This is a genomic window from Pseudomonas folii (genome assembly GCF_014357575.1).
Classification (GTDB): Bacteria; Pseudomonadota; Gammaproteobacteria; order Pseudomonadales; family Pseudomonadaceae; genus Aquipseudomonas; species Aquipseudomonas folii.
In genome coordinates, this window is record NZ_JACONW010000008.1 from 1 (window position 1) to 57,174 (window position 57,174).

General features: G+C 56.5%; 52 protein-coding genes and 2 tRNA genes (1 of these 54 only partly in view). 25 read left to right on the forward strand and 29 right to left on the reverse strand.

What is annotated here, in order from left to right; translation table 11 throughout:
* The first annotated feature begins 181 nt into the window (after window positions 1-181).
* Window positions 182-928, forward strand: a complete 747-nt coding sequence (locus H8S59_RS03205) for an SDR family oxidoreductase (RefSeq protein WP_095093912.1) — start codon at window positions 182-184, stop codon at window positions 926-928.
* A gap of 5 nt (window positions 929-933) precedes the next feature.
* Here the strand turns inward: H8S59_RS03205 and mapR are convergent, their stop codons facing one another.
* Window positions 934-2,364, reverse strand: coding sequence for a GntR family transcriptional regulator MpaR (mapR, locus tag H8S59_RS03210; RefSeq protein WP_187520542.1), 1,431 nt, complete (start codon window positions 2,362-2,364; stop codon window positions 934-936).
* 322 nt (window positions 2,365-2,686) lie between these two features.
* Here mapR and H8S59_RS03215 point away from each other — a divergent pair, with 322 nt between their 5' ends.
* Window positions 2,687-3,217, forward strand: coding sequence for an MgtC/SapB family protein (locus H8S59_RS03215; RefSeq protein ID WP_095093910.1), 531 nt, complete (start codon window positions 2,687-2,689; stop codon window positions 3,215-3,217).
* A 9-nt stretch (window positions 3,218-3,226) separates the two neighbouring features.
* Here H8S59_RS03215 and H8S59_RS03220 read toward each other — a convergent pair whose 3' ends face one another.
* Complete coding sequence (locus tag H8S59_RS03220; protein WP_187520502.1) at window positions 3,227-3,403, reverse strand: hypothetical protein; 177 nt, start codon at window positions 3,401-3,403, stop codon at window positions 3,227-3,229.
* 344 nt (window positions 3,404-3,747) lie between these two features.
* Between H8S59_RS03220 and H8S59_RS03225 the strand changes: the two genes are divergently transcribed.
* The 3 genes from H8S59_RS03225 to glgB are packed head-to-tail and all read left to right on the forward strand — an operon-like array spanning window position 3,748 to window position 11,342.
* Entirely contained in the window at window positions 3,748-5,775 is a 2,028-nt protein-coding gene (locus H8S59_RS03225; RefSeq protein ID WP_095093908.1) for an alpha-1,4-glucan--maltose-1-phosphate maltosyltransferase, read from the forward strand.
* 12 nt (window positions 5,776-5,787) lie between these two features.
* Window positions 5,788-9,111 (forward strand): maltose alpha-D-glucosyltransferase, encoded by a 3,324-nt coding sequence (gene treS / locus H8S59_RS03230; protein ID WP_187520503.1) that lies wholly within the window; start codon window positions 5,788-5,790, stop codon window positions 9,109-9,111.
* Window positions 9,111-11,342: a 1,4-alpha-glucan branching protein GlgB gene (glgB, locus tag H8S59_RS03235; RefSeq protein ID WP_187520504.1), complete on the forward strand. Its 2,232-nt coding sequence runs from the start codon at window positions 9,111-9,113 to the stop codon at window positions 11,340-11,342. Before treS ends, glgB begins: the two co-directional genes overlap by 1 nt.
* A gap of 302 nt (window positions 11,343-11,644) precedes the next feature.
* On the opposite strand, the gene H8S59_RS03240 is transcribed toward glgB, so the two are convergent.
* The 3 genes from H8S59_RS03240 to H8S59_RS03250 form a co-directional block, all read right to left on the reverse strand.
* Window positions 11,645-14,272: an autotransporter family protein gene (locus H8S59_RS03240; RefSeq protein ID WP_187520505.1), complete on the reverse strand. Its 2,628-nt coding sequence runs from the start codon at window positions 14,270-14,272 to the stop codon at window positions 11,645-11,647.
* Window positions 14,273-14,496: 224 nt separating this feature from the next.
* Window positions 14,497-15,255: an endonuclease/exonuclease/phosphatase family protein gene (locus tag H8S59_RS03245; RefSeq protein WP_187520543.1), complete on the reverse strand. Its 759-nt coding sequence runs from the start codon at window positions 15,253-15,255 to the stop codon at window positions 14,497-14,499.
* A gap of 106 nt (window positions 15,256-15,361) precedes the next feature.
* The gene (locus tag H8S59_RS03250) at window positions 15,362-16,576 is read right to left on the reverse strand and encodes an MFS transporter (protein ID WP_187520506.1); all 1,215 of its coding nucleotides are present in this window, start codon (window positions 16,574-16,576) and stop codon (window positions 15,362-15,364) included.
* A gap of 172 nt (window positions 16,577-16,748) precedes the next feature.
* On the opposite strand from H8S59_RS03250, the gene H8S59_RS03255 reads away from it, so the two are divergent.
* Window positions 16,749-17,876 (forward strand): beta-propeller fold lactonase family protein, encoded by a 1,128-nt coding sequence (locus H8S59_RS03255; RefSeq protein WP_187520507.1) that lies wholly within the window; start codon window positions 16,749-16,751, stop codon window positions 17,874-17,876.
* 198 nt (window positions 17,877-18,074) lie between these two features.
* On the opposite strand, the gene H8S59_RS03260 is transcribed toward H8S59_RS03255, so the two are convergent.
* Window positions 18,075-19,661: an ABC-F family ATPase gene (locus H8S59_RS03260; protein ID WP_095093902.1), complete on the reverse strand. Its 1,587-nt coding sequence runs from the start codon at window positions 19,659-19,661 to the stop codon at window positions 18,075-18,077.
* A gap of 445 nt (window positions 19,662-20,106) precedes the next feature.
* Between H8S59_RS03260 and H8S59_RS03265 the strand changes: the two genes are divergently transcribed.
* Window positions 20,107-20,550 (forward strand): hemerythrin domain-containing protein, encoded by a 444-nt coding sequence (locus H8S59_RS03265; protein ID WP_095093821.1) that lies wholly within the window; start codon window positions 20,107-20,109, stop codon window positions 20,548-20,550.
* A gap of 81 nt (window positions 20,551-20,631) precedes the next feature.
* Entirely contained in the window at window positions 20,632-20,976 is a 345-nt protein-coding gene (locus H8S59_RS03270; protein ID WP_187520508.1) for a 2-oxoacid ferredoxin oxidoreductase, read from the forward strand.
* A gap of 68 nt (window positions 20,977-21,044) precedes the next feature.
* On the opposite strand, the gene H8S59_RS03275 is transcribed toward H8S59_RS03270, so the two are convergent.
* Both H8S59_RS03275 and H8S59_RS03280 read right to left on the reverse strand, forming a co-directional pair.
* On the reverse strand, window positions 21,045-21,374 hold the full coding sequence (locus H8S59_RS03275) for a hypothetical protein (RefSeq protein ID WP_095093819.1): 330 nt from the start codon (window positions 21,372-21,374) through the stop codon (window positions 21,045-21,047).
* A 100-nt stretch (window positions 21,375-21,474) separates the two neighbouring features.
* Entirely contained in the window at window positions 21,475-21,804 is a 330-nt protein-coding gene (locus tag H8S59_RS03280) for a DUF6388 family protein (RefSeq protein WP_187520509.1), read from the reverse strand.
* A gap of 272 nt (window positions 21,805-22,076) precedes the next feature.
* Here H8S59_RS03280 and H8S59_RS03285 point away from each other — a divergent pair, with 272 nt between their 5' ends.
* The 4 genes from H8S59_RS03285 (at window position 22,077) to kdgK (ending at window position 25,571) form a co-directional block, all read left to right on the forward strand.
* Complete coding sequence (locus H8S59_RS03285; protein ID WP_027899441.1) at window positions 22,077-22,466, forward strand: RidA family protein; 390 nt, start codon at window positions 22,077-22,079, stop codon at window positions 22,464-22,466.
* A gap of 155 nt (window positions 22,467-22,621) precedes the next feature.
* Window positions 22,622-23,386 (forward strand): IclR family transcriptional regulator, encoded by a 765-nt coding sequence (locus H8S59_RS03290; protein ID WP_187520510.1) that lies wholly within the window; start codon window positions 22,622-22,624, stop codon window positions 23,384-23,386.
* Window positions 23,387-23,402: 16 nt separating this feature from the next.
* Window positions 23,403-24,608 (forward strand): amino acid deaminase, encoded by a 1,206-nt coding sequence (locus H8S59_RS03295; protein WP_187520511.1) that lies wholly within the window; start codon window positions 23,403-23,405, stop codon window positions 24,606-24,608.
* 18 nt (window positions 24,609-24,626) lie between these two features.
* The gene (gene kdgK, locus H8S59_RS03300) at window positions 24,627-25,571 is read left to right on the forward strand and encodes a 2-dehydro-3-deoxygluconokinase (RefSeq protein ID WP_187520512.1); all 945 of its coding nucleotides are present in this window, start codon (window positions 24,627-24,629) and stop codon (window positions 25,569-25,571) included.
* Window positions 25,572-25,782: 211 nt separating this feature from the next.
* Here the strand turns inward: kdgK and H8S59_RS03305 are convergent, their stop codons facing one another.
* Window positions 25,783-26,058: a peptidylprolyl isomerase gene (locus tag H8S59_RS03305; protein ID WP_017133756.1), complete on the reverse strand. Its 276-nt coding sequence runs from the start codon at window positions 26,056-26,058 to the stop codon at window positions 25,783-25,785.
* Between the two features lie 236 nt (window positions 26,059-26,294).
* Here H8S59_RS03305 and H8S59_RS03310 point away from each other — a divergent pair, with 236 nt between their 5' ends.
* Complete coding sequence (locus H8S59_RS03310) at window positions 26,295-27,467, forward strand: PilT/PilU family type 4a pilus ATPase (protein WP_095094011.1); 1,173 nt, start codon at window positions 26,295-26,297, stop codon at window positions 27,465-27,467.
* A gap of 372 nt (window positions 27,468-27,839) precedes the next feature.
* Here the strand turns inward: H8S59_RS03310 and H8S59_RS03315 are convergent, their stop codons facing one another.
* The 11 genes from H8S59_RS03315 to H8S59_RS03365 all read right to left on the reverse strand — a co-directional run bounded on the left by H8S59_RS03315 (window position 27,840) and on the right by H8S59_RS03365 (window position 40,608).
* On the reverse strand, window positions 27,840-28,610 hold the full coding sequence (locus H8S59_RS03315; RefSeq protein WP_187520513.1) for a 3-hydroxybutyrate dehydrogenase: 771 nt from the start codon (window positions 28,608-28,610) through the stop codon (window positions 27,840-27,842).
* A 10-nt stretch (window positions 28,611-28,620) separates the two neighbouring features.
* The gene (locus H8S59_RS03320; RefSeq protein ID WP_187520514.1) at window positions 28,621-30,012 is read right to left on the reverse strand and encodes a GntP family permease; all 1,392 of its coding nucleotides are present in this window, start codon (window positions 30,010-30,012) and stop codon (window positions 28,621-28,623) included.
* Between the two features lie 717 nt (window positions 30,013-30,729).
* A complete protein-coding gene (locus H8S59_RS03325; protein WP_095093812.1) occupies window positions 30,730-32,142 on the reverse strand; it encodes a sigma-54 interaction domain-containing protein in 1,413 nt (470 codons plus the stop codon).
* A 53-nt stretch (window positions 32,143-32,195) separates the two neighbouring features.
* Window positions 32,196-33,779 carry an ABC transporter ATP-binding protein gene (locus H8S59_RS03330; protein WP_187520544.1) on the reverse strand — a complete coding sequence of 528 codons (1,584 nt, stop codon included), beginning with the start codon at window positions 33,777-33,779 and terminating at the stop codon, window positions 32,196-32,198.
* 1 nt (window position 33,780) lies between these two features.
* On the reverse strand, window positions 33,781-34,803 hold the full coding sequence (locus tag H8S59_RS03335) for an ABC transporter permease (RefSeq protein WP_187520515.1): 1,023 nt from the start codon (window positions 34,801-34,803) through the stop codon (window positions 33,781-33,783).
* Window positions 34,803-35,873, reverse strand: coding sequence for a microcin C ABC transporter permease YejB (locus H8S59_RS03340; protein ID WP_095093809.1), 1,071 nt, complete (start codon window positions 35,871-35,873; stop codon window positions 34,803-34,805). Before H8S59_RS03340 ends, H8S59_RS03335 begins: the two co-directional genes overlap by 1 nt.
* On the reverse strand, window positions 35,874-37,742 hold the full coding sequence (locus H8S59_RS03345) for an extracellular solute-binding protein (protein WP_187520516.1): 1,869 nt from the start codon (window positions 37,740-37,742) through the stop codon (window positions 35,874-35,876).
* Between the two features lie 446 nt (window positions 37,743-38,188).
* Entirely contained in the window at window positions 38,189-38,470 is a 282-nt protein-coding gene (locus H8S59_RS03350) for a peptidylprolyl isomerase (RefSeq protein WP_027898593.1), read from the reverse strand.
* A 126-nt stretch (window positions 38,471-38,596) separates the two neighbouring features.
* Window positions 38,597-39,679: a 3-deoxy-7-phosphoheptulonate synthase gene (locus tag H8S59_RS03355; RefSeq protein ID WP_187520517.1), complete on the reverse strand. Its 1,083-nt coding sequence runs from the start codon at window positions 39,677-39,679 to the stop codon at window positions 38,597-38,599.
* Between the two features lie 318 nt (window positions 39,680-39,997).
* Window positions 39,998-40,141 (reverse strand): hypothetical protein, encoded by a 144-nt coding sequence (locus H8S59_RS03360; RefSeq protein ID WP_176469826.1) that lies wholly within the window; start codon window positions 40,139-40,141, stop codon window positions 39,998-40,000.
* A gap of 233 nt (window positions 40,142-40,374) precedes the next feature.
* The gene (locus H8S59_RS03365) at window positions 40,375-40,608 is read right to left on the reverse strand and encodes a DNA-binding protein (RefSeq protein ID WP_027898591.1); all 234 of its coding nucleotides are present in this window, start codon (window positions 40,606-40,608) and stop codon (window positions 40,375-40,377) included.
* Between the two features lie 81 nt (window positions 40,609-40,689).
* On the opposite strand from H8S59_RS03365, the gene H8S59_RS03370 reads away from it, so the two are divergent.
* From H8S59_RS03370 to H8S59_RS03395, 6 genes are all read left to right on the forward strand, one after another.
* The gene (locus tag H8S59_RS03370) at window positions 40,690-41,043 is read left to right on the forward strand and encodes a helix-turn-helix domain-containing protein (protein ID WP_095093806.1); all 354 of its coding nucleotides are present in this window, start codon (window positions 40,690-40,692) and stop codon (window positions 41,041-41,043) included.
* 198 nt (window positions 41,044-41,241) lie between these two features.
* Entirely contained in the window at window positions 41,242-41,886 is a 645-nt protein-coding gene (gene gacA, locus H8S59_RS03375) for a response regulator transcription factor GacA (protein WP_027898589.1), read from the forward strand.
* A 1-nt stretch (window position 41,887) separates the two neighbouring features.
* On the forward strand, window positions 41,888-43,711 hold the full coding sequence (gene uvrC / locus H8S59_RS03380) for an excinuclease ABC subunit UvrC (RefSeq protein ID WP_122397316.1): 1,824 nt from the start codon (window positions 41,888-41,890) through the stop codon (window positions 43,709-43,711).
* Between the two features lie 32 nt (window positions 43,712-43,743).
* Entirely contained in the window at window positions 43,744-44,304 is a 561-nt protein-coding gene (gene pgsA / locus H8S59_RS03385) for a CDP-diacylglycerol--glycerol-3-phosphate 3-phosphatidyltransferase (RefSeq protein ID WP_027898587.1), read from the forward strand.
* 63 nt (window positions 44,305-44,367) lie between these two features.
* Window positions 44,368-44,443 (forward strand) — tRNA-Gly (locus H8S59_RS03390).
* 46 nt (window positions 44,444-44,489) lie between these two features.
* Window positions 44,490-44,563: transfer RNA gene (locus H8S59_RS03395), tRNA-Cys, on the forward strand.
* A 240-nt stretch (window positions 44,564-44,803) separates the two neighbouring features.
* Here the strand turns inward: H8S59_RS03395 and H8S59_RS03400 are convergent.
* The 3 genes from H8S59_RS03400 to H8S59_RS03410 form a co-directional block, all read right to left on the reverse strand.
* On the reverse strand, window positions 44,804-45,106 hold the full coding sequence (locus H8S59_RS03400) for a hypothetical protein (RefSeq protein ID WP_187520518.1): 303 nt from the start codon (window positions 45,104-45,106) through the stop codon (window positions 44,804-44,806).
* 95 nt (window positions 45,107-45,201) lie between these two features.
* Window positions 45,202-45,492, reverse strand: a complete 291-nt coding sequence (locus H8S59_RS03405) for a hypothetical protein (protein WP_187520519.1) — start codon at window positions 45,490-45,492, stop codon at window positions 45,202-45,204.
* Between the two features lie 95 nt (window positions 45,493-45,587).
* Window positions 45,588-46,079: a GNAT family N-acetyltransferase gene (locus H8S59_RS03410; protein WP_187520520.1), complete on the reverse strand. Its 492-nt coding sequence runs from the start codon at window positions 46,077-46,079 to the stop codon at window positions 45,588-45,590.
* A 392-nt stretch (window positions 46,080-46,471) separates the two neighbouring features.
* Here H8S59_RS03410 and H8S59_RS03415 point away from each other — a divergent pair, with 392 nt between their 5' ends.
* Window positions 46,472-47,185: a hypothetical protein gene (locus H8S59_RS03415; RefSeq protein WP_425504555.1), complete on the forward strand. Its 714-nt coding sequence runs from the start codon at window positions 46,472-46,474 to the stop codon at window positions 47,183-47,185.
* 116 nt (window positions 47,186-47,301) lie between these two features.
* On the opposite strand, the gene H8S59_RS03420 is transcribed toward H8S59_RS03415, so the two are convergent.
* Window positions 47,302-48,201, reverse strand: coding sequence for an SDR family oxidoreductase (locus H8S59_RS03420; protein WP_187520522.1), 900 nt, complete (start codon window positions 48,199-48,201; stop codon window positions 47,302-47,304).
* A 98-nt stretch (window positions 48,202-48,299) separates the two neighbouring features.
* On the opposite strand from H8S59_RS03420, the gene H8S59_RS03425 reads away from it, so the two are divergent.
* Window positions 48,300-49,133, forward strand: coding sequence for a helix-turn-helix transcriptional regulator (locus H8S59_RS03425; RefSeq protein ID WP_187520523.1), 834 nt, complete (start codon window positions 48,300-48,302; stop codon window positions 49,131-49,133).
* Between the two features lie 118 nt (window positions 49,134-49,251).
* Here the strand turns inward: H8S59_RS03425 and H8S59_RS03430 are convergent, their stop codons facing one another.
* Window positions 49,252-50,088 (reverse strand): PhzF family phenazine biosynthesis protein, encoded by an 837-nt coding sequence (locus H8S59_RS03430; protein WP_187520524.1) that lies wholly within the window; start codon window positions 50,086-50,088, stop codon window positions 49,252-49,254.
* Window positions 50,089-50,302: 214 nt separating this feature from the next.
* Between H8S59_RS03430 and H8S59_RS03435 the strand changes: the two genes are divergently transcribed.
* Window positions 50,303-50,635, forward strand: coding sequence for a DUF7957 family protein (locus H8S59_RS03435; RefSeq protein ID WP_095093800.1), 333 nt, complete (start codon window positions 50,303-50,305; stop codon window positions 50,633-50,635).
* 410 nt (window positions 50,636-51,045) lie between these two features.
* The gene (locus tag H8S59_RS03440; RefSeq protein WP_425504556.1) at window positions 51,046-52,827 is read left to right on the forward strand and encodes a potassium transporter Kup; all 1,782 of its coding nucleotides are present in this window, start codon (window positions 51,046-51,048) and stop codon (window positions 52,825-52,827) included.
* Window positions 52,828-53,246: 419 nt separating this feature from the next.
* On the opposite strand, the gene H8S59_RS03445 is transcribed toward H8S59_RS03440, so the two are convergent.
* Together H8S59_RS03445 and H8S59_RS03450 are read right to left on the reverse strand one after the other, a co-directional pair.
* On the reverse strand, window positions 53,247-53,489 hold the full coding sequence (locus H8S59_RS03445) for a hypothetical protein (protein ID WP_187520525.1): 243 nt from the start codon (window positions 53,487-53,489) through the stop codon (window positions 53,247-53,249).
* A 318-nt stretch (window positions 53,490-53,807) separates the two neighbouring features.
* The gene (locus tag H8S59_RS03450) at window positions 53,808-54,071 is read right to left on the reverse strand and encodes a hypothetical protein (protein ID WP_187520526.1); all 264 of its coding nucleotides are present in this window, start codon (window positions 54,069-54,071) and stop codon (window positions 53,808-53,810) included.
* Between the two features lie 307 nt (window positions 54,072-54,378).
* Here H8S59_RS03450 and H8S59_RS03455 point away from each other — a divergent pair, with 307 nt between their 5' ends.
* The gene (locus H8S59_RS03455; protein ID WP_095093795.1) at window positions 54,379-54,561 is read left to right on the forward strand and encodes a hypothetical protein; all 183 of its coding nucleotides are present in this window, start codon (window positions 54,379-54,381) and stop codon (window positions 54,559-54,561) included.
* 129 nt (window positions 54,562-54,690) lie between these two features.
* Here H8S59_RS03455 and H8S59_RS03460 read toward each other — a convergent pair whose 3' ends face one another.
* Both H8S59_RS03460 and H8S59_RS03465 read right to left on the reverse strand, forming a co-directional pair.
* Window positions 54,691-54,960 carry a superinfection immunity protein gene (locus H8S59_RS03460; RefSeq protein WP_095093794.1) on the reverse strand — a complete coding sequence of 90 codons (270 nt, stop codon included), beginning with the start codon at window positions 54,958-54,960 and terminating at the stop codon, window positions 54,691-54,693.
* Window positions 54,961-56,516: 1,556 nt separating this feature from the next.
* On the reverse strand, window positions 56,517-56,765 hold the full coding sequence (locus H8S59_RS03465; protein ID WP_187520527.1) for a hypothetical protein: 249 nt from the start codon (window positions 56,763-56,765) through the stop codon (window positions 56,517-56,519).
* A 158-nt stretch (window positions 56,766-56,923) separates the two neighbouring features.
* Between H8S59_RS03465 and H8S59_RS03470 the strand changes: the two genes are divergently transcribed.
* Window positions 56,924-57,174 carry the 5' portion of a hypothetical protein gene (locus tag H8S59_RS03470; protein WP_187520528.1) on the forward strand. 148 nt of this gene lie beyond the right edge of the window, so only the first 251 of its 399 coding nucleotides appear in the window; its start codon is at window positions 56,924-56,926; its stop codon lies off the right edge, out of view.

Here is a 57,174-nt window from a genome sequence, read left to right on the forward strand (position 1 = left end):
TTCGATTTCATGGTTAACGAATTTATCGCATGAACTGACGCCATCGCGAGCAAGCTCACTCCTACAGGTCCAATGGCTGCCTCAATGCAGCGCCGTGTCGGCTCTAACGGCAAATGCATTTCAATTCAGAGTACTGAGTTTCGTTTGATCAGCGTCATGCGTACTTCTACAGGAGACATTTATGGATAAAGTTCTCATCATCACCGGTGGCTCCCGGGGTATCGGTGCCGCCACTGCATTGCTTGCCGCAGCCCAAGGCTATCGAATTTGCATCAACTACCACTCCGATCATCAGTCTGCCGAACGTATCTGTGAGCAGGTCCGGGCGATGGGCGCGCCGGTGATGGCGGTCCAGGCTGACGTCAGTAATGAGGATGAAATCGTGCGCCTGTTCGCCCGGGTCGATGCCGAGTTCGGACCGGTAACTCACCTGGTCAATAACGCTGCAACAGTGGCTCACGCCTCTCGTGTCGAAGAGCTGACCGAGTTCCGTTTGCTGAAAATGATGATGACCAATGTGGTCGGTCCGATCCTGTGCAGCAAGCATGCGCTGCTGCGCATGTCCCCCCGGCATGGGGGTAAAGGCGGTAGTATCGTCAATGTGTCCTCGGTTGCATCACGTCTCGGTTCCCCCGGTGAATATGTCGACTATGCGGCCTCCAAGGGCGCGCTCGACACGTTCACTACGGGCCTGGCCCGGGAAGTGGCAGGCGAGGGCATTCGCGTCAACGCCGTTCGGCCTGGTTACATTTTTACTGATTTCCATGCCCTGAGCGGTGACCCCAACCGGGTCAGCAAACTGGAATCCGGTATTCCCATGGGCCGTGGCGGCGTCGCCGAAGAAGTTGCTGAAGCAATCGTCTGGCTGTTGTCAGAAAAGGCGTCGTATGCAACCGGCACATTCATCGATCTGGGTGGTGGTCGCTGATCGGTTCAGCTTGCAAGCATAGAGTGAATGATCCGTCCAAGGGTCTGCATGGCTTTATCCGACGCGTCGTTCCAGGCGCCGCCGTAATTCAATCGAATGCAGTGGCGGAAACGTCGGGTCGGAGAAAAGATCGGGCCCGGCGCGATGCTGACTCCCTGGGCCAGCGCTATCTTGAATACCTGCAATGAATCGACTAGCTCTGGCAGTTCCAGCCACAGGAAGTAGCCGCCTTCTGGCTGACTGACTCGGGTCTGTGCCGGAAAGTAGCGCGCAATGGCCCCCAGCATCGCCCGTTGCTGATCCTCAAGGGCGTAGCGCAGTTTCCGCAAATGCCGGTCGTAGCCGCCATGCTGTAGATAATCAGCAATCGCCGCCTGGGCGGGCATTGATGCGCAAAGCGATGTCATCAGCTTCAAACGTTCGATTTTCTGCGCATAGCGCCCGGCGGCCACCCAGCCGATCCGGTAGCCAGGCGCCAGGCTCTTGGCAAACGAACCGCAGTGCAACACCAAACCCTCCGTATCAAACGCCTTGGCCGGTCTGGGCGCGTGAGGCCCGTAATACAGCTCGGCATAGACATCGTCTTCGATCAGCGGCACCTGATGTTCCCGCAGCAGCTCGACCAGCGCTTGCTTGCGAGCTTGGGGCACTAGCGCGCCCGTGGGATTCTGAAAGCTGGTCATGCACCAACAGGCCTTGATGGGATGGCGCTGTAGCGTCTGCGCGAGGATGTCCAGGTCGATGCCGTCTCGAGGATGCACCGGAATTTCCACCGCCTTGAGTTTGAGGCGCTCCAGCACCTGCAGGCAGGCGTAAAAAGCCGGCGCTTCGATGGCAACCAGGTCACCCGGCTCGGTGACAGCCTGCAGGCAGAGGTTCAGCGCTTCCAGCGCGCCGTTGGTGATCAGCAGTTCCTCCATGGGCAGTACCAGCCCGCCAACCCTGTAGCGCAATGCAATTTGCTGGCGCAGTTGCGGGTGGCCGGGAGACATGTCGGTGACTACCATCCGTGGGTCCATGTCCCGACTGGCACTGGCCAGTGATCGCGACAAGCGCTGCATGGGAAACAGCATCGGACTGGGGAACGCTGAGCCAAAAGGCACAGTGTTGGGGTCTTTGATGGAGTCCAGTACCGAGAACACCAGTTCGCTGACATCCACTTCGGTGGACTCGCCCACCTTGGCGTCCTTCAGCGGTTCGTTGAAGCTGTGGCCGGATTGATCCAGTGCCTTCGGGTTAACGAAATAACCGGAGCGAGGTCGTGCACTGATCAACCCGCGGCGTTCCAGCAGGTAATACGCCTGGAACACGGTTGACGGGCTGATGCCGTGGGTCTGACTCGCATAGCGCACCGACGGTACCCGCTGCCCCGGAGCCAGAACGCCGGTCCGGATCAGTTCGGCGATGGTATCGGCATATTTCTCGTAGCGCTTCATGGCGTCTCGCGGGCTGTGTTCGATCATGTCAGACGCTCATATCTACGGCTTGGCAGGTAGCCATAGGGTGAGCGGCGGAGGTAATAGAGAACAGCGTCAGCTTAACGATAAAAAACCGGATCAGATAGCGCAAGGCTGCTGCACTCTTGCGTTCCGCTGCTGTCCATTCCTGCACTCGAACCTGAACGCGACGAACGCGCAGACATGCCTTCCTGTAGGAGCTGCCGAAGGCTGCGAAGCATTCATCCTGACGCACCGCCATCGCAGCCTTCGGCAGCTTACAGATTCAACGTTTGTCCGCTACACAATCCAAGGAGCAACAATGACCGCATGGTGGCAAGAAGTCTGGTTAACGCTGCAATCCGAATTTTCCGATATTACCGATGCCTCGCAGCTGACCCGGATCACGGTTCGACTCACGCTCGCGGCATTGCTTGGCGGGATTCTGGGTTTTGAACGGGAACATAAGGGCAAGGCGGCGGGGGTACGCACGCACATGCTGGTGTCCATGGGGGCCGCGCTTTTTGTGCTGGCTCCTCATATGGCGGGTGCCGATGACGCTGCGCTTAGCCGGGTCATTCAGGGCATCGTCGCAGGGATTGGCTTTCTGGGGGCCGGAACAATCCTCAAGGATCGCGCGCAACGCACCGATCAGGTCAAGGGTCTGACCACGTCAGCGGGGTTGTGGATGACCGCCGCGATCGGAATCGCGGCGGGGATGGGGCGGGAGGCTACAGCGGTGTTAAGCACCATCCTGGCGTTGGGCATCCTGAACCTGATGCCGATTGTCGTGAACAAGATTGACCCGACGGAAGACAACCCGGACAAAAAGGACGGTTCGGAAAAGCCTTGATCGGCATCTTTATTCAGGGAAATCCTCACCCAAAATAGCTGGTGGCTCATTCGGTGGCGGGTCACCGATAGGGTCCGGTGTCACCTCGGGTGGAGTCGATGGCGGCTCCTGATCGGGTGTTGGCACCGGCAAAGCGGGGTCGTCGATCATCGGATCGGGTGTTTCAGCTGGGACTGGAATGCTCATTGGCGTCACCTCTACTTTGGAAATGCACAGGGGCAAATACGTTTGCAACATGACATTTTCTGGACACGCCTGTTTTGACCGCACGCATTCGCGGATGGCTCAAGCGATTAACGGGCGGCGCAGGAATCTGCGGCTAAGCTGACACTCGGCATGTGCGCATCGACTGCAAACCTCTTTGAACTTTTCCCGTCCAGGACCGCTCGGAAACCAGTAGGCCGGATTCAGTCAGTTGACTGTGGCCACTCAAAAATTCTTGCTCAGGTAGCCAGCGGTAAGGCGGCCTGACCATCGTCAATGCATGGATTGCACAGGAGCGTCCCCAGGGGCGTGAGGAGTGATGCTCGATGAATGTGACCGCTGATCAGCCGTATGGCCCGGATTCCCTGGCCCGTGATGTTTCAAACCCGACTCGACCTCTACCTTTGACCCAAGCCCTGCAACTGCCGCGGATCGTGATTGAAGACACGACTCCGGTAATTGATGGCGGGTTATTTGCTGTCAAAGGCATCATTGGTCAGCCCGTGACAGTGACCAGCAAAGTGTATGCAGACGGTCACGACAAACTGGCCGTTCACATTAGCTGGCGTTCTGTTTCCGAGGAGACCTGGCACAGCGCGCCTATGCAGGAGCTGGGTAATGACAGCTGGACCGGTGAATTCACGCCGACCAGTGTCAGCCGTTATATTTTCCGTCTCGAAGCGTGGATCGATCAGTTCGCCAGTTATCGCTATGAGCTGGAGAAGAAGTTCGGTGCCGGCGTTTCCATCGAGCTGGAGTTGACTGAAGGCCGGATTCACCTTGAACACGCTGCCGAACGCAGTTCCGGAGAGCTCAAGACGCAAATTCTCGGTGTTCTTGGCGAGCTGGAAAAGGCTGAGCCCGAAGCCCGTGTAGCGCTGCTGCTGAACAGCGAAACGTCGGCGCTGATGAGTCAGGCTGACAACCACGCGTTCCTCAGTCGCAGCGTTGAGTTCCCGCTGGATGTGGAGCGTGAACTGGCGCAATTCGCCAGTTGGTACGAACTGTTCCCGCGTTCGATCACTGATGATCCCGAGCGTCACGGCACCTTTAATGATGTGCACAGCCGTTTGCCAACGATTCGCGACATGGGTTTCGACGTGCTGTATTTCCCGCCGATTCATCCCATCGGTCGTTCCCATCGCAAAGGACCCAACAACTCCCTGACGGCTGGCCCGAATGATCCCGGTAGCCCTTATGCCATCGGCAGTGAAGACGGCGGCCACGACGCGATCCACCCGCAACTGGGCAGTCGCGAGGACTTCCGCAATCTGGTGGCGGCTGCAGCCGAGCACGGTCTGGAAATCGCCCTGGATTTCGCCATCCAGTGTTCTCAGGACCACCCGTGGCTCAAGGAGCATCCGGGCTGGTTCACCTGGCGTCCGGACGGCACGATCCGCTATGCGGAGAATCCGCCGAAGAAGTATCAGGACATCGTTAACGTTGATTTCTACGCGCCAGATGCGATTCCGAGCCTGTGGCTTGAGTTGCGCGACGTGGTGCTGGGTTGGGTCGAGGAGGGGGTGAAAATCTTCCGGGTCGACAATCCCCACACCAAGCCTTTGCCATTCTGGCAGTGGATGATCGACGACGTCCGCAGCCAGCATCCGGATGTGATGTTCCTTGCAGAAGCCTTTACCAAGCCAGCGATGATGGCGCGGCTGGGCAAGGTCGGTTATTCCCAGAGCTATACCTATTTCACTTGGCGTAACACCAAGGCTGAGTTGTCGCAGTACTTCACCGAGCTCAATGAAGCTCCTTGGCGTGATTGCTACCGGCCAAACTTCTTCGTCAATACACCCGATATCAATCCGCACTTTTTGCATGAGTCCGGGCGTGCCGGATTCCTCATTCGTGCTGCGTTGGCAACCATGGGCTCGGGTCTGTGGGGCATGTATTCCGGCTTCGAATTGTGTGAGTCGGCACCCGTACCGGGCAAGGAAGAGTATCTGGACTCCGAGAAGTACCAGTTACGCCCTCGGGACTACACCGCGCCCGGCAATATCATTGCCGAGATTGCCCAGCTCAATCGCATTCGCCGCCAAAACCCGGCGCTGCACACCCATCTGGGCCTGAAGCTGTACACGGCCTGGAATGACAACATTCTGTATTTCGGCAAGCGCAGCGCTGACGGCAGCAACTTTGTGCTGGTTGCCGTCAATCTTGATCCTTTCAATGCGCAGGAAGCGCATTTCGAATTGCCCCTGTGGGAAATGGGTTTACCAGATGACGCGGCCACCTCCGGTGAAGACTTGATGACCGGACACCGCTGGACCTGGTACGGAAAGTCCCAGTTCATGCGTCTCGATCCTTCGTATCAGCCTTTCGGCATCTGGCGTATCCAGTCCAATTAACAGGGAATGACCATGGCAAAGAAACCCAAGAGCGCGGCCTTTATCAAAGACCCGCTCTGGTACAAAGATGCAGTGATTTATCAGGTCCACGTGAAGTCGTTCTACGATTCCAACAACGACGGCATCGGTGACTTTCCCGGCCTGATCTCCAAGCTGGATTACATTGCCGACCTGGGTGTAAACACCATCTGGCTGCTGCCGTTCTATCCATCGCCGCGTCGTGATGATGGTTATGACATTGCCGAATACAAAGGTGTACACAGCGACTACGGCACCATGGCCGACGCGAAAAAATTCATCGCCGAAGCCCACAAACGCGGTTTGCGGGTCATCACTGAGCTGGTGATCAACCACACCTCGGATCAGCACCCGTGGTTTCAGAAAGCTCGTAAGGCCAAGAAGGGCTCCAAGGCACGGGATTTCTACGTCTGGTCTGATACCGACGATAAGTACGATGGCACTCGCATCATCTTTCTGGACACCGAAAAGTCCAACTGGACCTGGGACCCGGTCGCTGAGCAGTATTTCTGGCACCGTTTCTATTCACACCAGCCGGATCTGAACTTCGATAACCCGGTGGTGATGGAAGCAGTGCTGGACGTGATGCGTTACTGGCTGGACATGGGCATTGATGGCCTGCGTCTGGATGCGATTCCGTACCTGATCGAGCGCGACGGCACCAACAACGAAAACCTGCCTGAAACTCACACGGTGCTCAAGCAGATCCGTGCCGAGATCGACGCCAACTATCCCGACCGGATGCTCCTGGCGGAGGCTAACCAGTGGCCGGAAGACACTCAGCTGTATTTCGGCGACACCAAGGGTGACAACGGCGACGAATGCCATATGGCGTTTCACTTCCCCTTGATGCCGCGCATGTACATGGCGTTGGCCCAGGAAGACCGTTTCCCCATCACTGATATTTTGCGGCAGACCCCGGAAATTCCAGCCAATTGTCAGTGGGCGATTTTCCTGCGCAACCACGATGAGCTGACCCTGGAAATGGTCACTGATCGCGAGCGCGATTACTTGTGGAATTACTACGCCGCCGACCGCCGCGCCCGGATCAATCTGGGCATCCGTCGTCGTCTGGCACCGTTGATGCAGCGCGATCGTCGCCGGGTTGAGCTGCTCAACAGCATGCTGCTGTCGATGCCGGGCACCCCAACCTTGTACTACGGCGACGAGATTGGCATGGGTGACAACATCTATCTCGGTGACCGGGATGGCGTGCGGACCCCGATGCAGTGGTCTATCGACCGCAACGGCGGCTTCTCGCGTGCCGACCCGGCCAGTCTGGTGTTGCCACCGATCATGGACCCGCTGTACGGCTTCCAGTCGGTCAACGTAGAGACCCAGAATAACGACCCGCATTCGCTGTTGAACTGGAATCGGCGCATGTTATCCGTGCGCAAGCAGCAAAAGGCGTTCGGGCGCGGCGTGCTGAAAATGCTGTCGCCGAGCAACCGACGTATTCTGGCCTACACCCGTGAATACACCGGGCCGGATGGCAAGACCGAAATCATTCTTTGTGTTGCCAATATGTCCAGCGCCTCTCAGGCGGCTGAGCTGGAGCTTTCCGCCTACGCGGGCACCGTGCCCGTGGAAATGCTGGGTGGCAGTGCGTTCCCGCCTATTGGTCAATTGAATTACCTGTTGACGCTGCCGCCTTATGGCTTCTATTGGTTCTTGCTGGCCGCAGAAAACCAGATGCCCACCTGGCATGTGGAACCTGCACAAAGCATCCCGGATTTCCCGACTATGGTCCTGAAAAAACGTCTCGAAGAATTGCTCGACGAACCTCTGCGCACCGTGATGGAACAGAACTCACTGGCGCAGTATTTGCCCAAGCGTCGCTGGTTTGCGGCCAAGGATAAAGCCATCGACAAGGTACACATCGCTTATGCGGTGCGCTTTGGCGATGCCGCACATCCTGTGTTACTGAGTGAAATCGAAGTCACGGCGGGCGACCATCACGCGCGCTATCAGCTGCCATTCGGCATGCTGGCTGAAGACGACATCAGCAGCGCCTTGCCTCAGCAACTGGCGTTGGCTCGTGTGCGTCGCGGTCGTCAGGTGGGGTTGGTCACCGACGCTTTTACGCTGGAAACCTTCATCCGCGCGGTGGTGCACGGGATGCAAGTGCAAACCGTGCTGCCTAGCAGCGAAGGGGAGTTGCGTTTCGAGCACACGTCTCAGTTGCCGCCGCTGGGCCTTGGCAATGAGTCTGAGGTTCGCTACCTGTCGGCCGAGCAGTCCAACAGCTCTGTGGTCGTTGGTAGCAGCCTGGTGCTGAAAATGATTCGTCGGGTCAATCCGGGTATCCATCCGGAATTGGAGATGGGCGCTTACCTGACCAACGCCGGTTACAAATACATCTCGCCGCTGCTGGGCTCCGTAGTGCGCGTCGGCAACGATGGTCAGCAACACTTGCTGATGATCGCCCAAGGTTATCTGAGCAATCAGGGCGATGCCTGGGAATGGACCCAGAACAATCTGGAACGGGCTGTTCGTGACGAAATGTCCCACGGTATTTCCGGCCAGGAACAGCATTACAACGCACTGCTGGAGCTGGAAGATTTCGCGGGCAATCTGGGCAAACGTCTGGGCGAAATGCATCAGGTCCTGGCGTCGTCCACCGACAACCCGGATTTTGCAGTGGAAGTCACCAGCGTCAAGGACAGCCAGGCTTCCGGGAAAAGCGTCACCGCTCAAATGGAGCACGCGCTGAAGTTGCTGGAACAGAACAAGTCAGGGCTGGAGCCGGTAGATCAGCAACTGGTCAGTGATTTGCTGGCCAATCGCAAGAAGGTTCTGGCCCATGTGCAAGCGTTGGCCAAGCGTTCGGTGGGCGGTCTGCGGATCAGGGTTCACGGCGATCTGCACCTCGGTCAGGTTCTGGTGGTCAAAGGTGATGCTTACCTGATCGACTTCGAAGGCGAGCCCGCGCGATCGGTTGAGGAGCGGCGTGCCAAATACAGCCCGTTCAAGGATGTCAGCGGCGTGCTGCGTTCCTTCGATTATGCGTCGGCCATGGCCGTGCGCAGCGCACAGAGCGTCGACACATCGCCGGAAGCTGCCGAAGCACGTCGCCGTGTTGCTGAAACTTATTTGAACCAGGCCCGCGCTGCCTTCATCGAAGGTTATCGTTCGGCCACTGCCGGACTGGCCCACGCCTGGAAAGACGCCAAGGGTGAAAAAGCAGCACTTGAGCTGTTCACCCTGGAAAAAACCGCTTATGAAGTGGTCTACGAAGCTGAAAACCGCCCGACCTGGCTGTCCGTGCCGTTGCAAGGTTTGCGTGGTCTGCTCAATCTGTCTGATGGAGAGTCTTGATGAATGCGCCTGACAAAACTGGTGCGGGTCAGCAACTGATGCCCGCTGCCGTAGACATGGATGCATTGATCCGTGCCGAACACCGTGATCCTTTTTCGATCCTGGGCCCGCATGGCGATGGTGCCAACGGGCAGATTATCCGGGCTTATCTGCCTGCGGCGTTAAGCGTGACGGTACTCGCTCGTGAAGGCGGGCATGAACTGGGCACGTTGGAAATGAGCGAAGTGCCGGGCTTTTTTGTCGGACGCTTCCCTGACGTCCAGCCTTACTTGTTGAAGATCAACTGGGCGGGCGGTGAGCAGATCACTGAAGACCCGTACAGCTTCGGCCCGCTGCTGGGCGAGATGGACTTGTACCTGTTTGCCGAGGGTAATCACCGCGATCTGAGCAGTTGCCTGGGCGCACAAGTGACCACGGTCGAAGGCATTCAGGGCGTACGTTTTTCGGTTTGGGCACCCAACGCTCGCCGCGTCTCGGTGGTCGGCAGCTTCAACAATTGGGACGGCCGCCGTCACCCAATGCGCCTGCGCCATCCTACGGGGGTGTGGGAAGTGTTCGTTCCCCGTCTGCAACCGGGGGAGCTCTACAAATTCGAGATACTCGGCCCTCACGGGATTCTGCCGCTCAAATCCGACCCGATGGCGTTGGCAACGACACTGCCGCCGGATACTGCGTCCAAGGTGTCGGCACCGCTGCACTTTGAATGGCACGACAACGATTGGCTGCAATCCCGTGGCGACCGTCACGGCACCCATGCGCCGCTGTCGATCTACGAGCTGCACGCCGGTTCCTGGCAGATGGAGCAGAACGACGAAGGCCAATGGCGTCAGTACAACTGGCGTGAACTGGCAGATCGTCTGATTCCGTACGTGAAGGAACTGGGCTTCACTCACATCGAACTGATGCCGATCATGGAGCATCCGTTCGGTGGTTCGTGGGGCTATCAACTGCTGGCGCAATTTGCCCCGACGTCGCGCTACGGTTCGCCCGAGGATTTCGCTGCGTTCGTCGATGCCTGTCACCAGGCCGAAATCGGCGTGATTCTGGACTGGGTGCCTGCACACTTTCCTACCGATACCCACGGTCTGGCGCAGTTTGACGGCACGGCACTGTATGAATACGCCAACCCACAGGAAGGCTTCCATCAGGACTGGGACACGCTGATCTACAACCTGGGTCGCACCGAAGTGCATGGCTTCATGCTGGCGTCGGCACTGCACTGGCTCAAGCACTACCACATCGATGGTCTGCGCGTGGATGCCGTGGCTTCGATGCTTTATCGGGATTACTCGCGTAAAGCCGGGGAGTGGGTGCCTAACCGTTTTGGTGGTCGTGAAAACCTCGAAGCCATCGATTTCCTGCGCCACCTCAACGACGTGGTTGCACTGGAAGCACCAGGCACTCTGGTGATTGCCGAAGAATCCACCGCATGGCCGGGTGTCAGCCAGAGCACACAGCAGGGCGGCCTTGGCTTTGCCTACAAGTGGAACATGGGCTGGATGCATGACACGCTGCATTACATGCAGCAGGATCCTATCCACCGCGGCCACCATCACAGCGAGCTGAGTTTCGGTTTGATGTATGCCTGGTCAGAGAAATTCATCCTGCCGATTTCCCATGATGAAGTGGTTCACGGCAAGCATTCCCTGATCGACAAAATGCCCGGTGATCGCTGGCAGAAATTTGCCAACTTGCGGGCTTACCTGACGTTCATGTGGACCCATCCGGGCAAGAAGCTGTTGTTCATGGGGTGCGAGTTCGGTCAGTGGCGCGAGTGGAATCACGACGAACAACTGGATTGGTACTTGTTGCAGTACGCCGAGCACATCGGCGTGAAAAAACTGGTGAGCGATCTCAATCGGGTTTACCGCGAAGAGAAGGCGCTGCACGAGCGTGATACCGAGCCGATGGGCTTCCAGTGGTTGATTGGGGACGATGCTGCCAATAGCGTGTTTGCCTACATGCGCTGGAGCAAGGAGGGCGAGCCATTGCTGGTGGTTGCCAACCTCACCCCGGTGCCGCGTGAGGCCTATCGCGTGGGCGTGCCATTTGGCGGCAACTGGACAGAGTTGCTAAACAGCGACGCCGAAATGTATGCAGGTTCGAACCTGGGTAATGGCGGCGGCGTGCACGCTGATGAGGTTAAAAGCCATGGTCAGCCAGTCTCGCTGGTACTGAACCTGCCGCCGTTGGCGGTGTTGATTCTCAAGCCTAAGGCGAGTGAGGGTTAATCGCGTCAAGTAGAAGCACCGAGGCGCTCCAATCGCGGGCAAGCAGCTCTCCCACAATGGACTTTCGGTCTGATGTGGGAGATTCCATGTGTGCCTGCAAGCTGAATTTCGACTTGGGGCTTGCTTTAGCCGGGAAGGCGATATTCCTGACGATACATGTGTCAGCTGTAACAGCTCTTCCCGGCTAAAGCCGGTCCCACTTCACTGCGCCAATCTCGGGATCACATCAGACCTGTAGGGGCTGGGCTTGGTCTGGGCCACACTCCGATGATAAGGCTGGATGCGATCTACGTTGGACCGCATTACCAACTCACCCGTACCCCCAGATTTCCTGCGATCCCACTCAAGTACTGGTTATCCATATTCTCGCTGTAGTCTGCGCTGAGATAGACGCTCACCCCCGGCGAAACCGTGGCCACGACGCCTGCACCTGCGTTGGCGTAGCTAAAGCGGTGCTTGGTCTTTATCTTGTCGGTGTGATTGAAAGTGACGGTGTCTGCACCGTCAAAGTTGTGCCACAGGTTTGTGCGCACGTAGGGCTCAATGGGCAACCCACTGACCATGTACCGAGCTTTAAGGCGCGCGCCAAGCCGTGCCGTATTCCAGGACTGGGAGTCGAAGGACACATCCGATATACCGTCGTTCTGGCTGTCGAGCTTGATGTGCTGATGGATTAACTGTGCTTGCGGTTCGATAACCCAATCAGCGCCAAGAGGAATCGGATACCCGGCTTCAACAGATAACGTCAGTGCACGACCTTTGGTGTCAATGCGCACGCCTCGATCAGAGCGGCTGTAGCCATCCAGTCGGGTGCCCATGGCGACGGCATCGACATACCAGCCTTTGGGATCAGTCAGTGTCCAGTAAAGCCCGAGGCTGTCGCCTTCGAGTTTCAGCTTGCCGGTTTTACGGTCCTGAAACCCGCCCGCGAAGCCTTTCACGTCGCCATCGAGTCGACTATGCCCGACAAACAGGCCAGCGCGTTGTATCCGCTCGTTGTCGTGCTGTGCAGCATAAAGGTCGTGACCGACTTGATAGCCCTTGAGCGAGGCGTCAAGGCTTGGATCAACTGTACCGGACCAGCTCTGTTTTACACTGCTGCCAAATATCCGCCCCCAGCCAGCCGGCGCCCACCCTGACTCTGTTAACAGGCTCTGCTCACCCTGACGATCATGAAAAGTGCCCAGCGACATCAGCGTCAGCACCGCAGCTGCGGGAGGCACTACGGCGTAGTTCGGTACTTCCAGGCGATAGAGGGGAATCGGTGCTGCACCAGCAACTGCTGCCGGTAGCGGCGGGGTGCCGATGGCTGCAACTGGCGCAAACGCCGCGGGTTGCAAAGGGGCTGTTGTCGGCGGTGTTGGAGTGCCTGGACTGGCGGGTAACGTCGGTGTTGTGGGCTGAGAGGGTTGCCCGGGAGGGACAGGCGTCGGCGTTTCTGGATTGGGCACAGCCAGCACGAGAGGAGGCGCCAGCACGGTCGAACGCAGGAACCAGCTGTTTTCTGATCCCGCCGTAGCGCCTCCTTTAAACAGGTAATAGTCGTAAGCGCCGACCGATAGTGAGTTGCCCAGTGAAAACGCGGTGTTTTCGCTGGTGGCGCCGTTATTGGCCTCCACGACCTGAATACCGTTCTGCGCAGTTGCAGCACCCGGACCGCCCAGGTTGGTGACATTGATTTGCGTCGTGCCGGACAGGCTGCCTTGAGAGACCACCAGTTTGTCGCTCGACGATGAATCGTCACCCAGCACGGATTGCAGCAGCAGTCGTCCATTGCTGCCTGCGTAGTTGCCGTTGATAGTGAGAGTGTCGGTCGCCGTGCCGTTGCGGCTTAGGTCTAGCGTGCCGGCATTGTTTAGCGTTGCCAGCTGCACGGCACTGAACGGGCGCACGCCACCGGAACTGGAGGTGATAGTGCTGCTCGTGTCGACGTTCAAGACGCCGGTGCCGCTCGCTGTATCGCCAAGCACTATTTCGCCATTCAGATCCAACAGGCTGCCGTTGTTCAGGTTGACTGTCTCCCAATTGGCGTAGCGAGCCGGGACCGATGTGCTGACCGCATCGAAAGTGAGCAGGTCGGTGCCCAACCCGCCATCGAGTAGCGGGTTGGCTCCCAGCGTCGTTTCGTTGAGTTGGGTCAGGAAGGCAAGGTCATTGCCGTCTGCCATCAATACCGTGCCTCTGACAAAACCAGCGTTGCGCCAACTGAACGTGTCATTACCGAAGCTGGCACGTATCCCGCCTTTCACCTCGCCACCAGAAACCGTGATGCTGTCATCGCCACCACTGACGCTGATGACCCCGCCAATGCTGCCACCGGACAAGATAATCGTGTCCCGGCCAAAACCCGTCACCAGATTATTGATAATGGTGCCGCCCGACATATCGAACAGATTATCGTCCAGTTTCATGTCGACCCGGCCGATGCTGCCACCGGTCATGCGGGCGATATCACCGTCTTCGAATGCGGTGCTGATCGTACCTCCTGTCATCAGGAAGGTATCCAGGCCATCGCCTTGGGTGAGCGAACGCATTGTCCCTCCACTCATGAAGAAGTCATCGGGGTCAAAGCTCTGATTCACGTCACCGGTAATAGTCCCGGCCGTAATGCGGAAGGTATCGACCCCGGCGCCCTGATTGAAGTCGCCAACGATGCTCCCGGAATTCATCTCGATGTGGTCCTGACCGGCACCGAATGAAACGTTGCCGATGATGGAGCCGGTGCCCCCCACAGGAAAAATCAGCGTGTTGTTCCCGCCAGGGTTGGTCAGCGGGCCGCTGCTACCGCTGTCGCAAATCTGGATGTCGGAGCCGATGGTGGAGTTCAGGTCACAGGCCGCTTCAGTCGATTCGGGGAGGAGGGTGATTACTATTGCCAGGGCTATTCCGGTGTAGCCAGTTGCATCGTTACGAAACCATATTTTTCTCATGACCGCGCTCCCTGCTGCGGGGTCAGGGAGGCTTTCACTGCTTCATCAATGCCAGCAACCGCGCCGTAGTCGAGCGACTGCGGGGCAGTCGCTCAGGATCCTGATTGTTTTCAATAAGCAATCATTTCAACGAGTAACAACAGAAGTTAAGGAGACAATCCGAGGCCCGTCAAGAAGTTGACCGACCGCAGGTAGGTATCGAGGGTTTTTATGCGCAACGGCTATTACAGATGCACTTCGACCGCCAAAGGCAGATGGTCCGAGAGATGTGTCCAGGGCTTGTTACCCAGAATCCGCGGCTCATGACTGGTGGCGTTACGCAGATAAACCCGGTCCAGACGCAGCATCGGGAAACGTGCCGGGTAGGACTTAGCCAGCGCGCCGTGGTGGCGTTCGAAGACTTCGTGCAGATACTCACAACGGGCCAGGCGTTTATTGCCGCGCAATTGCCAGTCATTGAAATCCCCCGCGATGATCACCGGCGCATGGCTGGGCAGGGAGTCCAGCAGTTTGCAGAGCAGGTCCAGCTGTAACTGCCGGTGACTTTCCAGCAAGCTGAGGTGCACGCAAATCGCGTGGACTTCATCGTGGCCGGGCACCTGAAGTACGCAGTGCAGCAAGCCACGGCGCTCGGGGCCGGTGATGGAAATATCGAGATTGCGGTGCTGCAGGATCGGGTATTTCGAGAGGATCGCGTTGCCGTGGTGACCGTCGGGGTATACCGCATTGCGACCGTAGGCAAAGTCGCTCCACATGCTGTCGGCCAGGAATTCGTAATGTGAGGTTTCTGGCCAGTCAGGGTGTCGCGAAGCGTGGCGCTCGTGGCTGCCCAGCACTTCCTGGAGAAACACCAGGTCGGCACTGGTGCTGCGCACAGCTTCGCGCAGTTCGGGGAGGATGAAACGTCGATTGAGCGCAGTGAAGCCTTTGTGCGTATTGACCGTGAGTACGCGCAATCGGTGAATGTCGGGGGTATCACTCATGTCCACTAGGTCGGCGCTTACGCCAGCAGGATCAGGGGGCACGCGGATGCTCCTATAAACGGGGTATGTAGATCGGACTGGTGCGTAGTGCTCCAGTTCATCTTTTTTATGCCCCGCTAACCTGAGCCCTCGCACGACGCGACAGCAGTACCGTCAGGCCAAGCCCGCCAATTGACAGCAGCGAAGCGAAGAAGAAAATCCACGAATAACCCAACCCCAAGGCAATCGCGCCCATGATCGGTCCGGCGATGGCCAGAGCCAGATCGAAGAACACAGCATAAGCACTCAACCCGGCGCTACGGCTGCTGGAGGGCACTTGCTTGATCGCTTCGACGCCCAACGCCGGATAGACCAGCGACAGACCTAAGCCCGTCAGACCCGCACCGGTCAAGGCAAATGCGGTGTTGGGCGATACCCAGAGCAGCACCAGTCCCAGGGTTTCGACGCCCATGCAGAGAATGGCCGAGGTAAAACCGCCCAGTCGGTTGATCGCACCGATAAACAACAACCGCGCCGCGATAAAGCACACGCCGAAGACGCTCAGGCACCAGGCCGCACCTTCCCAGCCGCGGCTGACATAAAACAGAGTGATGAACGTGGTCATGGTGCCGTAGCCAATCGACGCCAGGGTCAGGCTCAGACCGTAGGGTGCAATCCGGCCAAACACCGACCAGAAGGGCAGCCGCTCGCCCTTGATCACCGGCGGTGCGGTTTGTTTGCGGATCACCAGCAGCGACAGGGAGGCCATGACTGACAAGGCGATGCCCAGGGTGTAGAAACCCAGTTCCTGACTCATCAGATAGCCCAGGGGCGCACCGATGGCGATGGCGCCGTAAGACGCGATGCCATTCCATGAAATGGCCCTGGCGGTGTGTTCCGGGCCAACCTTGCCGATGCACCAACTGATACTGCCCACGCCGATCAGCCCTTGGGAAACCCCCAGGAACAGCCGGGATATAATCAGGATAGTCAGGCTAACGGAGGGCAAGTGATCCAGCATGGCTGCAGCGAAGGTCAACACGCCGCTCAGCGTGATGCCTGACATGCCGTAGACCACGGCCAGCTTGGTGCCGATGGTGTCGCAGATCTTCCCGGCCACCGGACGGCTGAGCAGGGTCGCAAGGTATTGCGAACCAATTGTCAGACCTGCGATCACTGCGCTGAAGCCCAGTTGGTCATGGACGTAACCTGGCAATACCGCAATCGGTAAACCAATGCACAGGAAGGCAACGAAGGTATAGAAGACGACAGAGATGATCTGCAGGGTGATCATCATGGAGCTGGGCTGTGCGGCAGGCGAGGGCGGGGTGGCAACGGACATTGGGCTCTTTCGCTGGCAGGCGGTTGGGAGTGGCCACATCATCGCCCCGGTCGCAGACAAATGAAAGCAGGCTAACGATTTAAACACGCAGCAATTCGTAAAACAGTAATTGCTGGAAATCTAAAGTGGTCATAGGATGACTGACCACAACCATAAAAATAAAGGATCTTCTGTGAGCAAACCCCTTCTTATGGCCGCTGCGGTCGTCTGTGGTTTAAGCATGAACGTCAATGCGTCGACCTTCGCTTATATCTCCAGCCCTGTTGACGGACTGATTTCCCAATACAGTCTGGATGAAGCCAGCGGGAAGCTAAGCCTGGTGGAGCAGACCAAGGCAGGAGACATGGTCAACCCGATGGCCATCAGTCCAGATGGCAAAGTGTTGTACGCGGCGTTGCGGGTGAAACCTTTTCAGGTGGTGGGCTTCAGCATTGATCCCAAAAGCGGGCGTTTGACTGAACTGTCCCGAGGCCCGCTGGCTGAAAGCCTGGCTTACCTGTCCACGGACCGCAGCGGCCGCTTCCTGATGGGTGCTTCTTACGGCGCTGATGCCATCACGGTGCAAGCCATCGATGAAGCGAAGAAACCCGACGAAAAAATCCAGACTTATAAAACCGGCCCGCATGCGCACTCGGTCCGCACCGATCCGAGCAACCGCTTTGCTTACGCCGGCAACCTCGGTGCTGATCACGTGCTGCAATATCGGCTGGACGACAAGACCGGAGCACTGACGCCGATCGGCAGTGGCTTTGTCAGCGTACCGGCGAAAACCGGCCCTCGGCATCTGGCTTTTTCCAGCGACGGCAAGTTTCTGTTTGTCGATGGCGAGATGAGCGGCACCGTCACTGCGTTTTCGATTGACGACAAGACTGGCGCACTGACTCAAGTGGCCCAGGCCAGTGGTATTCCAGAGCGTTTGAAACTGGTCCACGGTGAAGTGCGAGACGCGAGCAACAACGACCTGAAGGATGACCCGACGCCACGCATCTGGGCAGCTGACCTGCGCTTGTCGCCAGACGGCAAACTGCTGCTCATGACTGAGCGCACCACCAGTTCGGTATCGGCATTCGCAGTCGATGGCGCAACTGGTGCGTTGACCTTTCTTGATAACTACCCGGTGGAAGAGAAGCAGCCGCGCAATATCGCCTTCTCGCCAAACGGCAAGTGGGTGCTGGTGACCGGTGAAAAAGCCGACAAGGTAGGTGTTTACAGCGTGGGGGACAAGGGTGCGCTCAAGCGCGCCAGTGAAGCGGAGTCTGGCAAGGGCGCATTGTGGGTCGAGGTCCTGCAGATCCAGTAATGCCTGCCCTGAAATAAAAAGCCCGGTCAGATTGACCGGGCTTTTTCATTTCAGGCTGTGTGGAAGAGCTCGAGTGATGCCCCGGTAGGAGCGAACTTGTTCACGAGGGGCCATTCCAGTAACGGCATTACTGCCTGACACTCTCGCCAACAAGTTGGCTCCTACCGGTTTTGCAAGCTCAAAGATTGATCAGCCTTATCAGAACACCACACCCTGACTACGCAGGTAGTCATCGTAGGTGCCGCTGAAGTCGGTTACGCCGTCCGGGCTCAGCTCGATAATGCGTGTAGCCAGCGAGGACACGAATTCACGGTCGTGGCTGACGAAGATCAACGTGCCTGGATAGTTTTCCAGCGCAAGGTTCAGCGCTTCAATGGATTCCATGTCCAGGTGGTTGGTCGGTTCGTCCATGATCAGTACGTTTGGCTTTTGCAGGATCAGCTTGCCAAACAGCATGCGGCCTTGTTCACCACCGGAAATCACCTTGACCGATTTCTGGATCTCGTCGTTGGAGAACAACATCCGGCCCAACGTACCGCGGATCATCTGCTCGCCCTGAGTCCACTGGCCCATCCAGTCGAACAGCGTGACGTCGTTTTCGAAGTCGTGAGCGTGGTCCTGAGCGTAGTAACCCAGTTCCGCAGCGTCGGTCCACTTCACACTGCCGGCGTCCGGAGTCAGCTCGTTGACCAGCGTGCGCAGCAGGGTGGTCTTGCCGATACCGTTCGGGCCGATGATCGCCACGCGCTCGCCTGCTTCAACCTGGAAGCTGAAATCCTTGAACAGAGGCTTGCCGTCGAAGCCTTTCGCCATGCGCTCGACGATGACCGCCTGACGGTGCAGCTTCTTGGTTTGTTCGAAACGAATGAACGGGCTGACACGGCTGGAAGGCTTGACTTCGGCCAGCTGGATCTTGTCGATCGCCTTGGCGCGGGAAGTCGCCTGCTTGGCTTTCGAGGCGTTGGCCGAGAAGCGGCTGACGAACGATTGAAGCTCGGAAATCTGTGCTTTCTTCTTGGCGTTGTCCGACAGCAGTTGCTCGCGGGACTGGGTCGCCACGGTCATGTACTCGTCGTAGTTGCCCGGGAACAGACGCAGCTCGCCGTAATCCAGGTCAGCCATGTGGGTGCACACGCTGTTCAGGAAGTGACGGTCGTGAGAGATGATGATCATCAGGCTGTTACGCTGGGTCAGGATGTTTTCCAGCCAGCGAATGGTGTTGATGTCCAGGTGGTTGGTCGGTTCGTCGAGCAACAGCACTTCAGGGTCGGAGAACAGCGCCTGGGCCAGCAGCACGCGCAGTTTCCAGCCTGGCGACACTTCGCTCATCGGGCCGTTGTGCTGTTCGATGCCGATACCCAGACCCAGCAGCAATTCACCGGCACGGGATTCCGCGGTGTAGCCGTCCATTTCTGCGAATTCGGTTTCCAGTTCGGCGACGGCCATGCCGTCTTCTTCGGTCATTTCCGGCATCGAGTAGATGCGGTCACGCTCTGCCTTGACCTTCCACAGCTCTTCGTGACCCATGATCACCGTATCGATCACGGTAAATTCTTCGTAGGCGAACTGGTCCTGACGCAACTTGCCCAGACGCACATTCGGCTCGAGCATCACTTGCCCACCAGAAGGCTCCAGATCGCCGCCCAGGATCTTCATGAAGGTGGATTTACCGCAGCCGTTGGCGCCGATCAGGCCGTAACGGTTACCGGCACCAAACTTGACCGAGACGTTCTCGAACAAGGGTTTGGCGCCGAACTGCATGGTGATATTCGCTGTGGAGATCAATTACCTTACCTTTCAATAACTTGGATTTGGCTGGATGCAGCCGATACCGATTTGATGCCCGTTTCCGTCTTTGCCCTGGCGATTTTTATCACGGGCCGAGGCCATTCTTTGGGCCATATCTAGCCAGCATCTGCGACGTAAAGAGTCGGATGACTGGAAATGAATGCGGGATTCATGCCGAATTTGGCGCGCATTGTCGCATAGAGTGAGTGGCAGTTGTATGGCAAGCAGGATTAATCATCCATCGCGTGCGCGCCGTCGGTAGGAGAGAACTTGTTCGCGAGGCGGCGTCCCTGACACGCCGACTCGCCATCAACCTGACTGCCAAAGGGGCGCAGAGCCCTGCCAGCGAATTTGCAGTAATAAAGGACTGAACTGCCGCTTTCCCGGAGATGTCTAGTAACCATCGCTTCCACATTCGGAAGCTGTCCGAGGAGTACAGCCTGTGAATATTTTTGAAGCCTTGAGAGAAAGTCATGACCGTCAGCGCAACTATGCCGACATTCTGGTCAAGACCAGCGGTGACAACATTGAGCGTGTAGAGGCCTACAAGCAGTTGAAAGCTGAACTTCAGGCCCATGAAACCGCCGAAGAGCGCTTCTTCTATATCCCGCTGATGGAACATGACAACGGTATCGATCTGAGTCGTCATGCGATCTCGGAACACCATGAGATGGACGAGATGATGGAAACCCTGGACGAGACCGAGATGTCCAGTCCTGCCTGGCTGGCCACTGCCAAGAAGCTGTCCGAGAAGGTTCACCATCACTTGAAAGAAGAAGAGCAGAAGTTCTTTCAGATGGCGGGCAAGTTACTCGACGAGCAGCAGAAACAATCCCTGGCTGGCAAATACGTCAAGGAATACGAAGAGCAGCTCACTGAGGCGTGAAAAAGCGGGGCGGGTGCATGTCTGGTTCATGCGCTTTGCCCAGCGGTGTAGACTCCGCTTTTTTCGCGTTCAAGGAATGTCATGAAACTTCTGATTTCGGCACTGGCCCTGGCGGTGCTGGCTGGCTGCACATCGCCGTCCAACCAGGCGCGCGCTGTTGGCCCCTACAAGACCTATTCGAGTCAGAAAACTGCGGCGGTGGTTGCGCAGTGCATTGAATATTCCTGGCAGGACGAGGCACTGATGGGGGCCGAGGCGGATGCCTTTTTGCAGTCCAGTGAGAAGGGCTTCACTGTTTACAACACGGGCGCAGAGTTCTTTGTCGATGTGCAGCCTCAAGGCGGTGCAAGCGCGATCCAGTATTACGCGCCGTCTTCCAATCTGGCGACTGAGCGTCGCGGTGCTGCGTTGGTGACTTGTTTGTAGGCATCAACCTGAAATCAGGACAAAAAAAGCCCGGCTTCAATAGCCGGGCTTTTTTACGTTCGCACCGATCAATTATCGGGGGATCCAGCAGCACCGCCACCGGTGCCGTTAGGGCCGTTCTTGCCTGGGCCGCCAGTTTTGCCGACCGCACTGCCGGTGGTGCCGCCATCAACTGACTTGCCTGCGCCTGAACCCGTGGCCCGGCCATTTGCGTCAGCGCTTTTGGTGCTGCCCGATGATGGAGCAGGATGGGTGCCCGGTGGCACTGCCGAGCCAGTTTGCACACCGCCAGTTTCAGGTTTTACAGGACCCGTGCTGGTGGAAGCTGCGAAAGCGGAGCCAAACGAAAGTGAAAGCAGGCCTGCGAGCAATAAGTTAGTCGTCTTTGACTTCATCATGGTACGTCTCCAATTTATGAGCGTTACCCGATATTGGTCAGCCACCCCCTTGCAAGAGTGCCCTTTATGGCGACGAACGGTCACGCCCCGCGGGCCAAGGTCAAGGTTCCAGCTTGTTCAGCTCGCAATATTCGACCCAGTCCATGCCGGCCATCTGGGCCACTTCCTTATGCACCTCACGGCGCTGGCTTTCATATTCCTCAGCGCTTGCAGCGGTCAGTTGCAAAGTAAGCTCCCAGGCAAACAAACCTTGACGTTCGGCCTCGGCCTCGAAGGCCTCATGCAAACACTCCTCGCGATATTGATCACGTGTCAGTCCGGCAGCCTGCGCGGCCAAGGGATTGAGCTTTTCCAGCTCCTGTTGCAGTTCGGGACGCTGCGCCAGGAAAGTTTCCAGCGCCAGTTTGTGCGGATGTTCTGCTGTAGCCATTGGATCTCCGTTGTATTTTTTTCGGGCATGTCATCAGACAGACCATCGCGGATGATACTCGTTGGTTTTTTTCCATCCAGTGCTGTGGCACACTCGAAATTATGTTTCCGCTATTTCAGATTATGTTCCGATATAGCGGAATTGATATTGTGATACGAGATTGTCTTGCGTCTCGGACACAGCGCTTTGGCAACACCGGATTTGTTGGATCGCCGCCCGCTCGCTCCAACAGTTTATTCGGTTGATTAACTTCTATTTGAGAGGAGATCTTCATGAGCATCACTCGTTATGGCGCTGGTAGCGTCGCCGGGGGCGGTCAACCACGTCCTTTCGCTCGCGCTGTAGAAGCTGACGGCTGGCTCCATGTCTCGGGTCAAGTGCCCGCCGAAAATGGCGAAATCATTGTCGGCGGTATCGTTGAGCAGACCCACAAGACACTGCAGAACCTGGTAGCGATCCTCACTGAAGCTGGTTATGGGCTGGAAGATGTGGTCCGGGTTGGCGTCTGGCTGGAAGATCCGCGGGATTTCTGGAGTTTCAACAAAGTGTTCGGTGAATACTTCACACCCGAACACGCTCCGGCTCGCGCCTGCGTGCAGGCCAGCATGATGGTTGACTGCAAGGTCGAGATTGACTGCGTGGCTTACAAGAAAAAGGCCTGACCGGCAGGCGCTGCCGCGCTGCCCGCGGCGGCACACAGTCGACCGGTAGGAGCGCACGAGCAACGCGAGGCCGCGATAGCGGTGTATCAGACAGGCCGCCATCGCTGCCTCGCGGGGCTCGTGAGCTTCTACAGTAAATATCGAAGGATGCGCATATGACCGAAGACACCATCAAACGCCGTGCCCGTGGGCTTGATCGGGCGTTCGATATCCTCGACTTTCTCAAGGAACAGGCCAGACCGATGCGGCCCAACGAGATCGCCAACGGGATTGGCGGCCCCAAGTCGACGGTCTATGAACTGGTCGGCTCGCTGCTGGAGCGACGCATCCTGGAGTCCGTGGGCAGGGACGGGCATGTCTACCTGGGGCGTCAGCTGTATTTTCTCGGTCAGGCGCACTTGCGCCATTTCGACTTCACCCGCGAGGCCGAAGTCTGCCTGGGCGAGATCGTCAGTCAGACCCGGGAAACTGCGCAGATGTGCCTGCTCAATGGCCGCAAGTACACCGTCGCGCTGATGAAAGAGGGTGAGCGACACTTTAGGATCTCCTCCAATATCGGCGAAAACGCGCCGATTCCGTGGACTGCTTCCGGGCGTTTGTTGCTATGCCACCTTAGCGATCAGGAAATAGTCGACCTGATTGATACCGATGATTTTGTGTTGCCCGATGGTCAGCGCCTGCCACTTGAGACCTTCCTGAGCGAGATTCGCAAGGCGGGTGAGGAAGGCTTCTTTTCCTTCGATAGTGTTGCTGACACTTTCACTCATTGCTTCGCGGCGCCAGTCAAAGACGAACATGGCGTGTGCATTGCAACGCTGTGCATCGTTGCTCCACGAGCAGATGCAAAAAAACATTACGCCGACTACCGCAGGGTGCTGATCGACAGCGCCAACGGGCTTGCGAGTCGCATCAATGAATAATATCCGGGAGAGCACCATGACTATTGCAGCTGTAGAAAAGGGCGCCGCCGCTCCAGGCGATCATCTGGTGCGTGATGTAAGTCTGCCGGCGCTGGTGATTCATCGTCAGGCGCTGGACCATAACATTCGCTGGATGCAGGCATTTGTCACGAACAGCGGTGCTGAATTGGCGCCTCATGGCAAAACCAGCATGGTGCCCGCGCTGTTCCGTCGTCAGTTGGAAGAGGGCGCCTGGGGCCTGACCCTCGCCACGGCAGTGCAGACGCGCGCGGCCTACGCCCATGGCGTTCGTCGGGTGTTGATGGCCAACCAGTTGGTCGGCACCGCAAACATGGGGTTGATCGCCGAGATGCTCGCTGATTCGATGTTCGACTTCCATTGCATGGTCGACCATCCGGATAACGTCGCTGCGTTGGGCGAGTTCTTCGCGGCCCGTGGTCTGCGTTTGAATGTGATGATCGAATACGGCGTGGTCGGCGGTCGCTGCGGTTGCCGTACCGAGCAACAGGTCCTGGAACTGGCCGAGGCGATCGCGGCCCAGCCAGCCTTGGCGCTGACCGGTATCGAAGGCTACGAAGGGGTGATTCACGGTGATCAGGCTGAAAGCGGTATTCGCGCTTTCGCGGCCTCGCTGGTGCGTCTGGCAGTGGATCTGCAGGATCGCGGTGCATTTGCACTGGAGCGGCCTATCGTTACCGCCTCGGGGTCGGCCTGGTATGACCTGATCGCTGAAGCTTTCGACGAGCGTCAGGTGCGTGAGCGATTCCTCGGTGTGTTGCGTCCCGGCAGCTATGTCGTGCATGACCACGGTATCTATAAAGACGCGCAATGCTGCGTGCTGGATCGCCGCAGTGATCTGCACGAAGGTCTGCGCCCGGCAATGGAAGTCTGGGCCCATGTTCAATCGATGCCTGAGCCCGGCTTCGCCGTGATTGCCATGGGCAAACGCGATGTTGCCTATGATGCGGGCTTGCCAAGCCCATTGCTCTGCTACAAGCCTGGTGTCGTGCCGGCGCAAGGCGTGGATGTCAGCGCCTGCAAGGTGACAGCGGTGATGGATCAGCACGCCTTCATGAACGTTGCGCCGGGTTGTGAGCTGAAAGTCGGCGACATCATTGCGTTCGGTTCTTCTCACCCATGCCTGACGTTCGACAAGTGGCGCAGTGGCTGTCTGGTGGATGAAAACCTGCAAGTCATTGAAAGTTTCGACACGTATTTCTAGTCTCTGGAGTCGCACTCGATGAGTGAGCTGATCAGCCATAGTCACCCGCGGATCGCCCTGATCGGCGAATGCATGATCGAGCTGCAGCAGCATGCCAGTGGCGCTCTGCAACAGAGCTTCGGCGGCGACACGCTCAATACGGCGGTGTACATGGCCCGCCAGTTGGGCAGCAGCGCCCAGGTGGATTATGTCACCGCGCTGGGCGATGACAGTTTCAGTGATGCCATGTGCCAGGGCTGGGCGCAGGAGGGCGTCGGGTTGAGCAAGGTGCAGCGGCTGTCGGGCCGGTTGCCGGGGTTGTACTGTATTCAGACTGATGCCAGTGGCGAGCGTCGTTTTCTGTATTGGCGCAACGAAGCTGCGGTGCGTGACTGCTTCAATACACCGGAGGCGGACACGGTTCTGGGCTCATTGCCGGACTATGACCTTCTTTACCTGAGCGGCATCACCCTGGCGGTGCTGGGCGAGCAGGGGCGGCAACGTCTGTTTTCAGCGCTGGCCAAGGCGCGTGCCACGGGTGCGAGGGTTGCCTTCGACAACAACTACCGGCCTCGTCTGTGGGCCTCGGTGGAGCAGGCGCGTGAAGCGTATCGCGCGTGTCTGGCCCATGTTGACGTGGCTTTGCTCACCGAGGACGACGAGCAGGCTCTGTTCGGGTACACCGAAAGTGAACAACTGCTAAGTGCCTACCGCGATCTGGGTATCAGCGAAGTCGTGGTCAAGCGCGGTTCGCAAAGCTGTCTGGTGGAATCGGGCGGTGAACGCTATGAGATTCCTGCCCACCGAGTGGAGCGGGTCATCGACAGCACCGCGGCGGGGGATTCGTTCAGCGCGGCTTATCTGTCGATGCGCTTGCGAGGCGGCAGCCCGATGCAGGCCGCTGAAGCCGGGCATCGTCTGGCGAGCGTGGTGATTCAGCATCCGGGGGCTTTGATTCCCAGAAGTGTGATGCAGGGGTTGTAGGTGATTCTGTGGGACCTTGGGCGACTTATGTGGGAAGTCTATATTTGACCGGAAACTGACGTGGGACCGGCTTTAGCCGGGAAGGCGGTATTTCTGATGCCCCATTTTTAGCGACTGTGAGGGCCTCTTCCCGGCTAAAGCCGGTCCCACGCCAATATCTGCGGTTGCATAGAGCCTCGCTCCATCAGGGACATCTGGGTTTGAGAAGGGCTCAATCCCGATAAAACACCTGAACCAGGTGATAACCAAACTTGCTCTTGATCGGCCCATGCACCGTACGCAGCGGCTTTTTGAAAATCACCTGATCAATCGCGCCTACCATTTGCCCAGGGCGGACTTCACCCAGATCGCCGCCGCGTTTACCTGAAGGGCAGGTCGAATGCTTTTTGGCCAGCACGTCAAAGGCTTCACCCTTGGCAATACGCTGTTTGAGTTGTTCGGCCTCTTCGGCGGTTTTCACCAGAATGTGGCGGGCTTGGGCTTTCATGAGTCGGGAGCCTGAAGAAAAAACGGCGGCTATTATCACACAGCGGTCAGGACTTGTTCCCAGGTACTGTCCGGAATGGCAAAAATACGTTCTCTGTTGCACAACCGGCTTCATCTATCATTGCTTCACGATGTCTTCTACCGCCAAGCTATGCGCACTCATCCCGGATCGCGATCCGGTTGAACGTCGCATGAGATGCGGCCTCTTTCAGTCAAATCATGTGTGCGGTGTTGCTTATGGATTTTCCGGCGTTGTTGAAGACTCTGGCCAGTCAGGATGGATCGGACCTTTATCTTTCTACTGGGGCGCCGCCCTGCGCCAAGTTCAATGGTGTGCTCAAGCCGTTGGGCACTGAGTCTCTCAAGCCTGGGCAAGTAGCCCTGGTTGCCGACGGGCTGATGGATGCCGAGCAGAAGCGGGAATTTCATCGTGATCTGGAGATGAACCTTGCGGTGTCCATGGCCGGGATCGGTCGTTTCCGGATCAACATCTTCATGCAACGCAATGAAGTGTCGATCGTGGCGCGCAACATCAAGCTGGATATCCCGCGTTTCGAGGACCTGCACCTGCCACCGGTGCTGCTCGATGTGATCATGGAAAAGCACGGCCTGGTGCTTTTTGTGGGGGCGACCGGTTCAGGCAAATCCACCTCACTCGCAGCGCTGATCGACCATCGCAACCGCAATGCCAGCGGGCACATCATCACCATTGAAGACCCGGTGGAGTTCATTCACAGGCACAAGAAGTCGATCGTCAATCAGCGTGAGGTCGGGGTTGATACCCGCAGTTTTCGCGCCGCATTGAAGAACACCCTGCGCCAGGCACCGGATGTCATCCTGATCGGTGAAATCCGCGATCGGGAAACCATGGAACATGCCCTGGCCTTTGCCGATACCGGGCATTTGTGCCTGTCGACACTGCATGCCAACAATGCCAATCAGGCGCTGGACCGAATCATCAACTTCTTCCCGGAAGAGCGGCGTCAGCAGTTGCTGCAGGACCTGGGCAACAACCTCAAGGCGTTCGTTTCCCAGCGTCTGGTCAAGACTCTGGATGGCAAGCGCAGGGCGGCAGTGGAAGTCATGATGGGCACGCCGACCATCCGCGACCTGATCCAGCGTAACGAGTTGACCGAGCTCAAAGGCATCATGGAAAAGTCCGGAAATCTCGGCATGCAGACCTTCGACAGCGCGCTGTTCGATCTGGCCGCAGCTGGTGTGATCAGCGAAGAAGAAGCGCTCAAATACGCCGATTCCCAGAACAACGTCCGCCTGCGTCTCAAGCTGCATGGTGAAGGTGTAACGGCCAACCCCACCGCCGCCCCGAGCGCTCCCGTCGGCACTTCCAGCGTGAATGTATCGGACTGGGGATTGGTGGATGAGCGCGATGAGGGTGGGGGGCAGAGTTGATTTTATACCGGGCAAGCCCAGCTCCCACAGAGTTATGTGCTGGCAGCGCGATAGCTTCTCTGAAGTAAGCCGTCGCGGGCTAGCGTTGCTTTGACAGGCGAGCGCTTTCTCCTGTGGGAGCCGGGCTTGCCCGCGATGCAGACGCCGCGATTTTGCAGTGGAACCGAGTTGATTTTATCGCGGGCAAGCACCGCCCACAGGAATCACTTATGACGTGGGACCTGCTTCAGCCGGGAAGGGGCCTGCACATTCAGTACATCTTCATCGTCAGAAATGCAGCCTTCCCGGCTAAAGCCGGTCCCACGTCGACTTGCGGGCAAGCATAGAATCTCCCACAGGACTGCATTTCAAATTTCGAGTGGTCTGATTACCTCACTGCGCCAGCCACCCGCCATCCACATTCCACGCCGCGCCACGGACCTGGCTGCCAGCATCGCTGGACAGGAATAACACCAGTTCGCCCAACTGTGACGGTGTGACGAACTCCAGCGACGGCTGTTTCTCGGCCAGCAGGTCATGTCTGGCCTGATCCGCATCGCCACTGGCCGCTGCCCGATCATTAATTTGCTGCTGGACCAATGGCGTCAGCACCCAGCCGGGGCATATCGCATTGCAGGTGACATTGGTCGTGGCGGTTTCCAGGCCGACGACTTTGGTCAGGCCGATCACGCCGTGCTTGGCCGCCACGTAGGCGGCTTTGCCGGTAGATCCCACCAGACCGTGTACCGACGCGATGTTAATGATGCGTCCCCAGTTTTTGGTTCGCATGCCAGGCAGGCACAGGCGGGTAGTGTGGAAAACCGAAGACAGGTTGATCGCGATAATCGAGTCCCAGCGTTCAACGGGGAAATCCTCGACAGCATCAACGTGCTGGATACCCGCGTTATTGACCAGGATGTCGACCCCACCAAACTCACGCTCGGCGTACTCGATCATCTCGGCGATCTGCTCGGGTTTGCTGACGTCTGCTGGATGATGACCCACCTTGCCGCCGAACTTCGCAACTTCGGCAATTACCGCCGACGCATCGCCGAAACCGTTGAGGATCAAGTCAGCCCCAGCCTTGGCAAGCGACAAGGCAATGCCCAGTCCTATACCGCTGGTAGAGCCGGTGACCAGTGCCGTTTTACCTTTAAGACTCATACGTTGCGCCTCACACAATGCCAGTAGCGTAGAAAGTGCCGATTACCACGAACACAGCCAGTGTCTTGATAATAGTGATACCGAAAATGTCTTTGTAAGCCTCGCGGTGGGTCAGTCCAGTGACCGCCAGCAAGGTAATCACTGCGCCGTTATGCGGCAAAGTGTCCATACCGCCACTGGCCATGGCTGCCACTCGGTGCAGCACCTCCAAAGGGATGTTGGCGGCATGGGCGGCACTGATGAAGGTTTCCGACATGGCCGCCAGGGCGATGCTCATACCGCCAGACGCCGACCCGGTAATCCCGGCCAGCAAGGTTACAGTGATAGCTTCGTTGACCAGCGGGTTGGGAATGCCTTTGAGCCAGTCCGCCAGCACCAGAAAGCCTGGCAGGGAGGCGATGACCGCGCCAAAGCCGTATTCCGAAGCGGTATTCATCGCCGCCAGTAAAGCGCCGTTGACCGCACTTTTGCTGCCTTCTGCCAGGCGACTGCGAATGGCCGTGAAGCCGAACGCCAACACCATCAGAATCCCGATCAGCAGCGCCGCCTCGACCGCCCAGATGGCGGTAAGCTTGGCGATCTCGGTCTGTACCGGAGTCGCCATGCCCGGCAGGGCCAGCGTATGTGTCTTGCCGTACCATTGAGGGATCCACCAGGTGAACAGCAGATTCATCACCCCGACCAGCAGCAAGGGCAAAATTGCAATCCACGGATTCGGCAGCTTGATGTCTTCCGGAGTGTCGGGTTCATTTCGAAGCTCAATGCCGTAACCTTCACCGGCGCGCTGGGCTTTATTGCGTTGGCGCTGCAAATAGAGCATGCCCGCGCAGAATACGAAAATGGTGCCGATCACACCTAGCCAAGGCGCGGCCCACGCGGTGGTATTGAAGAAGGTGGTGGGAATGATGTTCTGGATCTGCGGAGTGCCGGGCAGGGCGTCCATGGTGAACGAAAACGCACCGAGGGCGATGGTCGCCGGTATCAAACGTTTGGGGATGTCACTTTGACGGAACATCTCTGCCGCAAACGGATAGACCGCGAACACCACGACGAACAGTGAGACGCCGCCGTAGGTGAGCAGGGCGCAGACCAGTACGATGACCAGCATCGCCTGGCGGGTGCCCAGTACGCCGATGGCCGCCGCTACGATAGCCCGGGAAAATCCGGACAACTCGATCAGCTTTCCAAACACGGCACCCAGCAGAAATACCGGAAAGTACAGCTTGATGAAGCCGACCATCTTGTCCATGAACACCCCGGTGAAGGCCGGGGCCACGGCGGATGGATCCGTCAGCAGCACTGCGCCGAGGGCGGAAATAGGGGCGAAGAGGATAACGCTGTAACCACGATAAGCAGCAAGCATCAACAGCGCGAGGGCTGCCAGGGCGATGATTACACTCATGGAGTGTCTCCTGGCCTGGGAATCCGGCGTACTCAGAGGCCGCCGAGAGCGCTCTGCATGGTTCGCTGAATCCTGTCGGCATATTGTTATTGTTTTCGGCTGCGGGAGTGCCGCTTGAGGGCTATAGCGGGAATCGTGCCAGTTTTCAAAGCATTGATATTTATGGGCTTTTGCTAATTGGCCGAGTCTGGGATCAGGTTCCGTCTCTGAATCGAGACTGTTTATTTGCTTTGAAAAAACATTCGAACCCTGTAGGAGCTGCCGAAGGCTGCGAAATGGTCATTCCTGACACACCGCGATCGCAGCCTTCGGCAGCTCCTACAAAAGGCTTGGTAGATGGATCCGTAGGAGCGCGCTTGCCCGCGATAGCGTCAGTACAGCCAATAAATTTTTTGACTGAACACCGCGTTGCAACGGTAGGAGCGAACTTGTTCGCGAGGCATCTCGCCTGACAGACCGGGTCGCGGGCAAGCGCTTCCACAGCTAAAAAAGCACGCCGAATCAGATGGTTGAATATTGTTTGACAGCATCGACGATGTTGGGCGTGAGATACAGAACCCATGTGGGAGCGGTGCTTGCCCGCGATTCAGGCGCCGCGGTTCATTAGACACACCGAGGTGCCTGAATCGCGGGCAAGCACCGCTCCCACAAGAGAGCTCGAGTGCCCATGGAGATCGCATACAATCATGCATTCTCCATTCAGAGACTAAAGTCTCTCTATTGAGACTCGGCAATCCCCAGCGCGGCCATTTTCTTGTAGAGCGTCGAGCGACCGAGTCCAAGTTGGCTCGCGGCTTCCACAACATTCCCTGCGCACTGCACCAATGCCTGCTCGATCAATTGCCGATCAAAGCGTTGTCGGGCCTGACTGAAAGTTTCGAAGCAGGCGGGCTGAGATGCTTCGCTCCGGCTGTTGATCGGGACCAGGCTGCCGATCGACGCCCTGATCTCTTTGGCATTGAGAACCAGGTCATCACTCAGCAAGGCCGCGCGCTCCAGCACGTTACGTAGCTCGCGAATATTGCCCGGCCACGCGTGCTGCGCCAGTAATGCCTGTGCGCCCGGATCGAGTTCGTGCTGGCTGCGCAGTTCTTCGAGGATCGATTCGCTGAGCGCAGGCAGGTCATCCAGCCGTTCGCGCAATGGCGGCACCTGGATCGGCAAGACGCTCAAACGGTAATAAAGGTCTGCGCGGAACTGACCGCGTTTGATTGCGGCTTCAAGGTCAGTGGAGGTCGCAGCAATCAGCCGGATATCGCTCTTGTGCACCTGGTTGGAGCCGACAGGCTCGTACTCTTTTTCCTGCAGGACTCGCAGCAGTTTGCTCTGCAAGGGCAGTGGCATGTCGCCGATTTCATCGAGAAACAACGTGCCGCCCTGGGCGATCTGCAGTTTGCCCGGTCGCCCCTTGCGATCTGCGCCGGTGAAAGCGCCCGGCGCGGTGCCGAAAAACTCCGCCTCCAGTAACGTTTCCGGAATGGCCGCGCTGTTGATGCTGACAAATGCTTTGTGCGCCCGTGGTGATGCGTTGTGAATCGCATGGGCCAGCAATTCCTTGCCGGTGCCCGTTTCGCCCAGCAGCAGAACGGGGGATTCAGCACTGGCGCTGCGTCGCGCGCGGCGCTTGACTTCCAGGCTGGCCGCGCTGGTGCCAATGAAATGCGCAAAACTGTATTTGGCCTGGCGGGCACGCAACAACGAACGGGTCGAGGCCAGTTCCTCTTGCATGCTCAGGTAGCGCTTGAGCAGCGGCGAAAGCGACTGCAGCTCATCAAACAGGGCGAAACCGATGGCTCCGATCAAATCGCCGGTGTCATCGTGAATGGGCAAGCGCATGACCACCAACGGGTCCTTGGCGGTGTCCATCATGTCCAGCAGGATTGGCCGCCCGTTGGTGGCGACCTGGCGCAGCAGGCTGCCGGGGATGACCTTCTCACAGGGTTGGCCGAGCGCCAGGCTGGAATCCTGCAACCCGAAGCGGCGGGCGTAACGTTCATTGATCCAGACAATTTTTGCGTTTTTGTCGACAATCACGGTGCCCTCGCTCGACTGCTCGATGATTTCGAACAGCGAACGAATCGCCAGTTGCCGAACCCTGCGGTAATCGTTAAGGCTATGGCTCTCTTTCATGGGGTGTTCCGTTGTGCGTCACCGGCGTCTGGCCGTACAGAATGCCCTTTTTTTCAACTGAATCCAGGGTGTGCCGCCGCCAACAATTCCTTGGTGTAAGGATGTTGGGGGGCGTCGAACAGATCGTGACTGGCGCCACGTTCGACAACTTTGCCATCCTTGACCACGATCACGTCGTGGGCCAGTGCTTTGACCACGGCCAAGTCATGGCTGATGAACAAATACGTGAGTCCGTGCTTTTCCTGTAACTGGCGCAGCAAGGCCACGACTTGTTTTTGAACGGTCCGGTCCAGTGCCGAAGTCGGCTCATCCAGCAGAATCAACGCTGGTTTGAGGACCAGGGCCCTGGCAATGGCGATCCGTTGGCGCTGGCCACCCGAGAACTCATGGGGGTAGCGATGACGGCTTTGCGGGTCGATGCCGACTTCTTCCAGCACCCGAATGACTTCAACCTCGCATTGCGTCGCGTCCATCTCGCTATGAACTTCAAGTCCTTCGCTGATGATTTGCGCCACGGACATACGCGGGCTGAGGCTTCCATAAGGGTCCTGGAAAACCACCTGCATCTGCTTGCGCCACGGGCGCATTTGCTTCTGATTCAAGTCGTCCAGGCTTTGTCCTTGAAAACGGATACTGCCACGCGATTCAAGCAGGCGCAGGATTGCCTGACCAAGTGTCGATTTCCCCGAGCCGGATTCGCCCACGATACCGAGGGTTTTGCCGCGTTCAATGCTCAGGCTGATGTCATCCACTGCTTTCAGGTATTCCTTGTGCTGGCGGAAAATCCCGCCACCCAGTGAGAACCAGACGCGCAGGTTCTCCACCTCCAGCACTTTCTCCCGACTGTCACGGGGCAGCGGCTCGCCAGCAGGCTCGGCGTCGAGCAGCAGTTTGCTGTAGGGGTGCTGTGGCTGTTTGAACAAGGAGTGGCAATTGGATTGCTCGACGATTTCCCCGGCGCGCATCACGCAGACTCGCTGGGCAATGCTGTGCACCAGATTCAGGTCATGGCTGATCAGCAGCAGCGACATGTTCAAGCGCTGCTGCAGCTCTTTGAGCAGCAGCAGGATCTTGCGTTGCACCGTGACATCCAGCGCAGTGGTCGGCTCGTCGGCGATCAGCAACTCCGGCTCACAGGCCAGGGCCATGGCGATCATCACCCGCTGGCGCTGGCCACCGGACAACTCGTGGGGATAAGCCTTCAGCCGTTTTTCCGGTTGCTGGATTCCCACCAGTTCGAGCAATTCAATGATGCGTTTCTGGGCAGCCCGGCCCGTCAGCCCCTTGTGCAGCAGAAGGGTCTCACCAATTTGTTTGGATACGGTATGCAGCGGGTTAAGGGAGGTCATCGGCTCCTGAAAGATCATCCCGATCTGATTACCCCGCAAGCGGCGTAATGTGCGGTTGTCTGCACCGAGCAGCTGTTTGTCCCGGTAAAGAATGCTACCGGTGCTGACCGTGCCTTTGGCGGGCAGCAATTGCAGGATCGAATGGGCGGTAACTGACTTGCCGGAGCCGGATTCACCCACCAGCGCCAGACACTCACCGGCGCGGATATCCAGACTCAGGTTCTTGACCACCGTTTGCCCGCTGAAGGCGACGCAAAGGTCACGGATTTCAATCAGGTTGTCCGACATATCAAGACCTCGGGTCGAAGGCATCACGCAGCGCCTCGCCAATGAACACCAGCAGTGACAGGATCAACGCCAGGGTGAAGAAAGCGGTCAACCCCAGCCAGGGTGCTTGCAGGTTCTGTTTGCCCTGGGCGATCAACTCCCCCAGGGAAGCGCTGCCAGCGGGCATGCCGAAACCCAGGAAGTCCAGCGCTGTCAGGGTGGAAATCGCCCCGGTGAGGATAAACGGCAGGTAACTCAGGGTCGCGTTCATCGCGTTGGGCAGGATATGCCGGGTGATGATCTTGCGGTCGCTCATGCCCAAGGCGCGAGCGGCTTTGACGTATTCCAGATTGCGGCCGCGAAGAAACTCGGCGCGCACCACATCCACCAGCGCCAGCCATGAAAACAGCGCCATGATGCCCAGCAACCACCAGAAATTGGGCTCGACGAAACCGGACAAGATGATCAGCAGATACAGCACCGGCAACCCTGACCAGACTTCCAGCAAGCGTTGACCGATCAGATCGACCCAGCCGCCGTAATAACCCTGCAGCGCACCCGCGGCGATACCGATCAGGGCACTTATAGTGGTCAATACCAGTGCAAACAGAATCGACACCCGGGCACCGAAAATCACTCGGGCCAGCACGTCACGCGCCTGATCATCGGTGCCCAGCCAGTTTTGTGCTGTTGGCGGGCTGGGGGCAGGGCGATTGAGGTCGTAATTGGGGGTGTTATCGCTGAACGGAATGGGCGGAAAGAGCATCCAGCCGTCACCTTTTCTGATCAGGTCCCGGACGTAATCACTGCGGTAGTCCGGTTGAAACGGCAATTGGCCGCCAAACTCTTGCTCGGTGTAGCGCTTGAGTGCGGGGAAATACAGCGAGTCCTGATAACTGAGAACCAGCGGCTTGTCATTGGCGATCAACTCGCCACCCAGTGTCAGCAGGAACAGACCGCAGAACAGCCACAGCGACCACCAGCCTCGGCGGTTATTGCGGAAGCGGTCCAGTCGTCGTTGGGCCAGCGGAGACAGTCTGTTCATCAGACATTCCTCGCGCTGAAGTCGATTCGTGGATCGACCAGGGTATAGCAGATATCGCCTACCAGTTTTATCAGCAGGCCAAACAGTGTGAAGATGAACAGCGAACCGAATACCACGGGATAGTCCCGTGAAACCGCCGCTTCATAGCTCATGCGTCCCAGACCATCGAGGGAGAAAATCACCTCGATGAGCAGTGAGCCTGCAAAAAACACGCTGATGAATGCCTGGGGAATACCCGCTACCACCAGCAACATGGCGTTGCGAAACACATGACCGTACAGAACGCGGCGCTCGCTCAAGCCTTTGGCCCTGGCCGTCACCACGTACTGGCGGGTGATTTCATTCAGAAACGAGTTTTTGGTCAGAATCGTCAGCGTCGCGAAACCACCAATGACCAGTGACGAAACGGGCAGCACCAGATGCCAGAAGTAGTCGGCGATCTTGCCCACGGTGCTCATCTGCTCGAAGTCTTCGGAAACCAGCCCGCGCACCGGGAACCAGTTAAGCGACGTGCCCCCGGCGAAAAGCACCACCAGCAGCATCGCAAATAGAAACGCCGGCATTGCGTAGCCAATGATGATGGCGGTGCTGCTCCAGATATCGAACTGGCTGCCGTGCCTGACTGCCTTGCGAATACCCAGAGGGATCGAGACCAGGTACGTGATCAGCGTTGCCCAAAGCCCCAGTGAAATGGACACCGGCATTTTTTGCAGAATCAGGTCGGTGACCGTTGCGCCCCGGAAGAAGCTTTTACCGAAATCCAGCTGCGCATAGCTTTTGAGCATCAGCCACAGGCGTTCGTGCAGAGGCTTGTCGAAACCATATTGATGTTCGATTTCCTTGATCAGTTTCGGGTCGAGGCCGCGAGAAGCGCGTGACGAGTTGGCATTGATTGACTCGCTGGATGCGCCGCCGGCGCTGGAACTGGCACCACCTACGCCCTGCAAGCGGGCAATGGCCTGCTCAACGGGGCCACCGGGGGCCGCCTGTACGATGAAGAAGTTGACCAGCAAAATGCACAGCAGAGTCGGAATGATCAGCAACAGACGTCGCAATAAATAGCCGAGCATTCACTTCATCTCCGAGGCGACGGCGGAAGCACCGCGTTTTTCTGCGAACTGCTCGTTGGTCAGCGGAACAGGACTGACCTCCCACCACGTTTCAATCGCCTCCGCATTACTGGCCTGGATTTTCGGGATGCCGAAGCGATTCCACCACAGCGTCGACGCGCCCGGCGGGTAATAATTGGGAATCCAGTAATAGCCCCATTGCAGCACCCGATCCAGACAATGGGCGTAGTCCACCATGGTGGACTTCTGATCGGCGCTGACCAGTCCGGCGATCAGGCTGTCCACGGCGGGGTCCTGCAGCACCATATAGTTGGTGGAGCCGGGGTCGCGAGCACCTTTGGAGCCGAAATTGTTATAAAGCTCCATGCCGGGCGAGGTTGAAACCGAGTAGCCGGTCACGATCATGTCGTAATCACGGGCCATGACCCGGTTCAGGAATTGCGCCGCATCAATGCGGCGGATCTCGAAGTCGATACCGATCTGCGCCAGATTGCGCTTGTAAGGCAGCAGGATTTTTTCAAACCCGGCCTGGCCGTTTAGAAACGTAAAGGTAAACGGCTCACCTTTGGCGTTGACCAGATGATCGCCCTTGGGCGTCCAGCCAGCTTCTTCCATCAGCTTCAGTGCCTCAAGCTGCTTGTCCCGGATGTATCCCGTGCCGTCTGTTTTCGGGGTGTGGAACACTTTATCGAAAACTTCCGGCGGCACGTTGGCGCGCAGTGGCTCAAGGATTTTCAGTTCGGCTGGCGTCGGCAGCTCAGTGGCCGCCAGAGACGAGTTGGAGAAGTAGCTGTTCTGGCGGATGTACATGTTGCGCATCATCTGCCGGTTGGTCCATTCAAAGTCCCAGAGCATGGATAGCGCCTGGCGCACCCGGCGATCCTGAAAGATGGGGCGGTCCAGGTTGAAGACAAAACCTTGAGAACTCTGCACGGCACCTTTGGCCAGTTGGGCCTTTTGCAGGCGGCCGTCGGTCAATGCCGGGCTGTCATAGAGAATCGAGTAGGCCGTGGCGGAGTACTCACGGTTGTAGTCGTAGGCACCGCCCTTAAGGACTTGCCGGGCGACGTCAATGTCGCCGAAGTACTCGACACTGAAGGTGTCGAAGTTGTAGGAACCGCGGTTCACCGGCAGATCCCTGGCCCACCAGTCCGGATCGCGGGCGAACGTGATACTGCGTCCCGGGTCCACCTTGGCGACTTTGTAGGGACCGCTGCCCACCGGAATCTCAAAGCCGCCACCGCCCGCAAAATCGCGGGTTTTCCACCAGTGTTCCGGAAAAACCGGCAGGGAAGTGAGGTCCAGCGGCAGCGTGCGATTTTCACTGGATTTGAAGTCAAAGCGGATCCGGGTCGGTGATTCAACCTCAACGCCCTTGATGTCCTGAAATTGTGTCCGGTATGACAAGCTGCCTTGCGTCATCAGCAGGTTGTAGGAGTAGCGCACGTCTTCGGCCGTAATAGGCATGCCGTCTGCGAAGCGGGCTTTCGGGTTGATATAGAACCGCAGCGACAGGCCGTCCTCGCTGCGCTCGATGCGTTCGGCGACCAGACCATAAACGGTGTAAGGCTCGTCCAGCGATCGTACGGCCAGTGGTGAATACAGCATGCCGTTGATTTGCGACACACCGGTGCCTTTGTCGAGATAGGGCATCAGGTGGTCGAACTGGCCGATTTCCTGAGCCGAGCGACGCATGCTGCCACCTTTTGGCGCGTCCGGATTTACATAGTCGAAATGCTTGAAATCCGCAGGGTAACGAGGGGCTTCGCCATAGACCGTCAGGGCGTGCTGCGGCGCAGCGGACAATAATTGAGGGCCAGAGAGCAGGGCCAGTAGTGCCACGATCAGCGATGAAAAAACAAAACGCATTACTGGGATCCTGACTGACGTCGGCGGGCAAACATCAGGGTTAAGGGGGGCGATGATTAAAGTCATACGACAGGCACGGCCAGACATTGTTCTTGACCGTGGAATACAGGCTTCAACAAGGTACCGGAACCCGGGCACGTTTGTAACCGGATGATGCGCAGTGCGCCAACGGGTTTTATGCCAAAACCAAGCAATTTGCTTGCCTGGGAAAGGGCATTGGGGATAAATGCCTTCCCTTTAGTGGATCCTGACGCCGCGCTGTCGGGCAGCAGAAGGCAGACCTGTAGGAGCGCACGAGCACCGCGAGGCCGCGATGGCGGTGCATCAGCCTGACCGCTTTCGCCGCCTTCGGCACCTCCTGCAAGGTCGGCTATCGTAAGGTTCGCGCCACAAACAAAAACGGCCCGCCGTAAGGCGAGCCGTTTGTGAACATCAGTGGCGAGGAATCAATCCTGGCGGCTGGTCACTTCCAGCAGGTGGTAACCGAACTGGGTTTTCACCGGGCCTTGCACGACGTTAACTGGCGCGCTGAACACAACAGTGTCGAACTCCTTGACCATCTGGCCTGGGCCGAACGAGCCCAGATCACCGCCTTGACGGCTGGAAGGGCAGCTGGAGTTGGATTTGGCGACTTCCGCGAAATCAGCACCGCCTTCGATCTGCGCTTTGAGTTCGTTGCATTTCTCTTCGCTGGATACAAGGATGTGGCGGGCAGTGGCTTTAGCCATGGGGAATTACTCCTGTCAAAAAAAAGAAAGAGCCTACCGGATTAAGGAAGGCATTTCTCGATAAAGTTCAGGGCAATAACCATGGGATGCGTTGAGCGGCGTTTGTCCGCCGCTCTTTTTCGCTCGTTACCTGTAGCGCAATTTGCTTACGGCGTCGCGCAGCAGATGCTCGGTCGAGTCCCATCCCAGGCAGCCATCAGTCACCGAAACCCCGTAACGCATGGATGCGCTGATCGGCTGGCAGCCTTCAAACAGATGACTTTCGATCATCATGCCGACCAGCGATGAATCGCCTTGCAAGCGCTGCGCGAGCACCTCATTGAACACCTCGGGCTGACGCAACGGGTCTTTGCCACTGTTCGCATGACTGCAGTCGACCATGATGCGTTCGGCAATTCGCTGTTTCGCAAGGTTCTCGCGTACTTGCGCCACGTTCTGACGATCGTAGTTAGGGCCTTTGTGCCCACCGCGCAGCACGATGTGAGTGTCCGGATTGCCCTGGGTTTCGATAATCGCCGGATGACCCTGGCGATCCATACCGAAATGACGATGCCCATGAGCAGCCGAACGCATGGCGTCACAGGCAATGGCGACGCCGCCGTCAGTCCCGTTCTTGAAGCCCACTGGCATGGGCAGGCCGCTGGCCATCTCCCGGTGGATCTGCGACTCGGTGGTGCGAGCGCCGATTGCCACCCAACTGAGCAGGTCATCGAAGTAGCCGGCTGCCATGGGTTGCAGGATCTCTGTTGCAACAGGCAGTCCCAGGCGAAGCATCTCGCGCATCAGATGACGCGAGAGCGTCAGGCCCGCCGCCATGTCATCACTGCCATTGAGTTGCGGATCATAGGCCAGGCCTTTCCAGCCGACCGTGGTACGAGGCTTTTCTACGTAGGCGCGCATCACCAGCAGCATTTGATCGCTGACTTCACCGGCAAGTGCTGCCAGGCGTTCGGCGTATTCGATCGCTGATTGCGGATCATGGAGGGAGCAGGGGCCTACAACTATCAGCAGGCGGGTGTCTTCGCCATTGAGGATGGCGCGAACAGCGCGGCGATGCGCGGCGACTTGATCGCTTAAAGCCAGATCCAGAGGCAGTTGGGATTTCAGTTGCAGCGTACTTGGCAGGCGCTGCGGGGCAGGGATGCTGTCGAGCATGGTCAGGTTGCGGGTCGACAGGTCAGACGGTTTCACGGCGATAGACGAATTCATGGTTCTGCTTCCTGGGCTGGCGGGGCAGGCCCGCTTGAGCCCTACTGGGGTGTTCGACAATTTGCCGGTTGGGCGTTCTGTAATGGGTTGCCACCTGTCAGTGACCGAACGGAGGCGGCTTGCTGTCCCGAACGGAGGCTGCTAAATCGCCAGGCAGTGCAGATGTCGGAGCGGTAATAGGTGCTGTAGGTCATGTCGTAATCCTCGATTCGATTCAATTTTCAGGGGCGTTAAAAAACAAAACCCCCGGTCGGGTAGCCGACCGGGGGTAGAGAATTCTCTGGTTGGCGTCCCCTTGATATGGGCGCCGGATGGGTATCAGGCGCGCCAGTGGCTAAACCAATACCCAAAATAAGAAGTGCTTTGCGGAGCGACGTTTGCTGACTGACCACGCACGGCTGCACGCGCTGCCAGACGATCAACGCTGGTCTGCAACAGTAGCTGTGAGGTGGATGGCAACATGACACGTCTCCGTTAAGTGCAGCGAGCTTACTTCAGCCTTGCGGGCCATTTCAATCAGAAATATCAATGGCGGCTATAGGCGGATTCAGCGAGATCAGTTGAGGGACTCGCGTTTTTTCGTTCAACGAGTTCGAGACAAGATGTTTAAAACCATAGAGGAATCGAGAAGATTCCTACGGGCGAGTGTCCATTAATACCGCGTATTCATCTGCATTTTCTGACGCAGAAAAATCTCAATCAGCAGCCGCTTCGACCTGACGTTGTGGCTCGGCGGGAATGATACCGTCTTTCATGCCCAGTAAAACCGCCACTTTGTGGGCTTCTCCACGCCGACCCTTCTTGCGGCCAGCCAAAACCTGATATGTGGTTGCCGGATCAATGCTGTGCTCACGGGCAAACTCTTGAACAGATTTACCTTGATGTTCAAGCCATGCTTTGGCTTGTGCGGCAGTGCGTATTCCGGGCATAGTTCAAAACCGTTCAAATCAGTTTAATTTAACTCGATTCTACCATTCGTAAGGATGGGGTCAACAGGATTACGCATTCAAATGAGTGGAATAGGTTCCCGACTGAGAAAAGAAAGAGAACGCCTGGGTTTATCTCAGCGAGCTTTTGGAGAAATCGGAGGCGTGGAGGCCAACGCTCAGGGCAAATACGAAAGTGGTGACCGTGCCCCCAAGGCCGATTACCTCGCAGCCATCGCCGCAAAGGGCGTGGATGTATTGTTTGTTCTGACCGGAAGCGCTACGCCTATCCTTGTCGAAAATCTAAGCAATGCTGAGGAGAAAGTTCTGGGTAGCTACCGTACCCTTACCAAGGAAGATCAGGATGCCATCAGGCGATTGACCATCACCATGGCTGAGCTGTCAGCTTCATATGCGATCCAGAACAAGGCGCGTTAACCCTGGGGGAGTTTGAAACTTCACTGTGTTAACGATTAGCGGCGCAAATAATTTCATCATTTGAGGGCATCGGTGATAGCGTGTCCTCAGCGCCATATCAAAATCATTGTGGGCCAGACCTTGCGTGACGCTAGGTCTGGCCCTTTGTTTTTGCTATGGTGACCCGTATTCGTTATGACCGTTTTGCGAGGTGTCTGCTTGATTAAGGTGCTAGTTGTTGATGACCATGATCTTGTCCGGACAGGCATTACGCGCATGTTGGCCGATATCGATGGGCTTCAGGTAGTTGGCCAGGCGGACTCTGGCGAAGAATCGCTAAAGAAGGCGCGCGAGCTGAAACCGGACGTTGTGCTGATGGACGTCAAGATGCCCGGCATCGGCGGCCTGGAAGCGACTCGCAAAATGTTGCGCAGCCATCCTGAAATCAAGGTTGTGGCCGTTACGGTCTGCGAGGAAGATCCTTTCCCAACGCGGCTGTTGCAAGCCGGGGCGGCGGGTTACATGACCAAAGGTGCTGGCCTGGCAGAAATGGTGCAAGCCATTCGTCTGGTCTTTGCCGGGCAGCGTTACATCAGTCCGCAGATCGCTCAGCAACTGGCTCTCAAGTCTTTTCAGCCGCAGGTCAACAACTCGCCTTTCGATCTGCTCTCGGAGCGTGAGATCCAGATTGCCCTGATGATCGTTGGCTGCCAGAAAGTCCAGACCATCTCCGATAAGCTGTGTCTGTCCCCCAAAACCGTAAATACCTACCGTTACCGTATCTTTGAGAAGCTGTCGATTGGCAGCGATGTCGAGCTGGCTTTGCTGGCGGTACGTCACGGCATGGTCGATGCCAGCGCCTGAAATGAACCCACCGTTTGACCCGAGTGCCTTTCTTGCAACCTGTAGCGGTCGTCCTGGCGTGTATCGCATGTTCGATACCGAGGCGCGCCTGCTGTATGTCGGCAAAGCCAAGAATCTGAAAAACCGGCTGGCGAGCTACTTTCGCAAGACCGGCCACGCCCCAAAGACCAGTGCATTGGTCTCGCGGATCGCTCAGATCGAAACCACCATCACCGCCAATGAAACCGAGGCGCTGCTGCTTGAGCAGACGCTGATCAAAGAATGGCGGCCGCCTTACAACATTCTGCTGCGCGACGATAAGTCCTATCCCTACGTCTATCTTTCGGATGGCGACTTTCCGCGTCTGAGCATTCATCGCGGCGCCAAGAAACCCAAAGGTCGTTATTTCGGTCCTTACCCCAGTGCCGGCGCGGTGCGGGAAAGCCTGAGCCTGATGCAGAAGACCTTTCTGGTGCGTCAGTGCGAAGACAGCTTTTACAAGAACCGCACCCGACCGTGCCTGCAATACCAGATCAAACGCTGCAAGGGGCCTTGCGTCGGTCTCGTGGAACCCGAGGTTTACGCGGAAGATGTGCGCCACTCGGTGATGTTCCTCGAAGGTCGCAGTAATACGCTGACCGACGAGTTGAACGCGCTGATGGAAAAAGCCGCCATGAGCCTGGATTTTGAACAGGCTGCCGAACTGCGCGACCAGATTGCGTTGCTGCGCCGGGTTCAGGATCAACAGAGCATGGAAGGCGGCACGGGTGATGTGGATGTCGTTGCCGCGTTCGTCAACCCCGGCGGTGCTTGCGTGCACCTGATCAGCGTGCGCGGGGGCAGAGTGCTGGGTAGCAAGAACTTCTTCCCGCAGGTCGGTATCGAGGAGGAGGTGGGCGAGGTCATGTCGGCCTTCCTGTCGCAGTATTTCCTTGGCGGTGTTGATCGTGAGCTGCCAGCTGAAATCATCGTCAATGTGCTGCATGACGACTTCCCGACCCTGATCGACGCCATTGAAGAGTCCCGAGGCCGCGAACTGGTGATCAGTCATCGGGTGCGTGGCACTCGTGCCCGCTGGCAGCAGATGGCGGTGACCAACGCGGAACAGGCATTGGCTGCGCGGCTTGCCAATCGTCAGCATGTGGCGGCGCGCTTCGATGCACTGCAAAAGGTTTTGAAACTCGACGAGCCGCCGTTGCGCCTTGAGTGTTATGACATCAGCCATTCCAGCGGTGAAGCCACAGTGGCCTCCTGCGTGGTATTTGGTCCTGAAGGGCCGATCAAGTCGGATTATCGCCGCTACAATATCGAAGGTGTTACGGCAGGGGATGACTATGCCGCCATGCACCAGGCGCTTACCCGGCGTTTCAGCAAACTGAAAGACGGCGAGGGCAAGCTGCCGGATATTCTGCTGGTTGACGGTGGTAAAGGGCAGATGTCCATGGCTCGGGATGTATTGAATGAACTGGCGGTGCCTGACCTGATCCTGCTGGGTGTTGCCAAAGGTACTACTCGTAAGGCAGGCTTTGAAACGCTGTACCTTAACGATTCCGCTCACGAATTTACCCTGCCGGGGGATTCACCGGCGCTGCACCTGATTCAACAGATTCGCGACGAAGCTCACCGTTTTGCAATTACTGGACACCGGGCACGGCGCGGCAAGACACGGCGCACTTCGAGTCTTGAAGGCGTTGCCGGAGTAGGGCCGACACGGCGTCGGGACCTGCTCAAGCATTTTGGTGGTTTGCAGGAATTGTCCCGCGCCAGCATCGAAGAAATCGCAAAAGCGCCCGGAATCAGTAAAAAGCTTGCAGAGTCGATTTATGCGAACCTGCACAGCGAGTAGAATGCCCGCTCACCTCGTAGCAAGTTGTGCCGATGAATATCCCTAATCTGATCACCGTTCTACGTGTCCTCCTGATTCCGATCTTCATTCTGCTGTTTTATCTGCCTTACCACTGGAGCTACATGGCAGCCAGTAGCGTGTTCGCTTTTGCCGCGGCGACCGACTGGCTCGATGGTTATCTGGCTCGCCGTCTGGAGCAAAGCACGCCGTTTGGCGCGTTTCTCGATCCGGTGGCGGACAAACTGATGGTTGCAGTGGCACTGGTATTGCTGGTTCAGGCCCACGCCAATCTATGGCTGACACTGCCTGCAGCGGTGATTATCGGCCGTGAGATCGTTATTTCCGCGTTGCGCGAATGGATGGCCGAACTGGGCGCCAGGGCCCAGGTTGCGGTATCCAACCTGGGCAAATGGAAGACCGCTGCGCAAATGCTTGCGCTGGTCATCCTGCTGGCTAATCCCCCTGCGTTCACTTTCTGGGTGGTGTTGGGTTACGTGTTGCTGATTCTTGCTGCAGGCCTGACTTTATGGTCGATGCTGCAATACCTGAGAGCTGCATGGCCGCATCTGAAAACCACGGCCGATAAAAAATAAGTTTTTAAAACAAAGGGTTGACGGCGCGGTTTGAATCTATAGAATAGCGCCCGTCACCAAGATGCGGGAATAGCTCAGTTGGTAGAGCACGACCTTGCCAAGGTCGGGGTCGCGAGTTCGAGTCTCGTTTCCCGCTCCAAGTTTGTACACATTGAGTGTTTGTTGTTTGGGCACTGGATGTTTGAGGCCGAGTAGCAAAATGGTTATGCCGCGGATTGCAAATCCGCTTACGCCGGTTCGATTCCGACCTCGGCCTCCACTATTAAAGAACCCGAAGATTAACGTCTTCGGGTTTTTTATTGCGTGGGAAAATCCTGCAGGAGCGATCGAGGCGGCTATCCACATTGCTTGCGATCGCAGCTGATATTGCCAATGGTTCGATTGTTTTCTTCGGTTGGGCTTTTAGCCAGTCGGCGAAAGAAAGGCAGGTTTCTCTATCTCGTGGTCATCGACTTGATCCAGGTCGCTCCAAGGGTCGTTCCGTACGAGAACCCATCCTTTATCTATCGAGCCTGTCGAGCGCTTCCTTCAGGCCCGAGATTGCAGATAGTGCCCACAGGTGGTGCTGCTCTGTACTGTGCCCGAGAGTGATGTCGTATCCGAGCATCGATGATGAGTGAGCGCGTAGCCGCTCGATGTTTTCGGCAGCGTACGGAGCGCGCTCCTTGAAATACTCATCGAGTCCTTTAGTAAGGATAGATATCGCGCTGAATGCCGCGGCATGCAGAAACAGATCGTCTGTCCCGCGTGCAGCGCTGAGAAGATCTTCTATTTTGTTGAGAGCCTGTTTCGGGTCATTCATCAGATAATCTCGATCTGTAACGCTCGGGTGAAGCCAGAAACTACTGCTCGGCCCGCATCGCCGCCACTGGCAATTACCCGGATTTCTGGAGATGTTTAGAGCCTGGAAGCCTGAATGGCTGCTTCGAACAAAGGGCCCGTGATCCGGCGGCTTTTGTACTCACTGACAAAATAATTGATTCGGTTAGCCAGGTGCTGAATGGATAGCCAGCCTAAGCCTATGTAGTCGCGCAATTCTTCATCGTTGAGTTTAATCAGGCATTCATAACTCACAAAAGACGCCTCGCAGTTGACGAGGATATAGATTGAGCCATCTCCTGCGCGAAGAAGCTGCCAATAATCATCCGTTGTGTGATATGTCGCAGGCGTGAGCTGAATCAGATCCATGTTTTATCTTCTTACCTTACCGTGCAGGTTCTAACCATAACATGACTGCGAGAGACGATTCTTGAACGCCGGCTATAGGTCCGAAGCGGTTGTTATCATGTGATGGTTTTAGCCATTTCAGAGGTTCCCATCCAGCCAATTTGCTCATACACGGGCTTTCCAGTCTTGGTTGCGTGTAGCACGGCGAAGGTGAGTCCTCGTCTGGCAAACTCAGTTTCGGCTAGTTGCATCAAGCCTGAAGCCAGGCCACGACGCCGGTATGCCGGCTCGACAAATACATTGAGCACGTAACCACGCTGACCCATGGTGGGGTGCGAAGGGTGGGGTGGCCAGTCGATGGTCATAAGACCAATGGCTGCAACAACCTGATCAGCATCGCAGAGTGCAAATCCGTAGTAGCGACCATCATCCAGCCGCTCCTCAAGCCATGGACGAAAATGTTCAGTCATGGCTTGTAAATTCTCAGGATTCCCGCCAGCTTCAAGAAACATTGTTTGACGGTGCAAGCTGATCATATTGGCGTCATCTCGACCAAGAGGTCGGCATTGCAGCCCGGAAAACTCGATACGTCCTTGTGGTTCAATCATTACTTTCTCGTTGCCGGGTGGGTGTCGAAGAAAAAACAGACTATGGTATTTCAGGAGTAAGCGTCCAGCCTCAGCCGCCTGTGACTCCTGTCCATAACTCGCTACGCGCGAGCTGGAAATCTGGATCGAACCCGTAGGAGCTGCCGAAGGCTGCGAGGCATTCACCCTCACACACCGCCATCGCAGCCTCCGGCAGCGCTTACAGAAAGTGCATTTCAATCACTTCTGTAGCATGGCTGATTCGCGGGGCGATTCACCAATCCGGCCCCATACCGCACTTTTCTCGATTTTCCCGATCTATGTCTGTCCCGACCGCGCTGATTTCCCGCGCGGACAGCGAATCTGACTGAGTGACGATGGATCGCACGTTACCTGCATGTTTCATTCAATTGATGCGCCAGCCGCTGTTGATGGCGGTGGTTTTTCTGCTCGGTATCAGCGGTTGCAGCCAGCAGCAGGGCCGCGATATCGCCAATCAATTCAGCAAAGGCAAACCTGACGAGATCTTCCAGACCAGCGTTGACCGTATGGCCACGTTAGGCATGCACGACAATCTGCAAAGCCTGTATCTGTTGATGAACAAGCTTTATATGCGCAATCCTAACCAGTGGCGGCAATCGGGTTACACCGATGAGGTCAGTGCTGCGCGGGCGATCCGCCAAGCCATAGAATTGCGTCAGCCGTTGCCCGCCCTTGGGGAGCGTCGGGATCTGGCAGCGCTAAGTTATTCCTTGAGTCCGGAGTTTCGCGGCGATCGTGTCGGGGCATTTATCTACGCGATTGGTAGCATGCTGATCACTGCTCACGGGGGCCGCACCGAGTTTTATGTAACGGACTCCATCAATCCGCAGTTCGTCAGCAATGCTGCCCGTAATATCGAAAAAGCCACCTGGTTGCTGAGCCAGCGTCAGGATGCCAATGGCGAGCTGTTGCTGTTCTCCAATGAGATATCCGACCAAACCAGTAACCTGAGTTTCGCCGTGGAGTTTGGCAAGATAGTCGCGCGTCTGGATTTGCTGGCGCAGATTCAGGATGAGCGTTACCGGCGTATTGGCCTTAATTACGCGCAGAGTTTATTGCTGATGAATTTTCTGCCGGTGCAGTAGTGGATAAGTAAGCGGCGTGCGCGCGTACGCATGCTTGTGCTTTGTTCGAAAGGATTCGCTAAGGTGTAAAGGCCGCGTTGCCAGCGCGGCCGTGACATGAGTCGAGAGGGATAGCATTAGTTCGCCAGACCGTCGTCCCGCATGTTCTGCAAGTCAGTCAAAAGCGTTGGCCCCTGTGGATTCCATTGCAAGGCCTCTCTGGTCAGGGTGCTGGAGGCAGACATATCTTTGCTCACGAAAGGGGTTAGCCAGCCAAAATGAGCGGCTGCGCTTTCCGCATCCATAGCAACTAACGGTAGCCCCCATTTATGAGCGATCATCTCCGCGATGCGCCTGAATGGAACAGACTCTTCAGCGGTAGCGTGATAGCGCGAACCGGATGCCTGCCTTTCCAATGCCAGGCGATACAGCTGCGCCGTGTCCTTGATATGCGTTGCGGACCAGCCGTTGAGCGCGCCTTCGATATAAGCAGAGATTCCAGTCTTGCGGGCTAATCCAATGACCTCCGTCACCAAGCCTTGCTTTCTGGTGTCGTGAATCTGGGAAAGACGCATGACCGAGACATTAACGCCTCGTTGAGACAGTTCCAGGCCCGCCAGTTCCGAGGCCACTCTGGGATTGGGATGGTCAGGGTTAAAAGAGTTCTCGAGCGCTTTTTGCCCGGGCACCGTCGAACCCATTGCCGTGCTTGAGCTGATGATCAGCGGGCAGTCACTTCCTTCAAGTGCCGCACCGAGAGCAAGAATTGCACGTCGATCTTTCTGGCAGTTTTCCATAAAGTTCGCAAAGTTGTGATCGAAGGCGGTATGGATCACGCCATCACATTCGCTGGCACCACGTTGCAGGCTTTGCAGGTCTTCGATATTTCCCGGATAAGCGTGCATCCCGATTGCTGCCAGCGCTTGTCTACCTGACTCGGAACGCGTAAGTCCGGATACCTCGTGCCCTGATGCAATCAGCTCCGACGCGACATGTGAGCCAATAAACCCTGTTGAACCAGTTAAAAAGATACGCATGATCGAACTCTCTATGTGCTGATCCGATACAGTGCGCTTAAGCTGCATCCTGTAAAAGCAGGGACATTATCAGGGTATAAATACTACTGGGATAAAACATGCCGGACCCGTCGAATAACGCACTGGGACTTTACTTGAAGGATTGTCGGGGCCGTATTGATCCTTTGGCTCTCGGATTCCCGGCAGGGCGACGTCGCACTCCTGGTTTACGTCGGGAGGAAGTTGCGGCCAGGGCAAATATCAGCCCCACCTGGTATACGTGGCTTGAGCAAGGTCGGGGCGGAAACCCGTCAGCGGAAGTGTTGAACCGGATTGTTGAAAGTCTTTTGTTGACCGACTCCGAGCGAGAGCATGTTTTCATGCTCGCGTTCGGCCATCCGCCGGAAGTGGTCTACAAGCCGCCCGAGGGAGTTACACCCCGGCTACAACGGCTGCTGGACAGTTTTGAGACCAGCCCAGCCATTATCAAAAGCGCGACATGGGATGTGCTTGCCTGGAACCGTGCCGCGGCGGCTGTGCTCACTGACTATGGGACGCTGCCGTTTGAACAGCGCAATATCCTGCGGCTGATTTTCTGCAGCCCGAAGATTCGCGCGGGGCAACTTGACTGGGAAGCAACGGCAAGGTTTGTGGTCGGTGCATTCAGGGCGGATGCCATTCGGGCCGGTGCCCAATCGGAAGTCGCCAGACTTGTGGAAGAACTCTGTGCACAGAGCCCCGAATTTGCTTCGTTCTGGCGTGACAATGATGTGCGTGTCCATGGTGACGGAGTCAAACGCCTGCGACACGAAACCCTTGGATTGATCGAGCTCGAATATTCCGGCTTTGCCGTAGAAGGCCGCCCGGACCTGGGAATGATTGTTTATAGTCCTATGACGAAATCGGACGCTGATCGAATCCGTGCACTTATTCAAGCGTCGGTAGCCAGCTGATATCAGGTCAGTGCCCGGATCATATCCGGTTGACCTAAGCCGCCGTGGTTAGAAGGTGCCTTTGTAAGGTGCTTGCGAAATAAACATGTCTTGCAACGGCGATCTTTTTAATCATCTGCTAAAAAGACACTCGACCGGTAATGCAGTTTTGAACTTCCCCTCCGACCCAGATACGCTCGCCGATTTGTTCCACCTGAATTCGTCCGAGACGTCCCAACGCTGTACCTTGGCTGGCGGCATATCGTTTTGGCATTAGCCCGGCTGGTATTAGCCATTGGGCAAGGCCGGCATTAAGGCTACCAGTAACAGGGTCTTCGGTAGACCTGTTACTAATAAAGGCTCGAACTTCGATATCAGCTTCTGCATCTCGCCCGATCCAAGGCGCAAAGGCTCCTACGTTCAACCCGTTCAGTGCTGCATAGTCTGGATGTATTGCCAACAATTCTTCACGCGACCGCAGCATTACGACGACCCAACCCGGGCCGTTGTCTGCCCATTGGCTCGCAATGATACGGTCAGGCGCAACACGCAACCCATCGATGATGCGGCGCAAAACATCGTCTTCAACCGCGCCTCCACGTAGCAAAGGTGGTGCCGCGAAAGCCAGGCGAGGGCCGTCGCATCGGATGTGAACCAAACCTGCACCACATTCCTGAACGACTTCTTTACGTTGCGATAAACCATTATCCCCCAGCCACACGTAACAGCTGCCTAAGGTAGGGTGGCCAGCGAAGGGAAGTTCACGCATTGGAGTAAAGATACGTACACGATAATCCGCATCAGGATTGGTAGGACGCATGAGAAATGTAGTCTCGCTGAGGTTTGTCCAGCGTGCGAACGCAGCCATTTGTTCGGTGGTCAGATCATCAGCGTCGCTTACGACTGCGAGGGCATTGCCTTCCAGGGGCTTGCTAGCGAATACATCGACCTGGTGAAAACTCAGTGTATTGGGCATAAAGCTCTCGCAAGTCGGCATACATGTGAAAGGTAACCCTAAATAGATCGCAGGATAGTGTCCACATACTTGATCGATCAGCACCCAGGTACTGCGTGGTGCCATCGACTATGCGGCAGCAACTCACCAATCTGATTAATCTTCTGCGTTGGCAGCGTGATACGGTAGTAAACCGCAATGGAGTAACCATCGCGGTGATGGACAGGAAGAGTGTATGCAACTCGAAGTCAGCGGCAACTGGATTTTCGGAGAGGGGATAAGGTTTGAAGTTGAATATCCCGCCCTTGAAGCTGTGTTAATCAACCGACGGGTGCTGGTGACGTTTGACTGGATGGCTTTTGAGAGGAGTGCTCCTGCGCGAAATCTCTTCTGCTACGACTCGTCAGGCAATCTGCTTTGGCGAGCACCCGCTATTGGAATCGGGGCCGTCGATGCCTATACCGGTGTAACGAATGAGGAGCCCCTTTGGGTAGGAAATTTTTCTGGATTCAATTGCCGGATAGATGAAACATCTGGTCAGGTTCTACAGACTTGCTTCACTAAATAAACACTGCCTTCAGGTAGCGTCAGGCGCCTGAAAGCTAACGGGGTTTTTTGCGACCTGAAGATTTTACGTTTTCTTTATATTCCATCCTCTCGATTTACCTAAAATTTACGCCTTTCGCTAAGACGTCTGACGGCCACTCCGGCCCGGATAGCCTGGTGCCCGAAACGGCGTGGCGAAACCTCCGCTAATCAAACACAACGCGCGTATTGAAGAATTCGTGTATGGCCTCTGTATCAGGCGAAGAAATGCGCCTGTTTATAGAGCCGCCCCCAACACAGTGAGAACCGCTCTTGACTCAATCGTCGACCATTACCGCTGAGAGTACCGTTAAAAAAAGCACAGCAAGCGGACTGCTAATTGCCGCCATTGGCGTTGTGTATGGAGATATCGGTACCAGCCCTTTATATACGATGAAAGAGATTTTCGGCGGCCATTACGGGGTGCTACCCACAGAAGCTGGGGTCTATGGCGTTCTGTCACTCATCTTTTGGTCGCTCATCTGGGTCGTAACGATTAAATATGTGCTGTTCATCCTTCGAGCAAGTCATCAGGGTGAGGGCGGCATTATGGCGCTGACAGTGCTGGCTCGCAGAGCAACGGTAGGGCTTCCGAGACTGCAAACGCTGTTAGTCATGCTTGGGATCTTTGGTGCCGCGCTGTTTTACGGCGACAGCATGATCACCCCTGCGATTTCGGTTCTGTCAGCGGTCGAGGGCCTTGATCTGGCGTTTGATGGCATCAGCGCGTGGGTCGTACCTATAGCTACGATTATTTTGATCGCGTTATTTGCCATCCAGAAACACGGGACTGCAAAGATTGGTGCACTGTTCGGCCCGGTCATGGTTCTTTGGTTCGTCGTCCTGGGTTGCTTGGGCGTGCACGGTATCATTCAGCGTCCAGAGGTGCTGCAGGCACTGAATCCGGTATGGGCGTTCAATTTTTTCATCAGTCACCCAGGTATCGGCATCACGATTCTGGGCGCTGTCGTGCTCGCCTTGACGGGTGCAGAAGCCCTTTATGCTGACATGGGCCATTTCGGGCGCAAGCCGATTGCAAGGGCGTGGTTTCTGTTGGTCTTGCCAGGCCTGGTGTTGAACTACTTCGGCCAAGGCGCGCTGATATTGGGTACACCGGATGCCGTGCGGAACCCATTTTATCTGTTGGCACCTGACTGGGCACTGCTGCCCATGGTAGCGCTGTCGACGTTGGCAACTGTTATCGCCTCACAGGCCGTCATTTCGGGCGCGTTTTCGCTGACCCATCAGGCCATTCAATTGGGCTATGTGCCGCGAATGTTCATTCAACACACCTCAAGCCAAGAGCAAGGGCAGATCTATATAGGCGTTGTAAACTGGGCCTTGATGGTCGGCGTCGTACTTCTGGTCATCGGCTTTGAATCGTCAGGTGCATTGGCTGCCGCTTATGGGGTCGCTGTAACTGGCACGATGTTGATTACCACCTTTCTGGCTTCGGCAGTTGCTCTGCTGCTGTGGAATGCTCCGCGCTGGTTTGCCATTCCCATGCTGTTCGGATTCCTGCTCGTCGATGGTCTGTATTTCGCTGCCAATGTGCCGAAGATTTTCCAGGGCGGTGCGTTTCCGGTCGTTGCGGGCATCGCGCTCTTCGTGTTGATGACAACGTGGAAGCGGGGTCGTGAAATCTTGATGGAGCGACTGGATGAAACCCATCTTGCTCTGCCGGTATTTGTCGAGAGTATTGCCGCTGGCCCGCCGCATCGGGTGCAAGGCACGGCGGTCTTCCTGACGGCTAAGTCCGGCGCGGTTCCACATGCCTTGCTGCACAACATGCTGCACAATCAGGTGTTGCATGAGCAGGTCGTTCTCTTGACGGTCATATCTGACGAGAGACCACGGGTGCCGCCCAATGAGCGTGTTGAGGTAGAGAGCTGTGGGGAAGGGTTTTACAGAGTCACTCTTAATTTCGGTTTTATTGAAGAGCCGGATGTACCCCGCGCGCTGCTCCACTGTCGATTCGATGGACTGGAGTTTGCTCCAATGCGTACAACGTATTTCCTGAGTCGAGAAACCATCATCCCTACCAAACAGATCGGGATGGCGCTTTGGAGAGAACGCCTCTTCTCGTTCATGTTGAAGAACGCCAACGGAAGCCTCAGGTACTTCAATTTGCCGGTTAACCGGGTTATTGAGCTCGGTACACAAGTGGAGATGTAGGTAAGGCCGACTCTGGGGGGCTTGCGCTGCTTGAATGCCAATCCAGGCTGGTCCGTGAACCTTTCAGGACACGTGCTAGCCGTAGAGAAGGTTGATGCCCGCTTGGCTTGCCGCTGACGTTCGAACCGAACTTGTCCCCAGCGCCTGTAAAAGGTTCTCCACGCGGGCAGAGAACAATTTGAACTGCCGCTCCCTCAAGGTGCCGAAACAGCACCAACCATGAGGACAGTGCAATGACTGACGAAAAGAAAGAGCCGCCGAAAGATGACACACCTGCTCATTCCACCAAGGAAGAGCAGGAACGTCTGAAGGATTTCAATAAGGGTGGTATTCCGCCTGGCGCCTGCTGAGCGGCCGACGTCGCTATTCGCGCCTTGCTTCGAGCGCGCGAATAGCGGCTGCAGGTGATTTGCGTCGAGCTAGCGAGGCTCTTCGACGGATTCCCGATTAATTCGTCCAGCCTTCACCTCATCTACGAAGCTGAGCAGGTTCGATTCGCAAGCCTGATAATTATTTACGATTTCCCTTATTGCATCAGCTTCCGTCTGGTTGCCAGCATCAGCTAAATCCTGCGCCTTTTTGTGCAGATCCGCGGACGACCACTTGAGCAGAAATGCTGCCGACACAAGTGCATCCCGAAGTTCCTGATTATCCCTGGTCATGCCTGTCTGGTCCTTTTTAAAGTCGACCCTCTTTAGTTCAGAGGTAGTTCAGAGGTCGAAGACGCGCCAAATTGTATCTTGAATACGTACTCGATATTTAGCGAGAAAAGGGTTGAGTCGCGGCTATGGTTTTGAGGCCCGGAAAACAACAAGGGCCTACGCCAGAAATCTGTGTAAGCCCTTGATTTAAAATAATGTTCCGCGCCGTTATCGAATCGGCAGTCCAGGGCGAGGCATTCTAAGGCCCGGTCTGAGCGTTTGACAATCATAATGATAAACATAAAGAAGCCCGCATCATGCACGGCTTGCGCGTCTGGCTCAGAGATCCTTTTTCACCTCTTTGTCGATGTGCTTGTCAGCCTTGTGGCGCTCTTTGTCATCATGTTTAGCGCCTTTATCCACCTCGTCTGCGTCGTGCTTCACGCCTTTATCCACTTCCTTTGCATCATGTTCAACACCTTTGTCCAATTCACGATTGTCGTGCCGGATGCCTTTCTCCAGTTCGCTTTCAGCCAAAGCGAGAGGTACGGCCGCGCCCATCAGGAAAGTAGCGGTTATTGCCGACAGAATGAATTTGCCCATTGAATTTCTCCCAAGCGTGAAAAACTGACCCGTCATGGACCATCAATTTCGAGCATAGGCCAAGGATATCGGGCCTTCAAGGCACTCGATGAAGCGTTTCACTTGGCTGAGGACAAGCAGGATTTGACTGGTGATGACGACGGCTCGGTGACTGTCAGATGGGATTGCTCGCGGTTCAGGATCGCTCGGTTGGGGCGATAGAGGAGCGGCAGTAGGTGTATGCGCCATTCTGGCTATCAGAATCAGGCCAAGCCGGTTGAATTGTCGGCAGGTCTCTTTGTCAGCTTTCTTTTAAGGAGGAACGCTCATGGCAGTCACATTGAAAACGCTAACCGGTGAAGATATCCCAAGTGAGCATCGTCGCCCCGATCTTGAAGCCCTGATCGAAGTGAAAAGTCACGACGGAACGCTTCATTATCTGGAGTCAGAAGAAGAGGCGGCGAACCTGGTTGTGGATTTGCACAAGGAAGATCAGGAGGAGGGCGGCTGACGAATACCTTAATTCCGCGCAAAGAAAAGCCCGCGATGGGGGAGCGGGCTAAGGCCTGATAGAGCCTGTAATTAGATTACGAGACGCTATGTGAAAACAATGTGAAGAATGGCCGGTTGGTTGGGCCTTTTATCTGCTCTCCATCCTGAAAACAATCGCACGGTAATAGGCCGCCAGCCAGCCGATGCCGGTCCATCCCAACAGCAGGTTCAGCTTGAAGATCGAATTGCGGATCTCGACCCCATGAGTGATGGCGTAAAGAGTGGGGTAGAAATAAAGTCCGACTGCGCTTGTGATGAACAATAGGTTTGCAGCTGTAGCGGCCAAGCCCTCGCCATTTCGACATAGGTAGCTGAACGTGAGTAGAAGGATCAGCAGGATCCAACCAAAGATATGCATCTAAAGCGCCTTATCGAGTTATCGTCGCGCCGATGGAGGCGTTCTGATATCACTATGGGCGTGTGGCGAAAAGAATCCTGCTCAAAAAAATCTATAGGGTCGATAGCCTGAATGTACGGTCCGGCTTCTTGTCCCTTTGACCACTACATCATGTCTTTGGAATAACCACGTTGATTATGATCCTGGAGTTTTTCGTGCCTGAACTGCGACAGTCGAAAATCCATCTGATTGACTGGTCTGTTCAGGGGAAGGCCTCGCCTGCCGATGACCGGGATGCTGTAAAAGCTTTAGTGGGGAAGTGGGCGTTGCTCAATCCATAGAGTCGAACTCCATAACCTTACCGTTCGTCAGAACCCGAGCACTATCAAGGAGATGACTAGTCGATAAATAGCCAATAATTAAAAGGGATTTTTATGAACTCCAATTTTTTTGACACAACCAACGCACATGATCTGGTCGTTGAACTCGACAGAGCGACTGAGATAATGATGTCCCTGCATGTGGGACAGGTTGGCGGTGAGCAGTGGAGGGATGCGTGCTCGCGTCAGCAGAGTGCCTTTCGGGTATGGCGTGAATACCTCTATCGCAAAGCTGATGAGAAGCCGCCAGCGCGGTTGCTTAGCATCGGCTGACATTACAGGCGCAGGCCTCTCCTGATGCCTCGCGGCTGGTTATGCTGGCGCGATTATCGTTAGTGCGGCCGCTCGAACAATTGCGTGACGAGTTCAGAACTCGTGTCTCAGTGATAATGAAATGCCCCCCATGCCTGGACTACTCAGCGCCTGCTGAGTCGCTGTCCTTCATTAATACGAACACAGATTTGTTGCCGAACGAGGCGAGAGTTTCGTGTACCCCCATAGCGGATCGGCCACGCTGATCATACGCCACTTGGCGCTCCATTCTCGGCCTCAACGCAAAAGTGCCTTTCCTGCCAGCCACGTTTTCCGGTATTCCGCACAGTACTTGGATTGGCTTTCGAAACGCTGAGCGACCCTGCGAAGTATCCGTTCGTCTGAAACTTTGAAATCCGCGTGCAGACTCGATTTGTCATGGTCTCATTTGTTCACCTCTTAAGAAGAAGCCAACAATGGTCCTCATAAGGAAAATTTCCGAAGGCAGTCATGACCTGTTGAGCCAGCTCAATCGCGCTACGGCAGAGATGATGTCTCTGCCGATAAGTAGCATCGGCAGCTGCGAGTGGCGAATCGCCCAATCTCGTCAGGAGCAGGCATTCCTCCGATGGCATTGCTACATCAGTAAGGAAAATGTTCTGAGACTCAAGGAGCCGCGGTTAGCCACTACTGCACACGTTGCCTGATTTCGAAAATCCACTCTCATCCGCCTGACACTACCGCACCTGGTCATTGGTGAGGGTGTGTGCGGCAGGCTGTCGCGACTGCTCAGGCGGGGCTTCGTAGAGACCTCTGCCTGCGCGGGTCGCGATTTTTGTCTGCCGGGCAGTGGATCCTCGTCTGGGCTTTCGACTTCGCAGACCAAGGCTCGAAGTCGAGCGGCTTCCGTGTCGCATGCGGGTTGGTAGCATTCAGGCAGGTACGTCATGGCTTGCGTTCAGTGCAGCGTGATTTGGGATGATGAGGAAAGCTGATGCCGATTTGACCTTCATAGAAACAGCCCCCTACTGAGCAGGTTTCATCACCAGCGCCCACCGCATCGCTGCTGAATTTTCGCGATGTGCCTGAGGAGGAGGCCGTATGAAAATGCTTATAATCAAACACGGCTATCAGGCAGGGAGCTTTTGAAGTGGGGATTGTTTTAAGCATGATTTTGACGTTGGGCGGGTTCATGCTGGGCGCCACCGTCATCTATGAGTTGCCCGGGATCAGTCACGAGACCGGTACCTGGCTTTTTGTCGCCTGGATGGTCTTACAGACTCTTATACTCCGTTACATCGAAATCAAAATCACCGGACGCTGACGGTTGGCTAAAGAAGTAGATCGAAATAATGAAAATAGAAAATCTGGAAGTGTTTTCAGCAGAGGTTAAAAAAGCTGATTTTTTTCAATTTCTGCAAGCCATCGATGATTGGGATTCACTATTGGATCAGCGAGATGAGGAGGGCTTTGACGCTTCATGGGTAGCGCAGAACGAGCACCTCGCAGCGTTGAGTTACAGCGCTTCAGCTGATGAAGCTGACATCACCAAGCTGAGGGAGTATGCCTTTAAAACGGCTCTGCGCCTTACTAGCAACGCTGA

Coding starts and splice junctions, on each gene's coding strand:
- H8S59_RS03205 (WP_095093912.1), top strand. CDS start 182: ATGGATAAAGTTCTCATCATCACCGGTGGCTCCCGGGGTATCGGTGCC.
- mapR (WP_187520542.1), bottom strand. CDS start 2,364: ATGAAGCGCTACGAGAAATATGCCGATACCATCGCCGAACTGATCCGG.
- H8S59_RS03215 (WP_095093910.1), top strand. CDS start 2,687: ATGACCGCATGGTGGCAAGAAGTCTGGTTAACGCTGCAATCCGAATTT.
- H8S59_RS03220 (WP_187520502.1), bottom strand. CDS start 3,403: ATGAGCATTCCAGTCCCAGCTGAAACACCCGATCCGATGATCGACGAC.
- H8S59_RS03225 (WP_095093908.1), top strand. CDS start 3,748: ATGAATGTGACCGCTGATCAGCCGTATGGCCCGGATTCCCTGGCCCGT.
- treS (WP_187520503.1), top strand. CDS start 5,788: ATGGCAAAGAAACCCAAGAGCGCGGCCTTTATCAAAGACCCGCTCTGG.
- glgB (WP_187520504.1), top strand. CDS start 9,111: ATGAATGCGCCTGACAAAACTGGTGCGGGTCAGCAACTGATGCCCGCT.
- H8S59_RS03240 (WP_187520505.1), bottom strand. CDS start 14,272: ATGAGAAAAATATGGTTTCGTAACGATGCAACTGGCTACACCGGAATA.
- H8S59_RS03245 (WP_187520543.1), bottom strand. CDS start 15,255: ATGAGTGATACCCCCGACATTCACCGATTGCGCGTACTCACGGTCAAT.
- H8S59_RS03250 (WP_187520506.1), bottom strand. CDS start 16,576: ATGTCCGTTGCCACCCCGCCCTCGCCTGCCGCACAGCCCAGCTCCATG.
- H8S59_RS03270 (WP_187520508.1), top strand. CDS start 20,632: ATGAAACTTCTGATTTCGGCACTGGCCCTGGCGGTGCTGGCTGGCTGC.
- H8S59_RS03275 (WP_095093819.1), bottom strand. CDS start 21,374: ATGATGAAGTCAAAGACGACTAACTTATTGCTCGCAGGCCTGCTTTCA.
- H8S59_RS03280 (WP_187520509.1), bottom strand. CDS start 21,804: ATGGCTACAGCAGAACATCCGCACAAACTGGCGCTGGAAACTTTCCTG.
- H8S59_RS03285 (WP_027899441.1), top strand. CDS start 22,077: ATGAGCATCACTCGTTATGGCGCTGGTAGCGTCGCCGGGGGCGGTCAA.
- H8S59_RS03290 (WP_187520510.1), top strand. CDS start 22,622: ATGACCGAAGACACCATCAAACGCCGTGCCCGTGGGCTTGATCGGGCG.
- H8S59_RS03295 (WP_187520511.1), top strand. CDS start 23,403: ATGACTATTGCAGCTGTAGAAAAGGGCGCCGCCGCTCCAGGCGATCAT.
- kdgK (WP_187520512.1), top strand. CDS start 24,627: ATGAGTGAGCTGATCAGCCATAGTCACCCGCGGATCGCCCTGATCGGC.
- H8S59_RS03305 (WP_017133756.1), bottom strand. CDS start 26,058: ATGAAAGCCCAAGCCCGCCACATTCTGGTGAAAACCGCCGAAGAGGCC.
- H8S59_RS03310 (WP_095094011.1), top strand. CDS start 26,295: ATGGATTTTCCGGCGTTGTTGAAGACTCTGGCCAGTCAGGATGGATCG.
- H8S59_RS03315 (WP_187520513.1), bottom strand. CDS start 28,610: ATGAGTCTTAAAGGTAAAACGGCACTGGTCACCGGCTCTACCAGCGGT.
- H8S59_RS03320 (WP_187520514.1), bottom strand. CDS start 30,012: ATGAGTGTAATCATCGCCCTGGCAGCCCTCGCGCTGTTGATGCTTGCT.
- H8S59_RS03325 (WP_095093812.1), bottom strand. CDS start 32,142: ATGAAAGAGAGCCATAGCCTTAACGATTACCGCAGGGTTCGGCAACTG.
- H8S59_RS03330 (WP_187520544.1), bottom strand. CDS start 33,779: ATGTCGGACAACCTGATTGAAATCCGTGACCTTTGCGTCGCCTTCAGC.
- H8S59_RS03335 (WP_187520515.1), bottom strand. CDS start 34,803: ATGAACAGACTGTCTCCGCTGGCCCAACGACGACTGGACCGCTTCCGC.
- H8S59_RS03340 (WP_095093809.1), bottom strand. CDS start 35,873: ATGCTCGGCTATTTATTGCGACGTCTGTTGCTGATCATTCCGACTCTG.
- H8S59_RS03345 (WP_187520516.1), bottom strand. CDS start 37,742: ATGCGTTTTGTTTTTTCATCGCTGATCGTGGCACTACTGGCCCTGCTC.
- H8S59_RS03350 (WP_027898593.1), bottom strand. CDS start 38,470: ATGGCTAAAGCCACTGCCCGCCACATCCTTGTATCCAGCGAAGAGAAA.
- H8S59_RS03355 (WP_187520517.1), bottom strand. CDS start 39,679: ATGAATTCGTCTATCGCCGTGAAACCGTCTGACCTGTCGACCCGCAAC.
- H8S59_RS03360 (WP_176469826.1), bottom strand. CDS start 40,141: ATGTTGCCATCCACCTCACAGCTACTGTTGCAGACCAGCGTTGATCGT.
- H8S59_RS03365 (WP_027898591.1), bottom strand. CDS start 40,608: ATGCCCGGAATACGCACTGCCGCACAAGCCAAAGCATGGCTTGAACAT.
- H8S59_RS03370 (WP_095093806.1), top strand. CDS start 40,690: ATGAGTGGAATAGGTTCCCGACTGAGAAAAGAAAGAGAACGCCTGGGT.
- uvrC (WP_122397316.1), top strand. CDS start 41,888: ATGAACCCACCGTTTGACCCGAGTGCCTTTCTTGCAACCTGTAGCGGT.
- pgsA (WP_027898587.1), top strand. CDS start 43,744: ATGAATATCCCTAATCTGATCACCGTTCTACGTGTCCTCCTGATTCCG.
- H8S59_RS03400 (WP_187520518.1), bottom strand. CDS start 45,106: ATGAATGACCCGAAACAGGCTCTCAACAAAATAGAAGATCTTCTCAGC.
- H8S59_RS03405 (WP_187520519.1), bottom strand. CDS start 45,492: ATGGATCTGATTCAGCTCACGCCTGCGACATATCACACAACGGATGAT.
- H8S59_RS03410 (WP_187520520.1), bottom strand. CDS start 46,079: ATGATTGAACCACAAGGACGTATCGAGTTTTCCGGGCTGCAATGCCGA.
- H8S59_RS03415 (WP_425504555.1), top strand. CDS start 46,472: ATGCGCCAGCCGCTGTTGATGGCGGTGGTTTTTCTGCTCGGTATCAGC.
- H8S59_RS03420 (WP_187520522.1), bottom strand. CDS start 48,201: ATGCGTATCTTTTTAACTGGTTCAACAGGGTTTATTGGCTCACATGTC.
- H8S59_RS03425 (WP_187520523.1), top strand. CDS start 48,300: ATGCCGGACCCGTCGAATAACGCACTGGGACTTTACTTGAAGGATTGT.
- H8S59_RS03430 (WP_187520524.1), bottom strand. CDS start 50,088: ATGCCCAATACACTGAGTTTTCACCAGGTCGATGTATTCGCTAGCAAG.
- H8S59_RS03435 (WP_095093800.1), top strand. CDS start 50,303: ATGCAACTCGAAGTCAGCGGCAACTGGATTTTCGGAGAGGGGATAAGG.
- H8S59_RS03440 (WP_425504556.1), top strand. CDS start 51,046: ATGAAAGAGATTTTCGGCGGCCATTACGGGGTGCTACCCACAGAAGCT.
- H8S59_RS03445 (WP_187520525.1), bottom strand. CDS start 53,489: ATGACCAGGGATAATCAGGAACTTCGGGATGCACTTGTGTCGGCAGCA.
- H8S59_RS03450 (WP_187520526.1), bottom strand. CDS start 54,071: ATGGGCAAATTCATTCTGTCGGCAATAACCGCTACTTTCCTGATGGGC.
- H8S59_RS03455 (WP_095093795.1), top strand. CDS start 54,379: ATGGCAGTCACATTGAAAACGCTAACCGGTGAAGATATCCCAAGTGAG.
- H8S59_RS03460 (WP_095093794.1), bottom strand. CDS start 54,960: ATGCATATCTTTGGTTGGATCCTGCTGATCCTTCTACTCACGTTCAGC.
- H8S59_RS03465 (WP_187520527.1), bottom strand. CDS start 56,765: ATGAACCCGCCCAACGTCAAAATCATGCTTAAAACAATCCCCACTTCA.